The organism is Paenibacillus sp. UNC217MF, from assembly GCF_000686865.1.
GTDB classification, from domain to species: Bacteria; Bacillota; Bacilli; order Paenibacillales; family Paenibacillaceae; genus Paenibacillus_B; species Paenibacillus_B suaedae.
On record NZ_JMLT01000013.1, the window covers coordinates 192340 to 247122 of the forward strand.

Annotated in this window: 55 protein-coding genes, 1 rRNA gene and 1 pseudogene (1 of these 57 only partly in view); 43 read left to right on the plus strand and 14 right to left on the minus strand. The window is 47.7% G+C overall.

What is annotated here, in order from left to right; genetic code table 11:
* Positions 1 to 406: the 3' portion of a GtrA family protein gene (locus BP95_RS0109420; protein WP_028532000.1), read on the plus strand. The gene continues 122 nt to the left of window position 1, outside the view; 406 of the gene's 528 nt are visible here — the last part of the coding sequence; its start codon lies beyond the left edge, outside the window; the stop codon is at positions 404 to 406.
* Between the two features lie 67 nt (positions 407 to 473).
* Complete coding sequence (wsfD, locus tag BP95_RS0109425) at positions 474 to 1892, plus strand: glycan biosynthesis hexose transferase WsfD (RefSeq protein ID WP_028532001.1); 1419 nt, start codon at positions 474 to 476, stop codon at positions 1890 to 1892.
* A gap of 129 nt (positions 1893 to 2021) precedes the next feature.
* Here wsfD and BP95_RS0109430 read toward each other — a convergent pair whose 3' ends face one another.
* From BP95_RS0109430 to BP95_RS0109445, 4 genes are all read right to left on the minus strand, one after another.
* On the minus strand, positions 2022 to 2447 hold the full coding sequence (locus tag BP95_RS0109430; protein ID WP_028532002.1) for a MarR family winged helix-turn-helix transcriptional regulator: 426 nt from the start codon (positions 2445 to 2447) through the stop codon (positions 2022 to 2024).
* A 165-nt stretch (positions 2448 to 2612) separates the two neighbouring features.
* A complete protein-coding gene (locus BP95_RS0109435; protein ID WP_028532003.1) occupies positions 2613 to 3842 on the minus strand; it encodes a macrolide family glycosyltransferase in 1230 nt (409 codons plus the stop codon).
* Between the two features lie 24 nt (positions 3843 to 3866).
* Complete coding sequence (locus tag BP95_RS29980) at positions 3867 to 5363, minus strand: MFS transporter (protein WP_231515078.1); 1497 nt, start codon at positions 5361 to 5363, stop codon at positions 3867 to 3869.
* Between the two features lie 114 nt (positions 5364 to 5477).
* Positions 5478 to 6125: a hypothetical protein gene (locus tag BP95_RS0109445; protein WP_021255311.1), complete on the minus strand. Its 648-nt coding sequence runs from the start codon at positions 6123 to 6125 to the stop codon at positions 5478 to 5480.
* Between the two features lie 248 nt (positions 6126 to 6373).
* Between BP95_RS0109445 and BP95_RS0109450 the strand changes: the two genes are divergently transcribed.
* The 3 genes from BP95_RS0109450 to BP95_RS29990 all read left to right on the plus strand — a co-directional run bounded on the left by BP95_RS0109450 (position 6374) and on the right by BP95_RS29990 (position 8972).
* On the plus strand, positions 6374 to 6946 hold the full coding sequence (locus tag BP95_RS0109450; protein ID WP_021255310.1) for a hypothetical protein: 573 nt from the start codon (positions 6374 to 6376) through the stop codon (positions 6944 to 6946).
* 90 nt (positions 6947 to 7036) lie between these two features.
* On the plus strand, positions 7037 to 7492 hold the full coding sequence (locus tag BP95_RS29985; protein ID WP_051614034.1) for a MarR family winged helix-turn-helix transcriptional regulator: 456 nt from the start codon (positions 7037 to 7039) through the stop codon (positions 7490 to 7492).
* Between the two features lie 136 nt (positions 7493 to 7628).
* Positions 7629 to 8972: an L-cystine transporter gene (locus tag BP95_RS29990; protein WP_419181936.1), complete on the plus strand. Its 1344-nt coding sequence runs from the start codon at positions 7629 to 7631 to the stop codon at positions 8970 to 8972.
* Positions 8973 to 9068: 96 nt separating this feature from the next.
* On the opposite strand, the gene BP95_RS32345 is transcribed toward BP95_RS29990, so the two are convergent.
* Complete coding sequence (locus BP95_RS32345; RefSeq protein ID WP_021255307.1) at positions 9069 to 9230, minus strand: DUF1328 domain-containing protein; 162 nt, start codon at positions 9228 to 9230, stop codon at positions 9069 to 9071.
* 223 nt (positions 9231 to 9453) lie between these two features.
* On the opposite strand from BP95_RS32345, the gene BP95_RS0109470 reads away from it, so the two are divergent.
* The 8 genes and pseudogenes from BP95_RS0109470 to BP95_RS0109505 all read left to right on the plus strand — a co-directional run bounded on the left by BP95_RS0109470 (position 9454) and on the right by BP95_RS0109505 (position 18589).
* Entirely contained in the window at positions 9454 to 10050 is a 597-nt protein-coding gene (locus BP95_RS0109470; protein ID WP_021255306.1) for a DUF948 domain-containing protein, read from the plus strand.
* 175 nt (positions 10051 to 10225) lie between these two features.
* On the plus strand, positions 10226 to 11368 hold the full coding sequence (locus tag BP95_RS0109475; RefSeq protein WP_028532004.1) for a SpoIIE family protein phosphatase: 1143 nt from the start codon (positions 10226 to 10228) through the stop codon (positions 11366 to 11368).
* 20 nt (positions 11369 to 11388) lie between these two features.
* A complete protein-coding gene (locus BP95_RS0109480) occupies positions 11389 to 14775 on the plus strand; it encodes a response regulator (RefSeq protein WP_028532005.1) in 3387 nt (1128 codons plus the stop codon).
* A 48-nt stretch (positions 14776 to 14823) separates the two neighbouring features.
* Entirely contained in the window at positions 14824 to 15690 is an 867-nt protein-coding gene (locus BP95_RS0109485; RefSeq protein WP_021255303.1) for a CheR family methyltransferase, read from the plus strand.
* 11 nt (positions 15691 to 15701) lie between these two features.
* Positions 15702 to 16892, plus strand: a pseudogene (locus BP95_RS0109490) (ATP-binding protein); the annotation flags it as partial.
* A gap of 117 nt (positions 16893 to 17009) precedes the next feature.
* On the plus strand, positions 17010 to 17330 hold the full coding sequence (locus BP95_RS0109495) for an STAS domain-containing protein (protein ID WP_021255301.1): 321 nt from the start codon (positions 17010 to 17012) through the stop codon (positions 17328 to 17330).
* Between the two features lie 33 nt (positions 17331 to 17363).
* Positions 17364 to 17822: an anti-sigma B factor RsbW gene (gene rsbW, locus BP95_RS0109500; RefSeq protein WP_021255300.1), complete on the plus strand. Its 459-nt coding sequence runs from the start codon at positions 17364 to 17366 to the stop codon at positions 17820 to 17822.
* Positions 17819 to 18589 carry a sigma-70 family RNA polymerase sigma factor gene (locus BP95_RS0109505; RefSeq protein WP_028532007.1) on the plus strand — a complete coding sequence of 257 codons (771 nt, stop codon included), beginning with the start codon at positions 17819 to 17821 and terminating at the stop codon, positions 18587 to 18589. The genes rsbW and BP95_RS0109505 overlap by 4 nt, the downstream gene beginning before the upstream one ends.
* 97 nt (positions 18590 to 18686) lie before the next feature.
* Here BP95_RS0109505 and BP95_RS0109510 read toward each other — a convergent pair whose 3' ends face one another.
* Both BP95_RS0109510 and BP95_RS0109515 read right to left on the minus strand, forming a co-directional pair.
* Positions 18687 to 19070, minus strand: a complete 384-nt coding sequence (locus BP95_RS0109510; protein ID WP_021255298.1) for a YtxH domain-containing protein — start codon at positions 19068 to 19070, stop codon at positions 18687 to 18689.
* Positions 19071 to 19160: 90 nt separating this feature from the next.
* Positions 19161 to 19850 (minus strand): phosphatase PAP2 family protein, encoded by a 690-nt coding sequence (locus BP95_RS0109515; RefSeq protein WP_021255297.1) that lies wholly within the window; start codon positions 19848 to 19850, stop codon positions 19161 to 19163.
* 155 nt (positions 19851 to 20005) lie between these two features.
* Between BP95_RS0109515 and BP95_RS0109520 the strand changes: the two genes are divergently transcribed.
* Positions 20006 to 21013: an asparaginase gene (locus BP95_RS0109520; RefSeq protein WP_021255296.1), complete on the plus strand. Its 1008-nt coding sequence runs from the start codon at positions 20006 to 20008 to the stop codon at positions 21011 to 21013.
* A gap of 53 nt (positions 21014 to 21066) precedes the next feature.
* Entirely contained in the window at positions 21067 to 21771 is a 705-nt protein-coding gene (locus tag BP95_RS0109525) for a copper homeostasis protein CutC (protein ID WP_021255295.1), read from the plus strand.
* Between the two features lie 92 nt (positions 21772 to 21863).
* Here the strand turns inward: BP95_RS0109525 and BP95_RS0109530 are convergent, their stop codons facing one another.
* Positions 21864 to 22088, minus strand: coding sequence for a DUF1128 family protein (locus tag BP95_RS0109530; protein WP_021255294.1), 225 nt, complete (start codon positions 22086 to 22088; stop codon positions 21864 to 21866).
* Positions 22089 to 22376: 288 nt separating this feature from the next.
* On the opposite strand from BP95_RS0109530, the gene yyaC reads away from it, so the two are divergent.
* The 10 genes from yyaC (at position 22377) to BP95_RS0109585 (ending at position 32419) form a co-directional block, all read left to right on the plus strand.
* The gene (gene yyaC / locus BP95_RS0109535) at positions 22377 to 22934 is read left to right on the plus strand and encodes a spore protease YyaC (RefSeq protein WP_028532010.1); all 558 of its coding nucleotides are present in this window, start codon (positions 22377 to 22379) and stop codon (positions 22932 to 22934) included.
* Between the two features lie 473 nt (positions 22935 to 23407).
* Positions 23408 to 24202, plus strand: coding sequence for an alpha/beta fold hydrolase (locus BP95_RS0109545; RefSeq protein WP_021255292.1), 795 nt, complete (start codon positions 23408 to 23410; stop codon positions 24200 to 24202).
* A 157-nt stretch (positions 24203 to 24359) separates the two neighbouring features.
* The gene (locus tag BP95_RS0109550; protein ID WP_021255291.1) at positions 24360 to 24641 is read left to right on the plus strand and encodes an autorepressor SdpR family transcription factor; all 282 of its coding nucleotides are present in this window, start codon (positions 24360 to 24362) and stop codon (positions 24639 to 24641) included.
* Positions 24641 to 25312 carry an SdpI family protein gene (locus BP95_RS0109555; protein WP_021255290.1) on the plus strand — a complete coding sequence of 224 codons (672 nt, stop codon included), beginning with the start codon at positions 24641 to 24643 and terminating at the stop codon, positions 25310 to 25312. The genes BP95_RS0109550 and BP95_RS0109555 overlap by 1 nt, the downstream gene beginning before the upstream one ends.
* A 5-nt stretch (positions 25313 to 25317) precedes the next feature.
* On the plus strand, positions 25318 to 26085 hold the full coding sequence (locus BP95_RS0109560) for a DUF6483 family protein (RefSeq protein WP_028532012.1): 768 nt from the start codon (positions 25318 to 25320) through the stop codon (positions 26083 to 26085).
* Positions 26086 to 26098: 13 nt separating this feature from the next.
* The gene (locus BP95_RS0109565; RefSeq protein ID WP_021255288.1) at positions 26099 to 27301 is read left to right on the plus strand and encodes a class I SAM-dependent methyltransferase; all 1203 of its coding nucleotides are present in this window, start codon (positions 26099 to 26101) and stop codon (positions 27299 to 27301) included.
* Between the two features lie 471 nt (positions 27302 to 27772).
* Positions 27773 to 28450, plus strand: coding sequence for a PilZ domain-containing protein (locus BP95_RS0109570; protein WP_021255287.1), 678 nt, complete (start codon positions 27773 to 27775; stop codon positions 28448 to 28450).
* Between the two features lie 75 nt (positions 28451 to 28525).
* Positions 28526 to 29965, plus strand: a complete 1440-nt coding sequence (locus BP95_RS0109575; RefSeq protein ID WP_021255286.1) for a hypothetical protein — start codon at positions 28526 to 28528, stop codon at positions 29963 to 29965.
* A gap of 104 nt (positions 29966 to 30069) precedes the next feature.
* Complete coding sequence (locus BP95_RS0109580) at positions 30070 to 32166, plus strand: O-antigen ligase family protein (protein WP_051614036.1); 2097 nt, start codon at positions 30070 to 30072, stop codon at positions 32164 to 32166.
* A 73-nt stretch (positions 32167 to 32239) separates the two neighbouring features.
* Complete coding sequence (locus BP95_RS0109585; RefSeq protein WP_028532014.1) at positions 32240 to 32419, plus strand: hypothetical protein; 180 nt, start codon at positions 32240 to 32242, stop codon at positions 32417 to 32419.
* Between the two features lie 163 nt (positions 32420 to 32582).
* Here BP95_RS0109585 and BP95_RS29995 read toward each other — a convergent pair whose 3' ends face one another.
* The 5 genes from BP95_RS29995 to BP95_RS0109610 all read right to left on the minus strand — a co-directional run bounded on the left by BP95_RS29995 (position 32583) and on the right by BP95_RS0109610 (position 37070).
* The gene (locus BP95_RS29995) at positions 32583 to 33890 is read right to left on the minus strand and encodes an MFS transporter (protein WP_051614037.1); all 1308 of its coding nucleotides are present in this window, start codon (positions 33888 to 33890) and stop codon (positions 32583 to 32585) included.
* A 66-nt stretch (positions 33891 to 33956) separates the two neighbouring features.
* Positions 33957 to 35126 (minus strand): winged helix-turn-helix domain-containing protein, encoded by a 1170-nt coding sequence (locus BP95_RS0109595; RefSeq protein ID WP_051614038.1) that lies wholly within the window; start codon positions 35124 to 35126, stop codon positions 33957 to 33959.
* Positions 35127 to 35128: 2 nt separating this feature from the next.
* On the minus strand, positions 35129 to 36082 hold the full coding sequence (locus BP95_RS0109600; RefSeq protein ID WP_028532016.1) for a D-2-hydroxyacid dehydrogenase: 954 nt from the start codon (positions 36080 to 36082) through the stop codon (positions 35129 to 35131).
* A gap of 143 nt (positions 36083 to 36225) precedes the next feature.
* Positions 36226 to 36561: a dehydrogenase gene (locus BP95_RS0109605; RefSeq protein ID WP_442952324.1), complete on the minus strand. Its 336-nt coding sequence runs from the start codon at positions 36559 to 36561 to the stop codon at positions 36226 to 36228.
* A 50-nt stretch (positions 36562 to 36611) separates the two neighbouring features.
* Complete coding sequence (locus BP95_RS0109610) at positions 36612 to 37070, minus strand: cupredoxin domain-containing protein (protein ID WP_021255280.1); 459 nt, start codon at positions 37068 to 37070, stop codon at positions 36612 to 36614.
* A gap of 264 nt (positions 37071 to 37334) precedes the next feature.
* On the opposite strand from BP95_RS0109610, the gene BP95_RS0109615 reads away from it, so the two are divergent.
* The 16 genes from BP95_RS0109615 (at position 37335) to BP95_RS0109695 (ending at position 52724) form a co-directional block, all read left to right on the plus strand.
* On the plus strand, positions 37335 to 37952 hold the full coding sequence (locus tag BP95_RS0109615; protein ID WP_021255279.1) for an undecaprenyl phosphate transporter UptA: 618 nt from the start codon (positions 37335 to 37337) through the stop codon (positions 37950 to 37952).
* Positions 37949 to 38515 (plus strand): thioredoxin family protein, encoded by a 567-nt coding sequence (locus tag BP95_RS0109620; protein ID WP_028532018.1) that lies wholly within the window; start codon positions 37949 to 37951, stop codon positions 38513 to 38515. Before BP95_RS0109615 ends, BP95_RS0109620 begins: the two co-directional genes overlap by 4 nt.
* A gap of 23 nt (positions 38516 to 38538) precedes the next feature.
* Positions 38539 to 39162, plus strand: a complete 624-nt coding sequence (locus BP95_RS0109625; RefSeq protein ID WP_021255277.1) for an MBL fold metallo-hydrolase — start codon at positions 38539 to 38541, stop codon at positions 39160 to 39162.
* Positions 39163 to 39414: 252 nt separating this feature from the next.
* Positions 39415 to 40857: an erythromycin esterase family protein gene (locus BP95_RS0109635; RefSeq protein WP_051614039.1), complete on the plus strand. Its 1443-nt coding sequence runs from the start codon at positions 39415 to 39417 to the stop codon at positions 40855 to 40857.
* 236 nt (positions 40858 to 41093) lie between these two features.
* Positions 41094 to 42317 (plus strand): M24 family metallopeptidase, encoded by a 1224-nt coding sequence (locus tag BP95_RS0109640; RefSeq protein ID WP_021255275.1) that lies wholly within the window; start codon positions 41094 to 41096, stop codon positions 42315 to 42317.
* A 159-nt stretch (positions 42318 to 42476) separates the two neighbouring features.
* Positions 42477 to 42857 carry a hypothetical protein gene (locus BP95_RS0109645; RefSeq protein ID WP_021255274.1) on the plus strand — a complete coding sequence of 127 codons (381 nt, stop codon included), beginning with the start codon at positions 42477 to 42479 and terminating at the stop codon, positions 42855 to 42857.
* A 149-nt stretch (positions 42858 to 43006) separates the two neighbouring features.
* On the plus strand, positions 43007 to 43294 hold the full coding sequence (gatC, locus tag BP95_RS0109650; protein ID WP_021255273.1) for an Asp-tRNA(Asn)/Glu-tRNA(Gln) amidotransferase subunit GatC: 288 nt from the start codon (positions 43007 to 43009) through the stop codon (positions 43292 to 43294).
* Between the two features lie 39 nt (positions 43295 to 43333).
* Positions 43334 to 44776: an Asp-tRNA(Asn)/Glu-tRNA(Gln) amidotransferase subunit GatA gene (gene gatA, locus BP95_RS0109655; protein WP_090513492.1), complete on the plus strand. Its 1443-nt coding sequence runs from the start codon at positions 43334 to 43336 to the stop codon at positions 44774 to 44776.
* Between the two features lie 17 nt (positions 44777 to 44793).
* Complete coding sequence (gene gatB / locus BP95_RS0109660) at positions 44794 to 46236, plus strand: Asp-tRNA(Asn)/Glu-tRNA(Gln) amidotransferase subunit GatB (RefSeq protein ID WP_021255271.1); 1443 nt, start codon at positions 44794 to 44796, stop codon at positions 46234 to 46236.
* Positions 46237 to 46411: 175 nt separating this feature from the next.
* A complete protein-coding gene (locus BP95_RS0109665) occupies positions 46412 to 46864 on the plus strand; it encodes a GNAT family N-acetyltransferase (RefSeq protein WP_021255270.1) in 453 nt (150 codons plus the stop codon).
* 6 nt (positions 46865 to 46870) lie between these two features.
* Entirely contained in the window at positions 46871 to 47602 is a 732-nt protein-coding gene (locus BP95_RS0109670) for an MgtC/SapB family protein (protein ID WP_021255269.1), read from the plus strand.
* 158 nt (positions 47603 to 47760) lie between these two features.
* Positions 47761 to 48351, plus strand: coding sequence for an RNA polymerase sigma factor (locus BP95_RS0109675; protein ID WP_028532022.1), 591 nt, complete (start codon positions 47761 to 47763; stop codon positions 48349 to 48351).
* A 12-nt stretch (positions 48352 to 48363) separates the two neighbouring features.
* Positions 48364 to 49044 carry a DUF6677 family protein gene (locus BP95_RS0109680; protein WP_021255267.1) on the plus strand — a complete coding sequence of 227 codons (681 nt, stop codon included), beginning with the start codon at positions 48364 to 48366 and terminating at the stop codon, positions 49042 to 49044.
* 26 nt (positions 49045 to 49070) lie between these two features.
* Positions 49071 to 50267, plus strand: coding sequence for a DUF4097 family beta strand repeat-containing protein (locus BP95_RS0109685; protein ID WP_028532023.1), 1197 nt, complete (start codon positions 49071 to 49073; stop codon positions 50265 to 50267).
* A gap of 146 nt (positions 50268 to 50413) precedes the next feature.
* The gene (perR, locus tag BP95_RS0109690) at positions 50414 to 50854 is read left to right on the plus strand and encodes a peroxide-responsive transcriptional repressor PerR (RefSeq protein ID WP_021255265.1); all 441 of its coding nucleotides are present in this window, start codon (positions 50414 to 50416) and stop codon (positions 50852 to 50854) included.
* Positions 50855 to 50969: 115 nt separating this feature from the next.
* On the plus strand, positions 50970 to 52724 hold the full coding sequence (locus BP95_RS0109695) for a glycosyl hydrolase family 18 protein (RefSeq protein WP_028532024.1): 1755 nt from the start codon (positions 50970 to 50972) through the stop codon (positions 52722 to 52724).
* 195 nt (positions 52725 to 52919) lie between these two features.
* On the opposite strand, the gene BP95_RS0109700 is transcribed toward BP95_RS0109695, so the two are convergent.
* Positions 52920 to 53321, minus strand: a complete 402-nt coding sequence (locus BP95_RS0109700) for a DUF2614 family zinc ribbon-containing protein (protein WP_028532025.1) — start codon at positions 53319 to 53321, stop codon at positions 52920 to 52922.
* 120 nt (positions 53322 to 53441) lie between these two features.
* Between BP95_RS0109700 and BP95_RS0109705 the strand changes: the two genes are divergently transcribed.
* Both BP95_RS0109705 and BP95_RS0109710 read left to right on the plus strand, forming a co-directional pair.
* Entirely contained in the window at positions 53442 to 54332 is an 891-nt protein-coding gene (locus BP95_RS0109705; protein ID WP_021255262.1) for a hypothetical protein, read from the plus strand.
* Positions 54333 to 54708: 376 nt separating this feature from the next.
* A 16S ribosomal RNA gene (locus tag BP95_RS0109710) occupies positions 54709 to 54783 on the plus strand; the annotation flags it as partial.

Genomic DNA, 54783 nt, shown 5'->3' on the forward strand with positions numbered 1-54783 from the left:
ATGGGATCACTTCGCATCGACATTTGTCGGGAACACCATAGGGGTGCTGTGCAGTTATGTGCTCAATCGCCGCTTTACGTTCCAATACGAGGGGGCGCAGCTCAGCAGCTTCATTCGGTTCCTTGTTATTTCCTTGCTCTGTTATGCAGCAGCCTACGTGCTGCTTCATCCTGCATTCTCGGCGCTGGTTACGGGGCTGTTAGGCTCGCTGCCGCAATCATGGCAGCAATCGCTGATTGTGTTATGCGAAGCGGGTGCTTACACCGTAACTTCGTTTGTGCTCCATCGACTGATTACCTTCGCCGCACCATCGTCAGCATCTGAGCCTTCTTCCCGTGTGGTGCGAGCGAGCGACGGACAACACGGAGAGGACTATGACAACTACCGCAGTGCTGAACGCCAATAAATGAAATGAGGCGCTTCCCCATCTCGGGGAAGTGCTATTCTTTTTAGTTAGGAGAGTGATTCTTGGCATGAAACGAAAAGATTGGGTATCTTGGGGTTCCGTTCTAATCGGTGCTATCATTTTAACATGCATTTTGTTTACTTCGCCTTATATCGGAGTAGCAGATAACGGAGACTTTGATCGTATCGTGCGGAGCGGGGGGATATCGCCGCTTAATGATACGTTTACATATGAGGACAAATATTTCGGATTTAGTCATTCCAAATATGATTACGGCCCATTTGCTGTCAATTATGCGTCTTCGCAGGTGTTGTTTGTCTTCATTGCAGGGCTGCTTGGACGGGTGCTCAATCCATCCTATTTCCCGATGCAGGCAATGGGCATTGTATATTCATTGCTGCTATTAAGCACACTGTTTGTTATTGTCCGCTACGCTTGTGCAGGCAAGCGGTGGCTGCAAATCACAGCAGCGCTCTGTGTGCTGTTCATGTTTTTCGATATTGGATATGTCGGTTATTTTCATTCCTTTTTCGGTGAGTCGGTTTCCCTGCTGTTTCTATTGTTGTCCACGGCGATTGCGGTTATTTTGGCAAGGCAGCAGCATCCTTCACTCACTTGGCTAGTCCTATTGTTTGTCTGCGCGTTTATATTGGCAGCCTCCAAGATTCAAAATGCGCCGGTTGGCTTGGTGTTTGCTTTATATGGGCTTCGATTGTACAAAAAGCGGCCGGATCGAGCTTGGAAGCGGGTAATAGCTGGGGGAGCAGCCTTCATGATCGCGACAACTGCGCTCATCTATGTATTCGCGCCTAAAGAGTTAAAACAAATCAATTTATATCAGACGATCTTTTTCGGAATTTTAAAAGATTCTCCTCACGTGTCAGAGGACTTGGATGCACTAGGCATCCCTCAGAAATATGCGGTTCTCGCTGGAACGAACTATTTTCAATCCGATGTCCCGATTAAGCAGGATGCGCCTGAGCTTACGGAGCATGTTTACTCCAGACTTGGACATATGGACATTGTTGGCTACTACTTGCGTCATCCAGGTCGGATCATTGACAAGCTTGAGGCTGCCGCTGCGCAGGCGACATTCATTCGTCCTTATTACCTAGGGAGCTATGAGAAGGAATTGGGTGAGCCACGTGGTGCACTATCGTATACCTACAGTACTTGGAGTGAGGGCAAGAAGAAACTAATTCCTAAGAACTTTACCTTCTTCTTCATCTTCTTTGTACTATACATTGGCATCGTGCTGAAGGAGTACATTCGGAATAAATATAAGCGCCAGATGCTGGATGTCACACTCATCGTAGCCTTGATAGCGATTATCTCCGTCGCAGTGCCACTTGTCGGCGATGGGGAAGCCGATTTGGGCAAGCATCTATTCCTGTTCAATGTGAGCTTCGATATTATGATCGTATTTACGGTCATTTGGCTCGTTTCACAGGTGCGCCGAATATTCGACCGTTCGCCGGAGTTGTAATAGTGGACGAAATACAGTCATTGATATAGCTACGCATAGGGAAAATCCCCTCGGGCCGCAGCTGCACATCGTGAGATATCGATGATTCAGCTACGGAACTCCGAGGGGATTTTTATACTGCCTAATCTGTTATAGATCCTTAACATTGTTATGCATAATGGACAAGATTCTGCGGAACGTTTCCACTTCTTCCTCTGTTAATCCCTCAATTGTTTTCTGGTAAGCTTCAATGGATGGGGCAAGAATGTCTTCTTTGATTTCTCGGCCTTTGACAGTCAAGTATACACGAAGTGATCTGCGATCCGACTCATGCGTTACTCGATAGATAAAGCCTTTTTTCTCGAGCTTGAACAGCATGCGAGCTACATTCGTCTGGTCTTTATGCAGCCGCTCAGCGAGTTCCTTCTGTGTGATTCCTTCCTGCTCCCACAACACCACCAAGATCTCCCATTGGTCGACAGTGATGTCGAAAGGATTTACAACCTTCTGATAATAATTCGTAAGCTTCAAATCTGCCCGATGAACAATGACTCCGATATACTTTTCTAATTCCAAATGCGGACCCCCAGATTCATTCACATCGTTATTATAGCTGTTCAAATACGCATGCTTTGAACAACCCCTATCGTTGTTATGACCATTATAGGTAAGGACAAATAACGTGTCAATGAAGCGGGACAGTTGTCGATTGAGCGACGAATCCGGGTTACTTCCGTGTCCTCAAGGCTGTGCTGCTGCCTTCCCAACAACGCTCATGACGATCTCGGCAGCCCGTTCATATCCTCCTGCTTCGCGAAGAGACTTGCCGATGGCATGGGCTTGCTGCTTATAGGAAGGGGTATGCAGCACTTCGAGTAATGCGCTCCGCAGCACTTCTGGCGTGAGACCTTGATGATCCACGATAACTCCAGCTCCCCGGTTCTTCACTTGCATTGCAACCATAGGCTGATCGGACGTTAATGGAATCATGACGAGCGGCACATCGTAGTATAAGGCTTCACTTGTGCTGTTCATGCCGGCATGTGTAATGAAGACATCCACTTGCTGCAGCACTTCCAATTGCGGCAAGTAGGGTTCAATAATGAAATTGTCTGGAATCAAGTCAGCAAGCGGCTCCATATTTGTCTCTTTGCCACAGGCTAAAATGAATGTAATGGATTCATTGCGAAAAGCCTCAAAGCATAGCTTGTAAAATTCAATGTTGTTGTTCAAAATGCTGCCTAGCGAGATATAGACGGTATGTGCATGAGGAAGCTGACTTCGATCCAATGTAAAGGTTGGGGCATCCATGCGCGGTACGATGGATGAGCCAGTGAACACATAGCTGTCGTCCAGCAATTCTGCATTTGGCTGTAAATCACGGCTGAGATGCACGACCTTCAGCTCTCCATATGCGTTGAAAATATCAGACATGTCAGGGGCGGATAGTTGATAGCGATCCGCTAATTGCCTTGCGATCTCCATCGAGGAATCATAGATTGCCTGAATTTCCTGCTCCTCCTGCTCGGTCATCAGTTGTTCTGCTCCGAGCGGTTTCACGAATACGAACGAAGTGATGGAGCATACAGCAGGGATACCAAGACGCTCTGCTATCATTTGTCCGCCCCAGCCGCCTAATAAGTAATCATAAATCAAATAGTCGTAAGAGCCCTGCTCAGTGAGAGCAAGAACCTCTGGAATGATAGGTTCAATCATGCCGCGCAGGATGAAATGAATAAATTGGTAAGGATGCTTGTAAACTTTCGGCTTCAATATCGGATCATCCGCAAATGATCCCCGGGCGTACGTGTAAGTAATGACCTTTGCACCTGTTGCTTCAATCCGTTTGCGATATTCCTCGGTGCACACATAAGTGACTTCCTCACCACACTTTACGAGCTGCTGAACCAAACCTAACGATGGATTCACATGTCCTTCAGCAGGAGTAATGACAACCAATGCACGTGCCAAATCGTCCACCTCCAATAATGGATACTACATTGATGAATGTGACTGTACAATGCTGTGGGCTTTCATCGTAATGCGGAAAGACGTAACGAAACTGAGAACAACGAAGCAGAGTTGTAGAACCAATGCCATCATGACACCCGTGAAGATTCCCAATTGCAGGCTTTCACTTAGAGCTACAAGGGCCCCACTTATCCCTATGCTTACAGCTATGCTGAATGAATCGATGAATTGGAGTGTGGCGGATACCTCGCCCTCCTTGCCTTCCTCAGCCAGCTGCAGAGCAACTGCCCCAATTGTTGGGGTGGCTAGCCCGACTCCAAATCCGGTAATGACCTGCGAGATCAAGGCGAGAGCAACGCCGCCGCCTGACAGTCCAATGGAAGTGAGCACAAGCGAGACACCCACAATCATGATGCATAAGCCAACCCGAATTCTCCTCTGTCGGCCTTCGCCTAGGTCCCGTCGGTCAAGGCGAGCTTGCACCCATGCGGCGCCAGACCAACTTAATGCCCCAGCTGCTACGATTAGACCCGCGAGATCCTCAGTTATTCCTCTCACCTTCGTTAATCCGAGCACGACATAGCTCTCCGTTGCGAAATAGCAGGCGATGTAGAGTGCTCGGGTTACGATTATGGCAGGGAGACCACGCGTTACCGTGAATGTTCCCTGAGGCAGCAGACGACGGAGCGGATGTACCATAATGGCAATCCCAATTCCGGTGAGCACTACGCCTAACCAATCCGTAATTCGGCCTAACCCGGTCAGCAGCAATCCTGTTCCGATAGCGAGCAGTATTGCGTATAACTCTTTGCGCCCGCCCCTGATCTCGGAACTGTTTGATTTCTGTATGCTCCGGAAAGAAGGCAGTGTCATACAGAGAGCGAGCACGATAAGAGGGAGCACGAGCCAAAACACGAATCGCCACGATAAATAGATCGAGATGAGGCCTGCGACATAAGGTCCGATTAATGCAGGAAGAACATAAGCGGCTGAGAAAGCTGCCAATATAGAGGTGCGCAGCGAATCCGGGTATCGAACCGTTACAATGTAATAGACACAGGTGACGAGGGAGCCAGCACCAAAACCCTGCAATGCTCTTCCTGCAATGAGCATATACATATGGAAGGAGAGAGCAGCTATGATGATGCCAATGACAAAGATAGAGAAAGAGACGAGAACGGATGTAATTACGCCATGCCGATCAATTTGTTTGCCGATAACCATGGAACCGATAAGTTGAAATAATAAGAAGGTACTAAAGATCCAGCCGTACAAATGGATGCCTTGCAGACTGTGTGCGAGTGTGGGAGCTATGGTAGTAATGGCGAGACCCTCGAAGGCGACAGTAGATAAAATGAGTATGATGCCGATTGTCAACGCCCGATACGGAACTTGAAAAATTCCGGTGTCTGCAGAACGAATTCCAACACACCTCCGTTCAAAAGTTATAATTGCCTTGACAATAGTAGTCATAGCAACTAATTGGGTAAAAAGAGACATAACCGTTATGTATGGATACAATACAATGGTTATGTCTCTTCGTCGTCCTAGATAGTTGCTACGACTATTATATTCACAACAATTATTTATGTCAATACCTGTAAATTTGAGTATTCACTTAGCAGGAGCTGCAGATTACCATCTGATCCACAGGTTTCCCTTCCAAGTCGGGATATTCGCCCAGCGCTTTCCTTTTGCATCATATTTCACTGTACGCACGGTTACCGTCTGCGGCTTCAATTCTCCAACCTTCTTGCCATCAATGGCTTGGTAGAGTGGAGTTGTTGCTGTTAACTTGACACGCTGGCTTTGTTCTGGATTTAGTATCCATGCTTTGCCTTGATAACTATTGATCTGATACCAGGTAAATCCGGACTCATCAATTTGCTCATTGATAATAGGAAGTGTCTGCGCTGCAAGATTGCCCGTCTGCTTGCCGTTGGGCATGTTATATATGGTTGTATTGGGGCCGATTGCAACGAGTTTGGAGTAGGCATTCGGGTCTTTCATCCACGCTGTTCCCATCCATGTAAACACCCGATACCAAGTCGTATCGTGCTCATCCTTCGATGCTGCTTCAATTGAAATCACCTGGGGCTCCAAGAGGCCTACTTTTTTACCGCTGATCGAATCATAGAGAGTCGTGTTTTGTTTCAGGTCTATCGACACGATTTCTGTCGTAACAACTCCAGTTGTATCTGCTGCTTGTGCTGCAAATGCTCCTGTTGCAGCTATCGTACTGAACGTTAAAGTCATAGCCATCACTGCCACTAATTTCTTCATTATTGAATTCTCCTCTCTCATGGTTATACAATGGTATGGTTTACTGCTAAGGTGAACATTCCGATTACTGGTTACTGGACTTGTTGTCAGATACCAACTTTATGTGAGGCTTTCTCTAGGATATTAAAGTTTACGATGAGGACATGAAGGTATCATTTATAGGTGACATAAGGAATGTTCCCCCGCCTTGTTTAGTATGTAACCGGTTTACATGGTAGTGAAACAATATTTTGGAAGGAATGATAAGAGTGAAGACATTGTGGAAATGGCTGCGCCGTGGATTGTTGACGGTCATCGTATTGTTTATTCTGCTTGCTGGAGCGGCGTATTTTTACATTCAACCGACTACGGTATTAGGCTGGCCTCCTCAAGTGGATGTGTCCTTGTCAGAACGTTTGGAGCAAATCGTACACAATCGTTCTCTTACGATACAATTTAGCGAAGAAGAGATTAATGGACTGGTATCCAAGCATATGCAGGAGACAGAACCTTATCGCTCGTTGAAGGAAAAGTGGAATATTAGTGGGATGAAGACAGAGCTTGCGAACAATGAATTGGAAGCAACGATTCAATTGGAGCCTATCTCTTATGTTCAAGCAGAGCTCAAGATTACATTCCAATTAGAGTGGGATGATAGCAGTCAATCAGTACGTGTAGTGCCGACTGATGCCCGCGTGAAGGACATTTCAATCCCTCTCTCATGGCTGTCATTGCAGACGAAGGAATTTTCCCTATCGTCAGAGCTGCCGCATTTGGTTAAAGTAAAAGAAGTGAAGTTCTTAGAAGATGGCTGGAAGTTCCGCTTTGGGCTGAAACTTTAGTACGGAGTAAGATAGCCTATTTGTTGCCGATTGCTAGGTTCATGTTAGGATTGGTGTGTTAGATAGGACGATAGAAAAGGACGTGACAGTTTGCCTAATCGTGAACAACTGCTCCAATTGCAGATGAATTTCCGCTCTATGTTGCGTGGGATGCGCACCCAATGGGATCGGCATTTGGAACTGCATAACCTCAATGTGAATATGACTCAATTTGCAGTACTGAATCTTCTATTTCGCAATGGGGCAATGAAAGTAACAGATGTAGCAAAGGAGCTTCGCTTGACACCGGGAGCCGTGACGGGCATAACCGATAAGCTCACCTTGCTGCAATATGTTACACGCAATCGAGATGCACTTGATCGTCGCATTAATTATTTGGAGCTTACAGAAGCCGGGCATGAGAAGGTCAAGGCGGTGGAAATCCAGCGTGAGATTGTGTTCTCACGCTTCTTCGAAGGAATTCCGGATGAAGAGTTGCTTCATTTCATTCACATCTGTCAGCAAGTCAACCTCAATCTGGATGAAATATCACAAGTTGGGGAGTAATAATAGCATCACATGATGCTGGATGGAATTATGGACATGAGAATGTCCGCGCCTCCTGCGACCAAGGAGTGAAATGACCGTGAGCAACGGTTGGTGGTTGATCGTTCATGCTGTTGTTGTGCTTGGACTTCTCTATATGCTGTATGTCATGCAGAAGAGGCATGTGTCCTTTACGAAGCGGGTATTTGCTGGGCTCGGCTTAGGGATTGTATATGGAGCGCTTCTCCAGCAGCTATATGGAGCTGGGCATGATATTGTACGTGTGCTCAACGATTGGGTGTATATCGTGGGTGGTGGCTATGTACGTCTGCTGCATATGGTCGTCATTCCGCTGATTATCGTATCTATCATTTCCGCGATCTTGCATGTGACGACGAGAACGGGTGTTGGCAGGATGAGTGCAGTGATTATAAGCATCCTGATCGCGACGACTGCCGTTGCAGCTGCTGTCGGCATCGCATCTGCGCTGGCCTTCAATTTGTCCGCTGTAAATATGGAGGCGGGACAACAAGAGACAGAACGTGGGCAGCACTTGAGTGAACAGGTCGGAGAAGTGCGTGATATGACGATCCCGCAGCAGGTACTGGAGTTCATACCTACGAATCCATTTCTCGATATGACAGAGGGAAGAAGAACTTCTACCATTGCAGTTGTTATTTTCTCTGCCTTTGTTGGAATTGCAGCATTAGGTGTGGCTAGGAAGAAGCCTGAGCATGGGCGAACGTTCACCTCTATCATTGATTCGCTACACGCGGTTGTTATGCGGATGGTGACATTGGTGCTTCGATTAACGCCGTATGGTGTTCTTGCGTTGATGATTCGCGTTGTGTCTACGACAGCACCAGCGGAGATATGGAAGTTGGGCCGATTCGTAATTGCTTCTTACGTTGCACTGATTGTCATGTTTATCATTCACCTGCTGCTTCTTGGGTTATCGGGGATATCGCCTGCACGATACGTGAAGCTCGCAACTCCTGCCTTGGTATTTGCCTTTACGTCACGTACAAGTGCAGGTTCTATTCCGATCAATGTGGAGACACAGCGGGATAAACTTGGAGTACCGGAGAGTTTTGCGAATTTTAGTGCGTCGTTCGGCGCTTCAATGGGGCAGAATGGATGTGCAGGCATATATCCTGCCATGCTGGCCGTTATGATTGCACCTACTGTGGGAATGAATCCGCTCGATCCATGGTTTATTCTGCAGCTCATAGCAGTTGTTGCGATCAGTTCCTTCGGTGTTGCGGGTGTTGGAGGAGGAGCTACATTTGCCGCACTAATTGTGCTGTCCTCGATGAATTTGCCGGTTGGCTTGGCGGGACTGTTAATTTCTGTAGAGCCCCTAATTGATATGGGGCGCACCGCGCTAAATGTAAATGGATCCATGCTGGCGGGCGTATTATCCTCTCGTTGGCTAAGACAGTGGGACAAGGAAGCATTTCTCCGTGGTGAGAGCCGTTCACCTTCCGGGGAAGAATCGTAGTTGAATATCGATATGAAAAGTTAAGCATTACAAAAGGCTCGTCATATGGACGAGCCTTTTTGTCATTCTAGTATACTGCATAGAGTGATATGGCGATTATGACACTCGTCTTCCCGTCACAAGGGAGATGATGAACAGAACGAGGAAGATAAAGAACAGTACTTTGGCGATGGATGCTGCTGCTGCGACGACCCCAAAAAAACCAAACACACCTGCAATTACAGCGATTACTAAAAATATAGCTGACCATGTAAGCATAAGCAGTTCCTCCTTGTTATAATTTTACGAAGATAGGATTGGGCCGAGTAGATTGTCTATGCTGCTCGATTGTCGTGGCTTGCATGATGATTACCACAGCTGGAGGACAGCTAAACAATTGGGTATTTTTGTTTCACAGTTCTGCTTTCAGGGTATTTATTCATAATTGGTATACGGAAAATTGTGTTATGCTTGGGAATGCGGAGAAAGGCGGTATTCATCTATGTTATTGGAAATTAGTGCATTACTCGCAGCAGCAGCGTTTGCGGTGCTGGTGTTCTATCTGATTCAAACACTGCTGTCAGCCAAACGCTCTCTGGAGCGGGCTGCCGATACCCTTGAGCAAGTACAGCAGACCGTGAATTTATTGAGTGGCGACTTGCAAGGTGTCGCCAAAAATGCAAATGAACTCTCTCTAGAGCTGTCTGAGCAATTAAAGAAAATGGAGCCAGTGATGGACTCTGTTCAACATGCCGGTGAAGCCTTGAACGAGATCTCAATCGCTGCGAAGCAGGTATCAGTAGGACTGGTTAAGGGGGTACGTCGAGCCGCAGGGCGATTTGAACGTAAGCCCGCCCCTGATAGACGAGTGTCTAAGGAGCATCAGACAGCAGCGTCTGCGCCTGTACCAGCACCGCTGCAGGCGGATACTGCTGTGATAACACAGGAGCCACTGGGTGAAGCCGAGCATAAGCAAGAGCGTGAACAATCACCGCAGGGACAAGGCCATTCCCATTCCACAGCTAGCCAACAGCAGGATTGGAAGGAATGGGTCGATATTGGGACGAAGCTGTGGCAATTGTGGAGACAGCGCGCATAGTGCGGGAGAGCCGGTTAACAGTTTGGTTAACCGGCTCTCGTTTTTTTTCACAGGCAAGTAACAAAAAGAGATGATCTTCTTTGGCCTTTTCCGGTATAGTGGTAGTTGGGAATTATGGGGGGCTATGTCGAAAAGGCACGAACTATATCATAATCGATGAGGGGAGGAGAGTATGATGAACGTTCTCGTCGTTGATGACAATCCGACGAATGTCATGCTCATTCGGGAAATCCTTCGTAAAGCTGGCTATGACGGAGTGCAGACTGCTTCATCAGCCCATGAGATGTATCAAGTTCTTGGGATGGATGGGCCTCTTGGGCCTATGTATGTACCGGATATTGATCTTATTTTATTGGATATGATGATGCCGGAGATTGATGGACTGGAAGCTTGCAGCACGATCCAACAATACTCTGAGCTTCGGGACATTCCGATTATTATCGTAACGGCGATTGGGGATTCCAATATGCTCGCAGAGGCATTGGATGCGGGTGCGGTTGATTACGTCACGAAGCCGATTAACAGGGTGGAGCTGCTGGCTCGAATTCGGCTAGCGCTGCGCTTGAAGCGAGAGAAGGATTGGCATAAGGAACGTGATCGCCATATTCGCGATGAATTAAGCTTGGCCGCGAAGGTGCAGAGCTCTGTGTTGACAGAGCCTTATCAAGATGAACATATTACGATCAACGCACTATATCAGCCTTCTGAGGAGCTGGCGGGAGATCTGTATGCTTGGTTCCCGCTGGGCCAAGGCAGATATGGAATTATTATAATCGATGTTATGGGGCACGGCGTATCCTCTGCGCTGCTGTGTATGTTCATTGCTTCCGTTCTTCGGGACGCCGTCATGCAGATCGAACAGCCGGATCTTGTGCTTAAGCGATTGAATACGAAATTCCATCAGCTTCATATGAACGGGAATTTAATGCTCTATTATATGACGGCATTATATGTGGTTGTTGATACGAACAAGGGATGCATCCAGTATGCGAACGCAGGACACCCTCCTGGCGTTGTCATGATGGAGGATGGTGAGCTCATAACCTTGGAATCTACCGGATATCCAGTAGGCATGTTCCCAGAGCTTGAAGTAGAGACCAAAGAAGTGAAATGCGACTCACGTGCTCGAATTGCAATGTATACGGATGGGTTAATGGAAACGGCAGGCAACAGCGTGGAAGAGGCTATGGAGCGCATTGCCAATATTCTTCGACACGAGAAGACGCTGCAGAGCAGTTCATGGGACGAGCTGTTTGCACCTGGTTCTGATGAGGACAGTGAGGATGACAAGTGTCTGATTTGGGTGGATGTTCATTGATTTAGAAGGAGGAGCAGACAGTGAAGTTACGCACGAAATTAATTGCTGGCTTCGTTCTGTTCATGCTTATCATATCCGGACTTGGCTGGGTGTCTTATGATCGCATGAGCAGCTTGCAGCAGGATCTGGATCAGATTTATACGGACAGCTTCCGCAAAGTGGAACTTGCCTTTTTGATTCGGGACGACATGGACAATATCGCCAGCGTGCTGGTGACCGATATGCTAAACCCGAATGTTAACGGCGAAGAACTGTTGCAAAAAGGGAAGGTTTACCGTGATGATATTGTTAAATCGTTCAGGGAGTTGACGGCACAATATTCAACGGCGCAAGAGAAGAAGCTCATCGAGCTGGCGATACGCGATTGGGACAAGTACGACGAATTCGTCAACAAGTCAGTAGAGCTCACCACCAACAATAAATATGAAGAAGCCAACGCATTGCGAAATAAAGAGGGATTGGAATATCAACGCAACTTGAAAAACAGTGTGGCCGATTTGGCCAATCATCATGAGATGTCGATCGACAATCAGGTGCTGGAAGCGAAGAAGCATTATGAGCAGTCGATTACTTTGACGGCCGGTATAATGGTGCTGGGGCTTGTCGTTTCCTGCGCGATTATGTTGTGGGTCATCCCAAGTGTGACACGGAATTTGAATACGATGTCCATCATGATGCGCAGTCTTGCCCGTGGAAGGCTTCGTATTGTACGTAAGCTTGAGCCGCATACGAATGATGAGATTGGAGAAGTCATTCAAGTGTTCAAGCGGATGGCAGAAGACTTGGAAGCACGCAAGAAGAATGAGGAATTGTATCGGAAGGCTCAAGAAGAGCAAGCATGGATCGATGGAAATGCAGCACGTGTTACAGAGCTTCTGAATGGAGCCGCTACATTGAATCAGGTGGGGCAGATGTTCATTAGCGAGTTCGTGCCGACACTTGGAGGACAATATGGCGCCCTGTATATTCGGAATGAGACGGATCAACCAGATGTATTCGAACTGTTCGGTACTTATGCAGCTGCTGACGATTTGAAGGCTGAGCGAACAATGGTTGTTGGGAAAGGCCTGCTCGGTCAATGTGTCGTGGATGAGAAGCCAATCATTATAAGCGACATGAAGGATTGCTCCATTCGAATTGAATCGGGCGTATGTCAATCTCAACCGATTGAGCTTATCTTATTCCCGATAATGTTCGAACGCAGAGTGATTGCGGTGCTAGAGATGGCATCATTGACGAAGATGTCACCTGTACAGCACCGACTGCTCGAAAAGCTCGCACAGAAGCTCGGGGTCATCGTACATACGATCTCCGGACGCTTGCGTGTAGAGGAATTGCTGCGTGAGTCACAGGCGCTTGCCGAAGAACTGCAATGCCAGTCTGAGGAACTGATGACACAACAGGAAGAATTGAAGCGCTCGAACGAGCATCTGGAATCGCACACAGAAGCATTGAAGCGTTCTGAGGAGATGCTCCAGCGTCAACAGGAAGAACTGGAACACTACAATACGGAACTGATCGCGAAGACACGTGCGCTGGAAGAACAGATGCTGGCAACCCAAGAGAAGAACGAAGAGCTCGAAGGAGCGCGAACGATATTGGAACGCCAGACATTGCAGTTGGCCTTGGCTTCGAAGTACAAGTCTGAATTCCTCGCTAATATGTCTCATGAACTGCGTACTCCGCTTAACAGCTTACTGGTGCTGTCCCAATTGCTGGCGGAGAATAAGGAAGGGAACTTGGGACAGAAGCAGGTCGAGTATGCGCGTACGATTAACATGTCCGGTTCGGATCTGCTTAAAATGATTGATGAAATCTTGGATTTGTCCAAGATCGACGCAGGTAAGATGAAGTTGAATTTTGAAACTGTCTATTTGAGCGAATTGGCCTCCTTTATGAGCGACAGCTTTGAGACAATTGCAGAGCAGAAAGGGCTTGAGTTCAAGGTAGAGATAGATCCAGATCTGCCCAGCTCTCTAGTAACTGATGGGCATCGAGTGAAGCAGGTTGTACGCAATTTGATTGGCAATGCATTTAAATTCACAACGAAGGGCTCAGTAACCCTTCACATTGCGAAGGCGAAGCCGGAGCAATTGCCTTCCCCGCTTCAGGAAGCGGTTGAGCCTTATTTGGCGATACATGTTGTAGATACCGGGATCGGCATTCCGAAAGATAAACAAGATTTGATCTTCGAAGCGTTCCAGCAGTTGGATGGTACAACTAGCCGAAATTACGGCGGCGCAGGGCTCGGTCTGTCCATCAGCCGAGAGTTGGCAAGACTGCTTGGCGGCAAGCTGCAGCTGGTTAGTCGAGAGAAGGAAGGCAGTACGTTTACCTTCTTCCTTCCGATGAAGGCGGTAGAGCCTTCATCGATTCCAGTTAACTCCACCGTTGCTTTGTATGAAAAGGCGATCGCAGAAGCCCAAGCGGCACTAACCGTAGAGGGCGAAGAGGGGCATGCATCAGAGGAACGCAGTAAGCTCGTCAAGCCTCATATGCCGCAGATATCTGCGAACCATGAGGCTATGCCTCTTACTGCTTGGGAAGAAGCGTTGCTCAAGGAAGTCGCTGTTTCCGAAGAAGTGGACGGACATAAGTGGCCATTCGGAGAGAAGAAGCTGCTGATCGTTGAAGATGATGGTCCGCAGCGACAGTCTCTAATTGCCTTAATTGAAGGAGCGGACGTAGCCGTTACCGCGGTCTCTACCGGAACGGAAGCACTCAAGGTACTCGGGGAAGAGAATTTCGACGGTATGGTGCTGGATTTGCTGCTTCCTGATATGACAGGATTTGAATTAATGGATGAAATTAGTCACCACTCCCGAATCCGTCGTATCCCGATCATTGTATACACTGGCAAACTGCTGGATGCGAAGGAAGAGACGGAACTGAAAAAGCGCGCACAGAGCATCATTATTAAGGATGTGAAGTCTCCTGAACGTCTGCTGCAAGAAACGATGATTCTCTTGAAGCGTTCGGAGGAAGTTCAGCTAAGCGATGAAAAAGAAAACCAGGGACCAAGTGATATGCTGCTGTCAGGCAAGCGGGTACTGCTCGTCGATGATGATGTGCGCAATGTATTTGCGCTATCAAGCGTGCTAGAGCAGTACGATATGAATATCGTGTATGCTGAAAATGGACGCGAAGCACTTGAAGCATTGGATGGGGAAGAGAATTTCGACCTCGTTCTCATGGATATGATGATGCCGGAGATGGATGGCTATGAAGCGATGCGCCGTATTCGCGAACAGCCTCGATTCGAGAAGCTGCCGATCATAGCACTGACGGCGAAGGCGATGAAAGAAGATCGCAATAAGTGCATTGAGGCAGGAGCGTCAGACTATGTCAGCAAGCCATTTCAGACGGAACAGCTGCTTTCATTGATGCGAGTATGGTTATATAAATAACAGGTAAGCAATATGTTGACATGATGAATGAAGGAGCAAGGATAAGATATGAACGGAAACGGGCTCGGTTTACATGATGAGAGAAGAAGACCCCAGGATTCGGACCGAGAACGCATTGAGATTGAATTGCTGTTAGAAGGGGTTTATCGAGTTTATGGTTATGATTTCCGGGACTATGCGTATCCTTCGCTCAAACGGCGCATTTGGCATCAAGTGCATGAGGAAAAGGTAGACACGATTTCGGAGCTGCAGGGCCGAGTACTCTATAATCGGGAATGCTTGCAGCGTTTTGTCCGCAGCCTATCGATCCCCGTTACCGAAATGTTCCGGGATCCCTCCATGTTCTTGGCATTTCGTCAACAGGTCGTCCCTATGCTGCGTACGTATCCGTATATTCGGATATGGCATGCGGGTTGCTCGACAGGAGAGGAAGTATACTCCATGGCGATACTGCTTCATGAGGAAGGGCTGTATGAGAAGACCAGGCTGTATGCAACCGATATGAATCCGCTATCGCTGCAGAAAGCCAAAGAAGGCGTATGCCCGATGGACAAAATGCGCACATACACCAAAAATTATTTGGAGGCGGGCGGGACAAGCTCTTTCTCTGAATATTATACGGCTTCTGGAGAGGGCGTTGTCATTCATCCTTACTTGCGTAAAAATGTAATTTTTGCAGAGCATAACCTGGCAACAGATCGATCCTTTAATGAATTTAACGTCATCCTATGCCGCAATGTAATGATTTATTTTAATGAGCCGCTGCGCAACCGGGTTCATGATCTTTTCTATGAGAGCTTGGCGCCACTAGGTGTGCTTATTGTCGGAGGCAAGGAATCCTTGCATTTTACAGGGAGAGAATCTCAATACGAGGAGATCGATCGTAACGAGAAGATTTATCGTAAAATACGGTAGGAGGCACAATTGTGAACACCTTGGAACCAATCAATATTTTGCTCGTTGACGATAGGCGCGAGAATTTACTTGCACTTGAGGCCGTGTTGTCCGAGGAAAGCTATCGCTTGGTCAAGGCTACTTCAGGCGAGGAAGCTTTGCGCCACTTGATGAAAGAGGAATTCGCCGTTATTGTGCTGGATGTTCAAATGCCAGGCATGGATGGGATCGAGACGGCCAAATGGATTAAGGCTCGCGAGAAGACGAAGAATATTCCGATAATATTCGTATCCGCGAACTATAAGGAAACCGAGCATTTATTTGCTGGATACTCAGCGGGTGGGGTTGACTATATGGTCAAGCCATTCGTCCCTCATATTTTGAAGTCGAAGATTCATAGCTTCGTTGGTATATTCCTGGCACAGAAGCGGCTGCAGGCGCAGAAGATGCTTCTCCATCAGAAGACGAAGGAACTTGAGCGGATGAACAGTGAGCTGGCAGCTGCTAAGGAAGCAGCGGAGCGTGCGGCACTTGCTAGAACACAGTTTTTAGCAATGATGAGCCATGAGATTCGAACGCCGATGAACGGGGTGCTCGGAATGGTTGATCTGCTGCTCGACACTGAGCTGACAAGTGAGCAATCGAACTATGCGGAGTTGATCCGCAAGAGCGCCGATACACTGATCAGGACGATTAATAACATTCTTGATTTCACCAAGATGGAATCAGGCAAGCTGGAATTAGAAGAATTTCCGTTCGATACGAACTCGCTCATTACAGAGGTTTATGAGCTGTTCATGGTCGAGGCGAATAAGCGGGATCTGACCTTGTCGTATTCAATGGATGAGGATGTGCCATCGTTATTGTATGGAGATATGCTGCGCGTCAGGCAGATCCTTATTAATCTCGTAGGAAATGCAGTCAAATTTACGAATCGTGGGAATGTCAGCATTTATGTGTCCATCATCGAAACGAAGCGCACGGGGGAAGGCAATAAGTTCCATGTCCAGTTCGATGTACGGGATACAGGAATCGGTATTCCAGTCGATAAGATGGAAGGGCTGTTCCAGCCATTCGCACAGCTTGACTCTTCTATGAACCGCAAGTATGGCGGAAGTGGATTGGGGCTTGCCATTTGCAAGTCGCTTGTCCAATTGATGGACGGGGATATTCGTGCCATACCGGTACCAGAAGGGGCCCTATTTACATTTGACGTATGGTTGAAGGAATGTGGCGAGTAGCCGTCGCATTCTTTTCCCATTGTTTCGATTTAGATGAAGAAGGTTATTTACCAATAAAGTACATTTAACAAGTTTACCTATGTATAGGAGAGGAACATGATGAACGGAAAAAAGTTTGCAGTTAAGACGGTACAGCAAGAGGGACAAGTAATTGTCCAGACTTGTGGAGATTTGGATTTGGCAGCAGCGAAAGAGTTTCGTTCCACGATGGAACCGATTGTGAACGATGCGAACACAGAGCTTACCTTAGATCTGAAAGAGCTGACGTATATTGATAGCACAGGGATTGGAATCTTGATCTCGATATTGAAGATGCGTCATGAGCAGAAGTCAGCTTTCCGTATTGTAAATGTACCGACACATGTCCAAAAACTATTTGATATGACAGGTATTTCGAAATTTCTGACCCCACAAGCCTAACAAATGAACGATGAAAGGGACTGAATCAGAATTATGGAACACGCAAGAGAATGGAAGCTCGTTAAGTTATCATTGCCAGCACAAGCCGAATATGTGGAGTTGGCACGGTTGACTTTGTATGGCATCGCAAGCCGTATCGGATTCTCCTATGAGGATATAGAAGATATGAAGGTAGCGATTTCGGAAGCTTGCAATAATGCAGTGCTATATGCGTATGATTCGCAGGGTGGAGTCGTTGAAGTACTGTTTGAGGTTGCTGAGGATGAGATTGGGATCATCGTACAGGATGAGGGAGCGAGCTTTGATGCAGCAAGCAAGACCAGTGGGATGGAAGGCTTGCATGACAAGCAGCTTGAAGATATTCAGGCCGGTGGTCTTGGATTTTATTTAATGCAGGCGTTGATGGATGAGGTTGAAGTGATGAGCGTCGATGGTCACGGCACCGTTGTGAAGATGAAGAAGCGCCTGCAGCGAAGCGGGGAACTTCTATGAGTGCTGTCCCTCAACAACATTCATCCGAGGAAGCAACACGGCTCATACATGAATATCAAGCTACAAATGATAATGAGATTGCAACGATCCTCATTCAGAGATACGATCCCATGGTCAAGATGGCCGCAGGCAAGATTTCACGCAACCGTCCGGACTTGTATGAAGATTTGATGCAGGTCGGCAATATGGCATTGATTCGCTTATTGAAGCAATTCGATAGTTCGTTAGGTGTTCCGTTCGAAGCTTATGCGATGAAAAGTATGATTGGGCATATGAAGAACTTCTTGCGGGACAAGTCATGGTATATACAAGTTCCACGCCGGATTAAGGAAAAAGGTGCGCTCGTACAGCAGACCATTGATGAGCTGACAATGAAGCTTGAGCGGTCGCCTAATGTAAATGAGATTGCGGAGAAGTTGGAATTGTCCGTCGAAGAAACTGTCGAAGTTCTAGCCGGTCGAGAGTGCTATCATTACGTCTCCTTAGATACCCCATTATCGCAGGATGAGAGTGCTGCGACATTGGGAGAGCTGATTCGCTCTGAAGCCGACGATTATGAATCGGTGGAACGCAAGATGGATCTGATGGAGGCTATGAAGGAACTCAAGCCAGAAGAACAAAATGTATTGGCACTTATATTTAATGAAGGATTATCACAGCGTTCGGCTGCGGATCGTCTCGGCATTTCCCAAATGAGCGTATCGCGCATCCAGCGGCGTGCAACGGAGAAACTTAAGAATATATTGACATCGAATAATTCTTCGTAGAAAAAATGAAGATGCTTGTCTATATAGACAGCATCTCCATTTTGTGCCTGCTATGATGGTCTAGATGCAATTCTCATGAAAGATTAGATACCATTTACTATTCCTTCTTCAACTCGTCCGCAATTTCCTCTGCTACGTCTGCAGATGCTTCCTTCAACTGATTTGCAGTGTTGGCTGTTGCTTCCTTTACGGTTGCAGCGAACTCCTTGGACGCTTCCTTCACGCTGCTAACGACTGCACCCGCTTTTGATCCAACCGTTTTTACGGTTTCAGCTGTGCGGGATCCAAGATCTGTCGCCATTTCTTTTGTTTTGCCGCCTACTTGCTGTGCCTTATCGCTTATATCTGAGCGCAGCTCGCGTCCGGATTTCGGCGCAAGCAGCAGAGCTGCCGCCGCTCCTATCGCGCCCCCGATGAGAAGTCCCTTTACAAATGTGTTGCAATCCATTTTTGCGTTATTGCATTCTGTGTTTTGACTCATACTAACCTCTCCTTTTGTGGTAGTCGAATGTCTTACTAGAGGATTACACAATTTTAGGAGGTTTGAAACAGAGGCACCCATTATCTGTACCTATCGAGCGCTTCTCTTGCGGTCTCTTAGCCACTGCATCGCCATAATGGTAAACAGAAGCCAGATTGCACCTGCTGTGTATCCGCCCAGCACATCGGTTACGTAATGAACACCCAAATAAATGCGGCTAAGCCCGATGCATACAATAAGTAATACCGTAAGCACAAGCACATATCCGGCAGGCTTGCCCTGTTCTTTTAAGTGAACCCATATTAAATATCCAATCATGCCGAAGAAGGCAGTACTAACCATGGAGTGACCGCTTGGAAAGCTGTAGCCATGTTCAACGACCCAGTGTTCCCAGTCTGGTCTTGCCCGCTGGAAGCAGATCTTCAGGCCTTCATTGACCAAGGCGCCTCCCAGCGAGACAGTCAGAAGGCTTATGGCGTCCCATCTGCGCTTGTACACGAAGGCAAGGAGTACAATAAGTATGCCAGCCAACGGTACAACGACACGGCTAGATCCGATATGGGTGATCCATGTGACGACAGTTGTTAAGGTAGGGGAGGCTGCTTGGCGTACCGTATCCGTTACGTAGCGATCGAAGTCAGTCGTTTGATTCAGAAGAACACTTCTAGTGATAAAAAAGAAAACGATAGCCAAGATAAGTGTCGCGGCAGCTCCCCCCAGAAGATTTAGTGCGAACTTGCGTTTTGCTTCTGGCGAAACGCCCCGATATTGTTGTTTCACAGTTGTCAACACTTCTCCTTTAGGTGTATGTTTACATTACAAGATGTCCGCTGATGATTCTTAAATCACGATTTATGGACAAAAGGTAAATATGTAATATCAATAACATATTTCCATGCTTTGTTGCAACTGGAAGAAATGAAAGGAAGACGAACATGAATGAACGTCTAGTAGAGGAAACACGTAACGGCTGGCTGGAGTGCGAGCATCGCGGTGCAATCTGTGGTGTCGATCGCCATCTGCAGCCTCAATATGCGCTTGGAGATATATATACACCGATGTTCCTGCGTTCGGCAGGCAAGCCATTGCAGGCGATCCCTGTTGTTCGCAGTGGGACACTTGAGCATTATGGGCTGCAAACTCGAGATTTAGCGTTGATGACAGCGTCTCACCGAGGAGAATCCATTCATATTGATACGATGGAACACATTATGCAGTGTGCGGGCCTCGAAGAGAATCATTTGATTTGCTCGCCCTCTTTTCCATTGAACGAAGAAGTGAAAGAGCAGTATTTGCGAGATGGAGGAGAACGCCGGAGAGCGTATCATAATTGTGCTGGCAAGCATTTCGGCGTCCTTGCATGGAGCCATATGATGGGCTGGGATCTGGCGACTTATACGGAACCTGAACATCCCGCGCAGCAAGAGATTACACGTACAATCGGCGAGATGGCAGGTGTTGATCCAGAACAGATGCATGCAGGTACGGATGGCTGCGGTTTCCCGGTGTATGCACTTCCGCTTCAAGGACTCGCAACGGCGTATGTGAAGATCGCCTGCCCAGAGCTTATTAAGGATGAACCGACTCGCCAGGCTGCAGAGCGCATCCGCAATGCAATGCAGGAGCATCCATTATTAGTTGGCGGTACGAATCGGATTGACTCGCTGTTGATGGAGGATAAGAACATCATAGCCAAGGGCGGCTTCAAAGGAATATTTGCCTTCGGACTTCGTCGTGAAGGTCTGGGCTTCGCCTTCAAGGTAGCGGATGGTTCAGATGAGGAATGGGCGCATATTGTTGCATCGATTCTCGAACAGATTGGTTATGAGGAGAAGTCGACAATTGAGCGTATTCGTCGCGTGTTCCCAGGCACAATTCGGAACGACAACGGTCGTGTGGTCGGTGAACAGAAGACGGTATTTCAGCTTCAAGCATTGAAGTGAGCGGTATGATGCGCAATTTCGTTGTAGTATGACATCATAGAAGAGGTGAGCTAATGAATCCCATACTCTTAGAGGTTATCGGTACGACAGTGCAAGAGGTGAAGGAAGCGGCGCTGCATGGAGCAGATCGCATTGAACTGATTACTGCATTTTCAGAAGGGGGACTAACCCCTAGTCTCGGGCTCGTTGAAGAGGCTATAGCTTCCGTAAGTATTCCGGTTAATGTGATGGTACGGCCGCATAGCCGTTCATTCGTGTATGATGCGGACGATCGAGCAACAATTGTTCGGGATATTCGCTTGTTACGTGAAACTGGAGCGAATGCTATTGTTTTTGGCGCGCTTACACCGGAAGGGAAGGTAGACGTCGATTTGCTTGAGAGAGTGTTGGAGGCAGCCGGCGATTTGCCGCTGACCTTCCATCGCGCGATCGATAAGTCTGCCGACCTGCTTCAAGCCTTGGATGTTCTGCTTGTTTACCCACAGGTGACTACTGTACTGACATCGGGCGGTCAGCCAAGCGCTCTGCAAGGCCTTGCGTGTATCCAGTCCATGGTGCGGCAGGCTGCTGGCTCGAATCTGGGGATTTTGGCTGGCAGTGGCCTGACCGCGGAGACGGTGGTTGATTTCACAAGGGAAGCAGGAGTGAAGCAGGTTCATTTTGGATCGAATGTACGCATAGGCGGTCATGCCCTAGCACCAATTGACCCTGAACGTCTGCGGGCTTTGCGGTCGTCGCTCAATACAATTACGGAATAATAAAAATAGCTCCCGAGCCGCTTTGCTTATGCACTGTGCGCTAGGAGCTATTTTTCGTTTGGTTGCAACTGGTGATGCGATACGACAAAGTATTAGGAACGGCGTAATTTGCCGAGCTCAGAGACAATCGCCTCTACTTCACTGATGCTGAAAGCAGGCTTGCTCATAATGATATCGTAAATATCCTTAATGTCGTCATATTGCTCTACGGAGAACGCTGAGGACTGCATCGCTGCTGCCGTAGCCATCTTCAATTTATCCTTGATCACATCAATCATCATTTCTACATTGGCTTGCGTTCTTTCATTGGAAACCATGGTTCTCCTCCTTAGACGCTATTGCGATAACGTCCTATTCAACATGTCCGTATTGTATCACGAAAGCAGTGGAAACAAAACGATATCCTCGCGTAATTCAATGTTCGTCCCCGAGGCATTTCTTATGCTTCCTTCCTTATTGTGCCTTGCTTGGCATCGGTGGAATTGTACAGTAGAATGTGAATCATGTAGCAGAATGAATCATGTAGCAGATTGAATCATGCATCAGATTGAATTATGAAGTAGGATTGATCAAGAAGTACAAAGAACAGAAGGAGCCCTCCGCCCATGCAAGTCAACGGCAATATGAATAAGGTATACGAACAGAGCGGCCAGAGAACGCGCTGTACGATAGATCGTCTCCAAGATTGGCTGCGGCAAGTCGCAGACAAGCATCAAGGTCAGAACGTTATGTTCGTCTGCATCGGTACCGACCGATCCACAGGAGATGCGCTTGGACCCTTGGTTGGCACCCGACTTGCGCAGCGTGGATTGCAGGTGGTAGGGACCATGGAAGAGCCATGTGATGCCACGAATTTGCAATCCCGGTTATCTGCGCTGCGGGATCATGTTGTGACGGTTGCAATCGATGCTTGCCTCGGACATCCAAGCTCCGTAGGACAATATCTGGTCAGCCACTCCTCCTTGCAGCCAGCAGAATCGGTTGGCTTAGCTATGCCAGCGGTGGGTCAGTACAGCATTGCTTGTGTCGTGAATGTGAATGGCCCGAAGCCGTATTGGACATTGCAGACGACTTCCTTGCATCACGTCATGAAGATGGCGGACGAAATAGCGGATGCTATCATCGAATCATTTCTTCCCGAGCCAAGCATAAATACCGAATAACCTCCATACAAATGATGTCGTGGGCCAAAAAAAGATGGAGCCGGATCGCCCTCCGCCTCCATCATTCGGGTTCATACAGATGTGCGTGTTAAGCTGTACCGATCCGTTCTGGGGGAACGGATCATTTTTTACTTTCCCGGTCCGTCAGCTTGATAATGAGCTGAACTAACCCGAGAATAAATGCACTCGTGGCAAAGAAAAGTTCGAACCCTTGCATATTGTTCACCCCCCCTCTATTCGAGATCGCAGATTACTGGTGCGGGCAATGCTTGGAGTTGGCTGCTGATTCAGGCATTTATGGGTAGTGTAATATACTATATATGTATGGATGTTTTTGGAATGAAAGAATGCTTTGGACAAGCTTTTTTGAAAATTTTGTGTAATGGTAATTAAAGGTGCATATTTCGGCAGGTTCTGCATAAAATGAAGGCTTGCGAATTTGAGAACGTACCAAAAGGAGAGAGGGATAAGCGATGACAAGAATACAGGTGGATGCTAACTTTACGATGAATGTAGAACAGCAAGGACAAGGCCCTGCTGTCATATTGCTTCATGGCTATTGTGGAAGTTCGAAATATTGGGAAGCGATAATGCCGATGCTGGCGCAGAACTATCGCGTCATTGCTCCAGATTTGCGAGGTCATGCCAAGTCAGATTCACCTGTAGGCGCATATACCATTGAACAAATGGCTGACGATGTGCTTGCGCTTGCCGATAAGCTCGAGCTATCGCAATTTGTGCTGCTTGGTCACTCTCTTGGTGGATATATTACGCTGTCGTTCGCTCAGCGCTATAGCAGCCGCTTGCATGGGTTCGGGCTGATCCATTCCACGAGCTTGCCGGATACCGAAGAGGGCAAGCAGAATCGCTTGGCCGTTGTCGAGAAGCTGCAATCGCAAGGTATCGTTCCTGTTGTGGACGGATTAATCCCGAAGCTGTTCGCGCCACAGCATCTTGAAGAGCATGCCTTGCAGGTGAGCAGGGCGAAGGAGATTGGATATTGCACACCGCCGCAAGGAGCTGCTGGAGCAGCGCTTGCGATGAGAGAGCGAACTGATCGGACTTCGGTATTGCAAGCATCTGAGTTACCCGTGCTGTTAGTAGCGGGAGAGCACGATCAGATTGTGACAGCAGATAAAGCCTTTACGGCGAGCGGGGACAATATTTCGCAGGTTACGATAGAGAAGGCGGGTCATATGAGTATGATGGAGACGCCAGCGACACTTGCGGATGCGCTACACACCTATTTAGCTAATGTATTTCAGTAAGAGGCAGCAGAAGTGTTCTGATGTATTAGGGGAACGATGATATGGATGACCACGTTTAGGGGAGCTTCACTTGAGGAAGCTCCCCTTTTTCGCTATACTTGACTTACTTTTTGGATGTCTGAATCCGAATATTATGTACATGAAGCGAGGCTTTGACATGAATGAGGCGTTTAAAGCACTTGCAGATCCGACCAGGCGACAGATTATAACCTTGTTGAAGGATAAGGATATGACGGCAGGAGACATCGCCGATCACTTTAATATGACGAAGCCAAGCATCTCTCATCATCTGAATGGGTTGAAGCAAGCGAAGCTCATTCTTGATGAGCGGCGAGGCCAGCATATATGGTACTCACTCAATACAACCGTATTGCAGGAGGCTCTCGGCTGGTTTCTTGATATCATTTCATACCAGGGGAAGCGAGGGAGGGATGATTAATGAAACTACTGGATCACAATCTGGAGAGAAGGGCATTTCTGGTATTGTTTGTGTACAATGTGATTGTAGCTGGACTGATGTGGCTGGCATATCCGAAGCTTCCAGAGAGGATTGTATCCCATTTCAACTACTATGGCGCTCCTGACGGGACAATGGAGAAGACGATAGTTTTTATCATATTCTCTGCTATCTTAATACTGATCCCCGTACTTTTGCCGTTCATTCGACGTGCAGATCCGCAGCAGCACAATTACAAGAAATTCGAATCCACATACATATGGTTCGGCTGGGCATTGTCTGTGTTCCTGCAAGCTATATTCGGCGTCGTGATCGGCTATCATCTAATTAACGGGTTTCCGGTGCAATCTCTGATTTTAACTGCGCTCGGATTGTTGTGGATGTTCCTTGGCAACATGTTTGGACGTGTGCGGTTCAACTATTTTTTCGGTATCCGTACGCCGTGGACGCTTGCAGACGAACAGGTATGGCGCAAAACGCATCGTCTGGCAGGCAAGGTGTGGCTTATATCGGGTTTACTATCATGTGCTGGAGCATGGCTGCTGCCCCTTCACTGGGGTGGATACATCGGTTTACTTGTAATAGCGGTATCAGTCTTTGTCCCCATGATTTATTCCTACCTTGTCTTTCAATCTAAAATACGGCCGAGGTGATGGTGATGCACCAACGTGATTATTTACTCCGGTTAATTGAAGAGATGACTCGTATGTTTGGTCAAGCGCTTGGACTAAAGGAAAAGAAGAAGCGTGAGCAACTGATTGTCGAGTGGGATGAATTGTTGCAGCGCCGTTTTCGGATTAGCGGGGAACTGGCTGACAAGCTTCCGGCAGAGGACATCATACGACTGTTCCGGACGGGAGAGCGGCTGCATGCAGATGAGATCCAAGCATTGGCGATTGTACTGTATGAGCGGGCTAAGTTGGAATGGGAACGAAGCAGGCATGATAATGAGTCGTCGCCGTTTGGTGCTGCCGAAGTGCTGCGAAATGGTGAGAGCATGATGGGAACTGACAATGACGAGACAATATATATTCTGCGATTGATGAAGTCGTACGAGCTTTTGCTGGAAGCGACCTCGCAAGGTAGTGATCGGAGGCTGCTTCCGGTTCAAGACTCGATGGAAGCGATATATCAGGTAATCAAAGGCTATCATATTGATAATCGCTTAAGGGAGAAGATGTGGCGCTGGTTTGAGAAGGAGGGTCGTCTGGCTGAAGCGGAGGACTCTTTGTTTGAGTGGTTGAACAGTGGAGAGCGGCATCATCTTGAGCAGGCAGCAAGTCGATATACGCAAGCGTTGAAGTTCTATGAACGACTTGATGCAATGTCGGATGAGACGCTTCTAGAAGGGGGTCTAAGCCGAGAAGAGGTCATCTCGGGCAGGGAAGACGTAAGTAAGAATACAGCATGGCAAATGGAACGGTAGGAGTTATAAGCAGATGGAACAATTAACAGAGTTAGTTGAACGAGTGATTACAGAACAAATCTTAAGCAGTGCAGTGCTTAGCCAACTGCGGCGCAAGCCTGAGGAGGGCTACACCAAGGTGCTGCTCAAGCCGGTGCAGTTGCGCGGGCAGATTCAGATCCAGTTCGAGTATCATTATGATAATAAGGTGACGCATGATAATGTCCCGTTAACAGAAGCGGCCGCGAAGGTAATGTCTTTATTCGAAAGTACATTCAAGCAGGGATTGTTGCGGACAACAGAGGGCGATTATCAAGTGTTAATCAGCAAGAAATTCAAGGTAACGATTCGCAAGCAAGCGGCAGTCGTGCGCAAGGTTGAAGTGTCACATAACCGCAAGAAGCAATATGTGTTGAACGAGGGAATTCCGGTTCCATTCTTGGTCGAACTAGGCATCATGGGCAAGGAAGGCAATGTGATTGCAGCGAAATATGATAAGTTCCGCCAAATCAATCGCTTCCTCGAAATGGTGGCGGATGTGCTGCCGCATCTGCCGAGCAATCGTACGGTCCGCATTATCGATTTTGGCTGCGGCAAATCGTATCTAACGTTCGCGCTGTATCATTTTCTGCATGTAGAATCCAAGCTCCCGGTTCACATTGTAGGGTTGGACTTGAAGCGGGACGTCATCGAACGGTGCGAGGCGCTTGCTAGGCGCCTTGACTATGACGGACTCTCCTTCCAAATGGGGGATATCGCCCAATATGAAGGTGCCGATGAGGTCGATATGGTGGTGACGCTGCACGCTTGTGATACCGCGACAGATGCAGCGCTAAACAAGGCTGTACGGTGGGGAGCTCAAGTTATCTTGTCGGTTCCATGCTGCCAGCATGAATTGAACCGTCAGGTGGAGCAGAGCGTGCTGGAGCCCTTGTTGAGACACGGCATATTGAAGGAACGTTTCAGTGCCTTGGCGACGGATGGACTGCGGGCGAAGTTGCTTGATTGCGTAGGATATCGTACACAATTGCTCGAATTTATTGATATAGAGCACACACCCAAGAATATTTTGATTCGTGCGGTTCGCGGTGAAGAACCTGCTGGGCAGGTAGAGAAGACTGACCCGCAAATGTGGAACGAGTATGAGACGTTCAGACAGTTTTTGAACGCAGATCCGTACTTGGAGCATGCCCTGCAGGAGCTGTTGGAAGCTCGTGGCTGCAAGCGCACAGTATAAGTATCTAAGGCTAGAGCCCTCTCCGTTGTGTAGAGGGTTCTTTTTGATGTGGGGGAAGATAGGCAGGCTCATTAACTGGCTTGGTTCTTAGTTATGATCCAACGAATATGGGCGGCTCTCGTTACATCGCATATTGTAGGGCCTACTCCTTCTCTAGTGAGCTACATACATGAACTTCTTGGTCGAGCGACTCTATCCAGCAGTATGCTTCTCTTCAAATTCCCTCCGTTTTGGACGATATATAAAGGAAGGTAGTATGGAACAGGAACAGTAACAAATCAATGCCCATTAAAAGAATCTATAGCTGCATGGTTATAGAACAGGGCAAAGTGAGTTGTTGCAATAGAACAAGCAGGACGCCTATGTCTGGCTCGATCTTCATACAGCAAGAGCAAGATTAACGTGAATAGTGAAACGAAGCGAAGCAAGGGGATAAACTGCGAACGAAGAACCTAGGAGGTTGAACGGTCAATGACGGGAGCTTATGTAACGGATGCTCCAGAGCATTTGTTAATGTCGCTTTTGCACAGTCGTACAGTGCTTGAGGGCGACAACTGCATTGCAACGGGAGTATTGTCTTATTTAGAAGGAGATGTCATGGAGGTAGAACTGCCAGAATTCGAGCGGTTTGAACTTGGAGAGGCGCTGAAGGTGACCATATATTCGCCGGTAGGCATATTTAATTTCCATACTCAGGCTGTGGCACGGCATGAAGGGTCGTTGATGCTTATTCATCCGCCGCATCAACAGCGCAAATTTACAGATCAACGCTTATTTCCGCGAATAGAGGTACGCAAGCATGGATACGTACTGCCTCCACGACCGGCGGAAGGAATGGCAATTACGCCGACGCCAATACCGATTCATATCGAAGATATTAGTTTGAATGGGATCGGTTTCAACATTAAGGGGAACTCTTCATTCGTGGAAGGAAGCGAATTAGAGGCTGAACTGCAGCTTGGATTTGCTGTTCCTTGCCGCTTAACGATTGCTCGTATGGCGAGTCGGGAAGACGATATCTTCTATGGAGCCAAGCTTCAGGTAACCAGTGATCCTGCACAACGGTCCCTGCGTGCATTTATTATGCGGGAACAGATTAAATCACATATTGATCGCAAATCAAAAAATTCAATAACAGCTCGCCCATAACATGCTAAAATAGCAATGTACTTCACCATTACATAGAATAGAAATGGTAGGAGAGAAAGGGAGGGAGGGAGCAGCTTGAAGCGCGCTTCTCGTCATGTAAGGAACTTATTAATCGGATGTCTTGGCATCGTGCTCCTATTAAGCGCCTTACCAACATCGACGTCAGCAGCTGGGCTAAATAATCGATACCCGACTAAGGTGTTTGAGGTATTCACAGACGTTGCAATGAATCAAGAAGGGCGTCAGAAGATTAAGGACGAGTTAATTCAGCCATCTGTTACGAATGTTACGTATCAAGAAGTGGTGAACATTGATCCTGCAATTGCCGAAGTAAAGGTAGATTTACCAAATGAAGAATACGTGGTGACACCGCATAGTCCAGGATCGACTACGGTCGAGTTCAAATGGATCCGAGGGGATGGAACGGTACTTCATCATAAGTTTGTCGTTGCGGTAGTCGACCCCTCACAGGGTAATATTATTCCTCGGATTAGAGAACCTGAACAGGAAAGTTATGTGCAGCTAGGATCTTCTGAAATCAATGATTTCCAAGATATATTTGAGAATGTAGATTGGAGATCCAACCAGCCGGTACCTTATAACGAGCTTCGATCCGGAAATGGCTTCAAGAACATAACACCTGTTAATCAGAAACGATATCTTTTCAGCGCTGAGGCTCAGTACGCAGTGGATACAAGATGGGTATTCAAAGTAACAACGAGAGATAATAACGGAGCAATTATGTCCGCTACATACTTTAAGGACTACAAAATCAATCAGTCACCCAGCCTGAAAAATAATTTTGATCGTACTGTGCATTTGATGCCTGGCGGGGAAGCTAGTATCGTGCTGTCACGGTATTTTGAGGATTTAGACAATGATGAATTATTCTTTACTGCAGTCTCGGCAAACGGCCAGGTCTCATGCGAGATTAATGGGGATAACCTGCTGTTGCGTGCGAGAGCCGATTCCGCAGAGGGCATCGAGAAAATCACGATTACTGCGGATGATCAACGACAAGGTATTCCTACGCATGGAACATTAAGCATGTACATCAGCAAACCGCGCGAAGTTGGCATTGCCGGTACCTATCCAGAAGTAGATAACGGCTTTGAAGTGATTCCAGCAGGCTCCGGTGAGTATTACATGGCTCCATTTGAACAGTATCTGCCTTCCTATGCAGAGCTCGAACAGAAGGTTGCATCAGGTAATGCTCGTAAGGGAGAACTTACAAGTGGGGGCAGCCTTACATTCATCATTGATCAACAAAAGGGCCAATCTAAAGGATTTGATGAAGGACAGTATGGTCTCTATCTGTTCGATGGAACGACGGTCACGCTGGAGAGAGCGATTGAATTGTCCGGCAAAGAGAAAGTCATTCGTGAATTGAAGGAGCTGGCTGCCGCAAGAGGCGAATCATCCTATCAGATTGTGGACGCCCAGCAATGGCTGTTCACGAAGGGTGACAATAATTTTGTTCGCGCTAAGATCGTGATGGCGATTCTCGCAGAATAACAAGCAGTATCGTCAGAAGGTCAACCTAAGGGTTGGCCTTCTTTTTGATTGTCCATCATAATAGATATAGAATTGGTAGAATCGGGAAAGAAGGGGGAGTGCAGATGAAGGTGGATTTACAACAAGATGGCCATGGCAATTTTGTTGTTTTGTATGTTGGAATCGGGACAATCTTCGCTGTGCTTCTTGTTGGGTTATGGAAGCAGGGGCTGTTCTATGATCGCGATGTGGGAATGCTATCCCTCCTGCTCTGCGCAGCTTCTGTATGTATGCTTGCCGCATGGAGGTGGGATGCAGTCCTTCCATTGCCACTCATATATCCGCTTCCCCTGCTCATCGGATATCTCATTAGCTGGGTGTTAGGGCCTGCAACCGTATATGGCACAGAGATGCAAATCCTAAGAACCGCGATGCTGCAAGCTTGGATTATACTGCTCGCCATTATGCTGCACAGAGGGGGGGATCAGACTAAGCGGCTCATTACAGGTTCAATCCTGTTAGTCGGATTCTTAATCAGTGGCAGCGCTCTTGGCATGCTCTATGGATGGATACCGAATGAATCAGGTGTGATGGTGAGTCAGAATTCAGAATTGTCGGCGTTTGGATTTCGATTAGGTGGGGTTGTCCAATACCCGAATACGCTTGGTGTACTTGCCGGGGCGTTCGCGTTACTGCACTTGAACGGCGCAGCCTGTTCGGCGGCTAAAGCTCGAAGCCAACGGAGTGGAAGTGTTCGTGTACGGGTTGTCTCTACCAAATGGCTGCTTGCGGCTGTGCCGATTGTTCCCCATTTGGTCGTCCTTGGTCTTACCGAATCAAGGGGATCCTGGATCGTGTTCGGTATCGTATTGCTGGTTGGAATCTGGAGCGCTCGCGGCTATCGTGCGGAGTACGTGACGACGTTTTTGTGGTTCGGAGCATGGTCTTTCCTAGCGGCCGCATGGAGTGCCTCGATGTGGCAGAGTGGGGATGGGTGGCTGCCGATGCCTGTTTGGTTCGCTTGGATCGGTTCAATTGTACTGTTCGGCGGCTTAATGCTGAGTCTGTCTCAGAACCGTCGGCTACGAAATGGGTTGATTCTCATCATACTTCCAATGCTTATGATAGCAGGCATTCACTTGCTGCCTACAGGGGCAAGCAGTCGGATTACGGATCATTATGCTACTGCAGGAGCGCGAACATTGTTCTATAAGGATGCAATTACGCTGTGGAAGGAACATCCTTGGTTCGGCGCAGGCGGAGATTCATGGCGGCAGCAGTTTGCACGCATACAGAGCGAGCCGTATGTTGGCAAGGAAGTGCACAGCAGCGTGCTGGATATGCTGCTTGATGTAGGGCTGGTATTTACAATGCCTGCAATAGGGTTAGTATTAGCAGCATTGCTGCTAGCATGGCGTCGGCATGCCGGATTCGGATTGGCCGCAGCGATGCTGCTTGCACACAGTCTGATTGATTTCGACATGTCGTATGGGCTAGTGACGCTGCTGTTCGCATTGCTGCTAACGCTGGGCTTGTACGATGAGAGCCTCAATCATGGCTCTCCAAGGATGCGCTTCGCGCTGTGGCAGGTGGGCACGAAGCGCAGGAAGCGTCTCGCGGCACTGCTGCTTGCCGCTCCGCTGGCAGCCGCAATCGTGCTCGCGTCGTGCCACCTCGTGGCACAACAGCTCGCCGCGGCTGCCAGCGCTGCTGCCGACAAGGCCACAGGCCCTATTGGCATGGCCCGCGCGCATGCGCAGCAAGTGGCTGCGCTGCGCTGGGCGCCCGCGAACACGGCGCTTCGCATCGCCGTGAGCCGTACCCTGCCTCCGCAGGAGGCGCTTGCCCTTCTGCAGGAAGGGCTGCGCTACGAACGCGATGGCAAGGGGCTCTACCGTGCGCTCGCCTTGGCAAGTGCACGCCTTGGCCGCGCCGATGACGCCGCCGCTTGGTGGGAGGCGGCGGTTAGCAGCGACCGCTTCGATCGCGTGCTGCAGACCGAAGCCATTGAGAAGCTGTCGCTTGCGGCGCACTACAGTGCAGATCGCCTTCAAGCGACCGCATATGCGAACGCAGCAGGCAAGATGTTCCGGCGATATGAAGCGGAGGCACATCATGTCCTTCTCATGCGCAATCCTGCGAACGGCAAGCGTTTCGCAATGACGGAGGAAGCGAAGCGGGCTTACAGCTCGATCGTTTCGATGATCACGAGGGGACAGTAGTTCATGGACGTTAACCAGAATTCGGAGCGCTGGTCGCCTTCATTTGACGACACCAGGATACCGGGCTTTTCTCATGAAGTTGAAGGTGAACTTTGAACATGCTGTGCCTGCCGGCACGCCGATAGGGGCGGAATCTCGAACAACTCAAGAAAAAACCGGCCTCGTCGCAGATAATGCGAACCGAGGCCGATTTGAACTTTCCGCTGAATTAATATTCGCCACTCCAAGGCGGTACGATCAGATTAATAAATAGCATCGTCCCGCAGCATCCGGTTGAAATCAGCGGTACGTACCTTCGCTGGAGCGAGTACGTCAATGTTGCCAGCACGATAAACAATATGAAAATGACATCCATAAGACGGAAAGTTGGCTTATTTTCAGGCTCCTTACTGGAGTCTTTTGATCTGCATAAACCGCTACCCGGAAACCTCCTGCATTTCTTGCGGCTGCGTTGATTGGAACCTGGTCGGCCATAATACGTGCTGAAAACTCAGGCATAAGACGCCAATGATGAAGACAACTGTTCCCAGCAAAAAAAACACCTTGCTCACACCCATTCCACGAATCAGTAAGCCTCCGATTAAAGGCGCACCTACCATCATCGTGCTGGCGGACATATTTTGAATGCCAAAGATCCGGCCTGTCATACCCTCAGGAGTTTCTTTCTGTAGGACATAGTTATAAGTCACGATAGACAGCCCGTTTCCAATACCGATCACAAGTCCCAAGACGATGCTCCATATTTCATGTGAATCCGCCCTTAAGAGTCCCATGCTTCCAAAAGCAGCTCCAATCAACGCGGCTCCTCCCCCGATCCCAAGTCCATACCTCACTTTGCCAAGACGGTTCAGCAACAGGATGGTGATAAACGCTCCGACTCCTGTGGCAGCCACCATCCAGCCAAGCAAAGACTCGTTATGAGGGGCAATTTCCCGATACAACGTCGGAAACTGGAAATCGATCATCAAAATAATCAGCATAATGATCATATTCACGATAAAACTACTAAAAAGAATCCGGCGCTGCAGCAGCAATGCCCACCCTTGCTTCCATAATTGGGCGAAGCTCATCTTAGTCTCCGCGCCGTTTTCCGAGTCATCAGAATTCTCCTGATTCTCTGCTTTTGCATTTTCATCGATATGCCGCATTGTATATAGCAAGATGCAGGAGAAAAAGCGCGTGATGGCATTCACCAAAATACATAATTGTGGGGAGATTACCGTTAATGCCACTGCGCCAAGCAGGGGCCCCGCGATTTTGGAAAATTGATTGACGAGCCCGTTATACGAGGTTGCTTTGAGCAGTTGATTCTCCTGAACCACCTGGCGCGTTAACGCTTGATGCGCTGGAACGCGGAATACTCCCATTGTGGCGCGAAACGCAAGCAAAGGCAGCATCCAGTACATGCCGGGAACAAACAGCAGCAATATGGTGAGCAGCGTCTCGGCTGCATCGGCCAACAGCATGAGATTGACCTTCTTCCAGCGGTCGGCGATTACACCGGCGAAAGATCCGAACAGAATGCCGGGGAGAGCGATCATCACCGGAATCAAGGCGATCATAAACGGATCCGCATGCCAGCGGTATGCCACCAGAATCTCAATCGCAAAGACGTCGAACCATTCGCCGAAAGATGAGACGGCATAAGCCGAGTACATTTTAGTAAAAACTGGGTTTTTCCAAATAGATGTCTGGTGCCTGTTTGATACAGATGTGGTAGACATGAATATTTCCTCCGCAAAATCAGAATAGAATTTCTCTCACTTTAACGAAGAAATATCAGGGGATTATCAGACAGAACCTATAATCCGCTCAATCATCTGTTCTATGGGCAGTTTATATGCCTCCAGCTTATACCCCTGTTCAAACTCATCATACCGAGTCTGGAAGGTCTGCAGCAGTTTGGAATCGTGATATGATGTTTTCAAAAAATGGAGCGTACCAATGATCAACCGAGCGAGCAGCGGTACATTATGCGCCGTTTTGCCGGCCTCAAGGCCATATTCGAATGCGGCAGCTGCTTCCCGGGGGCGGCCTTGAAGCAGCAGCAATTTCCCTCTTAAACCATGGTAGGCGCTGATTTCCCGCAAATAAGGAGCTTCAGCCAGCATGTCTTCGATCTGCCTGGAGCACCGCTCTGCCTCCTGGATACTGCCTGCGACCAAATGAATATGCATTTCCGACATGGAAATATGAACCTTGAAGGTATCCAGCTTACCTTGCTCCTTTTCGATGATCTGATAAGCTTCTTGCACACGCTGCAGATCCTCTTCAACACGACCGTTATCTGCATAAAGACCAAGAATATTTAACACTTTCAGCTCGCGATGCATCTCAAACGGTAAAATCCCCGATTCAATCGTCCGTTCAAAGTAATTCAGACTTTTTGCCGGTTCCATGTAAAAAGAGTAGTAAAATATCAGCAGCCAATATAATTTATCTGGGTTCTCCGCATCGCTTTCCAGAAACCAGTCCAGATCTGCCCGCACAAACCTCAGAAACATTTGATGGGAGGGACTGATATTCACGCCAAGAAGCTCTTGCTGATTGACAAGGGCTAACATCGATTGGCTTTGCCCTAACATGAGATAGGTGTCCAACAACTGCCCGATTTGCTTCTGCAATCCACTGTCCGTCAGCGACGGAACCGCAAGTCCCAGCGTTTCTTTTATTGTGAGGCTGTAGCCAAGCCCCCGCACGGTGATCAGTTGAACTTTTCCGCTCCATGGTTTCATTCTTTTTCGGAGCCGATACACATGATCATCTACCGTTCGTTCGCCCGGATATTCCATTGGCCATACCTGATCCAGCAGCTGCTCCCGGCTAAAGACCTTGCCGCGATTTCGGTAAAGAAATTCGAGCAGCGCGTATTCTTTCGCAAGCAAGTTGATTGTCTCAGCCTGAAAGCTGACAGAATAATCACGAGGTTCAAACGCAAGCCCGGCCACCATAATCAGCATTCTCAGTATTCCTTGTCGTAATCGACAATGCTGTGAGCAGGACGTCCCTGTGCGATAAAGGCCTTGAGATTCTCGATAAACAGCTTCGTAGCTCGTTCCTTCAATTGATCGGTATTGCCTCCAATATGAGGAGTCATGATGACATTGTCCATGGACCATAACGGATGATCCTCAGGCAATGGCTCAATGTCGAACACATCGAGGCCAGCGCCTGCGAGGTGACCGCTGTTCAAGGCGCCGATAAGAGCATCCGTCTTCACCGATGCACCGCGTCCAACGTTGATAAACAGTGCCCCTTGCTTCATGGTAGCGAACCTATTTTCATCATATAAGTTTATCGTCTGAGATGTCTTTGGCAGTATGTTGACGACTACGTCGCATTCAGATAGAACTTCATTCAGCTGCTCGAACGTGTACAAGCCGTCGACATAATCAGTCGGTTGAACGGAGCGGCGTACGCCTAGAACACGCATCCCGAACGCCTTGGCAATTCGTGCAACCTCAGCCCCGATTTGCCCGATGCCGATAATCCCCATGGTCTTGCCCAGCAGTTCCGTATAATTCCCTTTACTGTCCCATACGTGTCGATCTTGGTTGCGAATCGCTTGTGGCAGATTGCGAGTGAAGCCGAGCAGCATCGCGAATACCGTCTCCATCATCGGGACGGGATGCACACCCCCCGCCGTAGTCAACATTACATCGTGCTTGCGGAGTGTATCCATCGGAATATAATCGGCACCAGCCGTCCACAGCTGTATCCAGCGAAGCGGGGATTCATCATGGAGGCATTCCTCGATGATAGCAGGCGACCAACCGAAAATAACTTCAGCTTGTCGGAATACGTCTCGATCGAGCTCCTTAGCTCGTCCAGCAATGACATTGTATTCGGGAGCAGCGAGGCGAATGACCTCTAGAAATTCTGGCGGCAAAGCTAGTGCACATACGATATTTTTCAAGATGATGTCCTCCTTAGCGTCCATTTTCTAACATCATAACTCGAATCCGATTGGTGCGTCTATGAGTGCTCCGTAGGTTGCTGGACATTAGAAATAGGCTGAACGGATGGTAACCCGACAGCCTGCATGAGCGATTATAGCAGTTAGCCTCCGAATGCTTGCCGGAAGCTGGAGGATAATTTCGCTTGATCTATATTCCACAGTGCGGCAAGCTCTTCGCAGACGGTCTCGTCCCACCAATCGGACAGCTTCTTGCGGTTGGCACCGTTCTCGTGAATCCAGATCAAGTTCTCAATCACTTTGCGATAGTATAGTTCTTCTCCTTGTTTGACGAGATCTTCGGGAATCCAGACGTTCATCCGCTTAATGGTTCGATACAACTCATTGTTGCAAGCACGGCGAATTCTTCTGGCTGTGGGGAGAGGCCTTGTATGAGGCTCCTTCGGGGCTTTCAATGGATGACGACTCCTTTCCTGCATATATGTTCATCATATGCAGGCATCCTACCCAGGTTCCTTGTGGCCACGCGCTATTTCGAATCGATTACGATATACCCTACCATAGGGCCTTCATGCTGCATATCCGGATGGGTTAAGCAGACGATGCGATGAATGCCTTCTTTGGCAGTAAAGGTGATGACGGTTTCTTTGTCTTTCTCGATGCTGCCTTTTACATTCATGCTCTCGATTTCGAAATCATGCTTTTTTCCGTTGATTCCGCGAATACGAAGCTCAACACGCTCACCGGCCTTGGCGTGAACGGTACCCGGAATAAATTGATACACTTCGATTTCTTTCCCATTGTCCAACTTGGACTTAATCTCTCCTGTAACCATGTGGAGAATTCGAGTCGATTGAGGTGCTGCCTCAACTGCCCGTTCCGACCGCACGGTTTCATAGCGCCAGAACGCTGCAGCTACTAATATGGCGGAGAAGACGATTGCACCAATTCGCAATTGTTTGCGAGAGACAATCCAAAAACGTGTCAAATTGTGAAACCTCCTTTGCCCAATTGAGTATCACTTATTAGTGCTTGTTCATAACATTTCATTTGCAGGCAGCCATTACTAGAGAAGATATAAGGTACAAGCTTGTGCTTAGTCCAAGTGTATGCATGGCCAGGGTAGCGCATGACTTGTGTTATCCCAAGGGGCAAGGAGGCATCAAGATCGAACAAGCCAAAGTCATGATTGGAGTCATGGCGATCCATATGTTAGAATAAGCTGGGAATTAAAAAGGGAGAGAGACAAGCTATGGCATGGATACATGATATGATCAATATGCTGCTTCATTGGGTGCAGCAGCTTGGGGAATGGGGAATAATGCTGGGGCTCATGATTGAAGTCATTCCGAGTGAAATCGTGTTAGCCTACGGCGGATATTTAGTATCGATTGGCAAAGTCAGTTTTATCGCTGCGATTATTTTCGGCACAATTGGTGGTGTCTTTGCGCAACTCATCGTATATGCAATCGGCAGATATGGCGGGCGGCCCTTCTTGGAGAAGTTCGGGAAGTACATCCTGATACGCAAGCACCATATTGAGAAGTCGGAAGAGTGGTTCCAGAAGTATGGAACAGGCGTAATCTTTTCTGCACGATTCGTTCCGGTTGTCCGTCACGCGATTTCCATACCAGCAGGAATATCCAAGATGCCGGTAGGGAAATTTACGCTTCTGACAACGCTGGCTGTAATCCCATGGACCATCCTATTTGTTTATTTGGGGTACGCGCTTGGAGATCAGTGGGAACATATTAATGAGAAGGCGGCACCTTATGTTCAGCCATTTATTTTGGTTGCACTTGCTGGCCTTACCCTATATTTTGTTATCAAATATATGAAATCCAAGCGAAGAGAGGGGAACCCGAAATGAGCAAACATGTAGCGAATGTGATAGGCCGAGGAATTTCACCACAAGCATTTATCGACTCCATGCAGAAGAACAAGGAAGCCTTCATTTCCTGGTATGATCAATTTGCTTGGTTCAGCGAAGAAGAGAAGGAGTTTTTCGAATCGCTTCAATATCGGGACGATATCCGCTGCTTAATCTTGGCGGCAGATTGGTGTGGAGATGCGGTACGTAATGTGCCTGTTGTGTTCCGCGCTATGGAAGCAGCAAGCATTGACACAGAAGTCTTAATTATGGAACAGTTCCCTGAGGTTATGGATCAATTCCTGACGATGGGCGGACGCTCCGTTCCTATCGTCATCTTCGCTGATACGGGCGGCTATGTTCTCGGTCAATGGGGACCTCGTCCGAGTGACGTGCAGGCACATATGGTCCGATTCAAGGAAGAGAACCCGGATCGTGAAGCTCCGGAATACCAAAATAATTTGAAAGTAGTCAGACAGCGTATTCTCGAACAATACGGCGAGGGAACGGGCTATCATGCTCGAATTACGTCTGAATTGAGAGACCTGCTGTCGGGCTTTTAATATAGCAAGGAGCTGACAAGACATTGTTTACGATTCAAAGTTTCAATTTAGGTCCTGTCCAAACAAACGCCTATCTATTGACAAATGAAGATACGAAAGAAGCGGTTGTCATTGATCCAGGCATGAATCCAGATCGGTTGCTGCAAGCGCTCGATGGACTAAACGTTAAGGCAATATTGTTGACACATGCGCATTTCGATCACATTGGCGGTGTGGATCTTGTGCGTAAGGCACATCCGTGCCCGGTGTACATTCATGAGCTTGAGGCAGAGTGGCTGACAACACCGGAACTTAATGGCTCGACCATGTGGCCGCAAATGTCTCCGGCAATGTCCATGAAGCCAGCGGAACATTTGCTGCAAGATGGGGATACACTAGAGCTGATCGGTCATTCCTTCTACGTCATGCATACACCTGGTCATTCGCCGGGCAGTGTGAGCTTCCTGTATGATAAGCACTTGTTCGCAGGTGACGTTCTTTTCCGGGAAAGTGTGGGGAGAACAGACTTGAGAGACGGCAGCATGAAGACACTGGTGAACTCTATTCATAAGAAGCTGTTCACACTAAGCGACGAAGTGACGGTATACCCTGGACATGGTCCGACTACAACAATTGGATATGAGAAGAAGCACAACCCATTTGTCTAATACGATTTTGCAGTACATAAGCGCTGGGCACTCCTGATTCCCAATCAAGGAGGCCCGGCGCTTTTTTTATTAGCTGGCAGGTTTCGACTACCGCAACCGCTATGTACAGAGGTGATGTAATTACTTTTTATCAGAAGGTAAAGGAATTGTGAAGGAACATGACGCTACAAAAAACGTCAAAAATACAACGTCATTCAGAGCAGGCAAAAGAAGTGGATATGGAGTGTACAAGAAAAAGGAGCTGGATATTTGATGAAAAAAGTTTGTCAGATTAGGCCAACTTCATCGCGCAAAAAAGTCATGCTTACGCTACTGACGATGACGCTTGCGCTGGGGACTTTGGCTTCTTCCTTCATTCAGTCGGGGACTGCTTATGGAGCCGAAGGAACTGTATCGATAAGGGGAGAAGTCCAATCTAATACGGATCAGATTGCAGTATGGAAAGCCTGGATCAAGCAACATGCTCAAGAGATTACGTCCATACAGCCCGAGAAGCTTGTGAACGGCAGCATTCCAAAGCAGAATTTTGATGATCTGGATAAACTCAAGACTTTATTGCGGGATAAGCGGATCGTGTATCTTGGAGAAAGTACTCACTCAACTGCAGAGTTCAGCCTAGCAAAAACAAGACTTATTCAGTATCTTCATCAAGAACTGGGATATAGTAGGGTTGCTTTTGAAAGTGCTCTTAGTGATGCAGCTATGGCCCAAGGGCGAATGAATAGCCGGACACCGCAGGATACACTAAGCCAAGCGCTTAATGGTGTCTATATAACGGAGGAAGTCCTACAATTATTTGAATACATAAAGAGCACCCAGGGAAGCAGTACGCCGCTCCGTCTTACCGGATTTGATATGAAAATGGATGTTATATTGGAGCCTAATGCAACTTGGATACAAGGTCAAGCGTTGAGGGAGAAATTGATCAAGGCTGAACAAGATATTAAAGAATGGATGATCGGTAAGCGAGATTTAGCATCTTTTCAAAAAGCAAAGCCTGAACTTATCGCTTTATACCAGCGTTTGAATGAGGAACTGCCTAAATATAAAGACTTCATGCAAAAAGATTATCCAAACGAACCTCAAATCTATCAGCTAATCAAACGAGCCATTGAGGTTCGTTTGAAGGCTTTGAATGAATACTATGAGCAGTATATTGATTACTTACAGAAGGTATTAAGCGGCTCCATTGGAATAGATACAGCATTCCTTCAATGGCGGGATAAACAAATGGCAGACAATCTTGTATGGCTTGCCACAGAGGTTTATCCGAATGAGAAATTGATAGTATGGGCTCATAATACTCATATCGGGAAAGCCACACATGAATTATATGAGGGTGAAGTGGGTCAGTTGAAATATGTAGGGGAACTGATGCCCAAGGAACTACAAGCACAAAGCTATGTAATTGGCTTATACATGGCGAGCGGCGAAATATTTGATTGGTTCAATAATGGGATTCATAAAGTTCTACCATTGTTGCCGGGTTCGATTGAAGATATTTTGTCTTCTTCGGGTAAACCATACACGTTTATGGACATTCGGTATTCGCCTCCTGTAGTCGGAAACGAATGGATGTCGCGGCCGACCAAATCGTACGAAGAAGGACGTGCAGAACATCTCCTTGTTCCGAAGAACAATTATGATGGACTCATCCTCATTGATAAAGTACAGATACCGCACTTTTTAAAATAGAGATGAGCGCATTTGTATGAATGAAAACTGTTGCCTCTTAACATTCTCCTAGCCATGAACAGACAAACCCATAGATCCATTTTGCTAGCCAATCCTCGCTCGTGATATGATCAGGGAAGCATACAGCAACGATGGGACTGCCTACTACTATGTATCGCAGTCCTTTTTTTACATAACAGATACAAGTGCAAATAAAACGGCAGATACAAATTCCTAATACGAGGAGGAGTCAATTGATGCATTCCGAACAGCGAATAGATGCAGCAATTATCGAAGAGCATCGCAATCGAATCGCTCGCCTGCAGCAGAAGATGGAGCTTGCTGGTATCGATTTGTACTTAGTTACACACAACGTGGATATATATTACTTAACCGGCTCCATGCAGACCGGCTATGTGCTCGTACCGAGATGCGGCGAACCTGTTTATTTGGTGAAACGCAGCTATCTGCGTGCGCAGCAGGAGTCGATCATTCGCGTTGCTCCGCTCGGTTCGTTCCGTCAGCTTGGTGAGACGATCCGCTCATACTATGCGGAGCTGTTCCAAGTTAAGGAAGCTGTCGTCATTGCTACAGAGTTCGATGTTCTACCTGTTCAGCAGTATGAGAGATTGAAGACGGTCATTCCAGATGCGAATTGGACAGACGGATCGATCCTATTCCGTGAACTGAGAATGATTAAGTCCTCTGATGAACTGGATCGCATTCGGGTTGCCGCAGCTGCTGCACATAAGGTGCTTGCTGATGCTGCAGATTACATCCAGCCGGGAATGACAGAACTAGAACTCATTGCGTACATTGAACGAGAATTCCGACTGCAGGGTCATGTTGGAATGATCCGAATGCGCGGCTTCAATCAAGAACTAATAACTGGCATGGTTGCATCAGGAAGTGCAGGCGCAGAACCGACTTATTTCGACGGTCCCGCTGGAGGGCTTGGACTGACACCTGCAAGTCCACAAGGATCTAGCCGTAAGGCGATTGAAGTGAATGAACCTATTCTGATCGATTTCGGCTGCTGCATCGATGGATATGTAATTGATCAGACCCGAACCCTTGTCATTGGGGAACTGGACGATGAACTCCAGCGTGCTTATGATGCTTCGGAAGCGATATTGCGTGCAACTGAGGAACACTTGAAGCCGGGAACGGTATGCGAGACATTGTACGAAGACGCGGTTGATATGGCGAAATCGTATGGATTGCAAGAGCATTTTATGGGGTATGGTGAGGATCAAGTCAAGTTTCTTGGACATGGAATTGGTATGGAAATTGATGAATGGCCTGTATTGGCCCGCGGGTTCAAGCAGCCGCTTCAGGAGGGGATGGTAATTGCTATCGAACCTAAATTCACTTTCCCGGGACGCGGTGTCGTAGGTATAGAGAATACATACCTGATTACTGCTGATGGATATGAGAAGCTAACGACTGCGGAGGAAGGATTGCGAATCATTTCTTTGTGAACATAGACAATAGCTAGAGTCGGATGTACAGCTTTTATCGTATGCAGGATAGAGAGGCTGCTTTTTGTGACCAATTGCGATACTCGCACGTATACATTTACAGGAACCATAAATTCTAGTACCATATAGAATACATCTAACGGATGGGAGGCATGGACAATGCTGCCTTTGGGAGAGAAAGTAGTCATTGTTGCCGACCGTTTCGAACAACATTTGCCTATCGGGGAATACGGCTATATTATTGCCTATGACCGCAATGCAGACAACGCATTCGACTATGTCATCCGAGTTCCGAGAGCAAACCGCAACTTTTTTGTGCCAGCATCCGATGTCGATCAAGAGGAACGGTTGCTGCAGCAGGAAGCGGACCGCATCGAACGGGAAGCACTTATCGATTATGCACTGGCGACCCATAATGAATCATTATTCCGTCGAATTATGAACGCAGACGCAGAGCCTGATAGCGAAGAGAGCGAACAGGACGGAGCAATGTCACAAGAAGAGTTCATTCGCCAAGTGAATTTAAGAGCTTGGATTTAAAGAAGACGCCGATCACCGGTCATTCCGGTGCTTCGGTGTTTTTTTGCATCCATTACTTTATCAGAATGACGCGTTGAGTTGATTCCGCTTCTAAGCTATAATAAGGGGATGAATTTGGCCTTGATGGCGCAAGGAGGAACAGGCTGCCGATGAGCATTCACGTACAAGACGTCGAGCACGTTGCTAAGTTGGCAAGACTCGACTTGAGCAATGAAGAGAAAGAGCGTTACACGGAACAGCTGAACGCGATTCTAAAATATGCAGAAAAATTAAATGAATTGAATACCGATGACGTCACGCCAACGACTCATGTTCTACCTATACGGAACGTGATGCGTGAGGATGAAGCGCGTCCTTCACTGCCGATAGAGAAGGTAATGGCTAACGCACCGGAAGAAGAAGATGGTCAGTTCAAAGTACCGGCCGTTCTGGAATAAAGCGAATAAGGGAGGATGCCCGCATTGACACCACTTGAGATGTCATTAACGGAAGCAAGACAAGCAATACAAGAGCGCAAGCTCTCCGTCTCTGAATTGGTGGACGCGTCATTCCGACGCATTGCCAGCACGGATGAGCAAGTGCAAGCATTTCTTACTATGAATGAAGAGGGTGCCCGTAACGAGGCAGCCGCAATCGACAAGCGCATCTCGGCAGGAGAACAGATCGGCTTATTGGCTGGTATCCCTGCAGGGGTTAAGGACAACATCGTAACGGAAGGAATGCGCACAACATGTGCAAGTAAATTCCTTGATAATTTCGTACCTGTATATGACGGTACGGTATCCCGCAAGTTGAAGGAAGCGGGTGCCATTACAATTGGTAAGCTGAACATGGACGAATTCGCAATGGGCGGATCCAATGAGAACTCTGCTTATCGCACGACTCGCAACCCGTGGGATTTGGAACGTGTTCCGGGCGGATCTAGCGGTGGTTCCGCGGCTTCCGTAGCAGCTGGACAAGTTGCATTCGCGCTAGGCTCTGATACAGGCGGATCAATCCGTCAGCCAGCTTCCTATTGTGGAGTCGTTGGCTTGAAGCCGACATACGGTCTCGTTTCTCGCTTCGGCTTGGTTGCATTCGCATCTTCATTGGATCAAATCGGTCCAATTACGAGAAATGTGGAAGATGCAGCCCTCGTGCTCCAAGCGATTGCAGGCCACGATAAGATGGATTCCACTTCGGCGAAGGTAGAAATTCCGGATTATGCAGCACAGCTGACAGGCGATGTGGCTGGTCTGCGCATTGGCGTGCCTTCTGAATATATTGGACAAGGTGTCGATCCGAAGGTGAAGGAAGCTGTGCTCGCTGCCTTGAAAGTATTCGAGGATATGGGTGCGACATGGGAAGAAGTATCGATGCCGCATACCGAATATGCAGTAGCGACCTACTACCTGCTTGCTTCCTCGGAAGCTTCCTCCAACTTAGCGCGCTTCGATGGAGTTCGCTACGGAGTGCGTGCGGACAACCCTGACAATCTGCTGGATCTGTATCATCGTTCTCGCAGTGAAGGCTTTGGACAAGAAGTGAAGCGCCGCATTATGCTGGGTACGTATGCACTAAGCTCAGGCTACTATGATGCCTATTACTTGAAGGCGCAGAAAGTCCGCACCTTGATTAAGCGTGACTTTGACGAAGCATTTAACAAGTTCGATATTTTGCTCGGGCCGACAGCACCGACAACGGCGTTCCGTATCGGCGAGCAAATTAATGATCCATTAGCGATGTACTTGAATGATATATTGACGATTCCGGTTAGCTTGGCTGGCGTTCCAGCAATTAGCGTACCATGCGGGTTGGCGGATGGATTGCCGGTTGGCTTGCAATTGATTGGCAAGGCGTTCGACGAAGCGACTGTGCTTCGTGCAGCCCATGCGTTCGAACAACGCACGGAGTTCCATAAGCTGCGTCCGCAGTTGTAATTGAGGAGGCTTACGACATGCCAAGTACGAAATATGAAACGGTCATTGGCTTGGAAGTGCACGTTGAGCTGCACACCAACTCGAAAATCTTTTGCGGTTGCTCTACCGAATTCGGAGCACCGCCTAATACGCATACTTGCCCGATTTGCTTAGGGCATCCCGGCGTACTGCCGGTATTAAACCACCAAGCGGTAGAATATGCAATGAAGGCTGCTATGGCGTTGAACTGTGAAATTGCTCCGGTAAGCAAGTTTGACCGGAAAAACTATTTCTACCCAGACTCTCCGAAAGCATATCAAATCTCTCAGAACGATCAGCCAATCGGGCAGAACGGCTGGATTGATATTGAAGTGAACGGAGAAACGAAGCGGATCGGCATTAACCGACTACACTTGGAAGAAGATGCAGGCAAGCTGACCCACGTAGATGGCGGTTATGCTTCTCTCGTCGATTTCAACCGTGTCGGCACACCGCTCGTAGAGATTGTATCTGAACCCGAGCTTCATTCACCAGAAGAAGCGAAGGCTTATTTGGAAAAGCTGAAGGCAATTATGCAATATTGCGACGTATCCGATGTGAAGATGGAGGAAGGCTCCCTTCGCTGTGATGCGAACATCAGCATACGCCCGATTGGCCAGAAAGAACTGGGTACGAGGGCAGAATTGAAAAATATGAACTCCTTCCGCGGCGTTCAACGTGGTCTTGAATATGAAGAGGAGCGCCAAGCTGACATCCTGGATGAAGGCGGTAAGGTTGTTCAGGAAACTCGCCGCTGGGATGAAGCGCAAGGGCGTACGCTCACGATGCGCAGCAAGGAAGAGGCGCATGACTATCGCTACTTCCCGGATCCAGATCTCGTTACACTCGTTATTGATGACGAGTGGAGAGAGAGTGTGCGGGCATCGATTCCGGAATTGCCGGATGCACGTAAAGCTCGCTACACGAGCGAATATGGCTTGACGAGCTACGATGCAGAAGTCATTACGGCATCGAAGAAGCTGGCTGACCTGTTCGAGGAGAGTCTTCAATATACGAAGGATGCCAAGGCAGTGGCCAACTGGATTATGGGTGACTTACTCGGATACTTGAACGCGAATGGCCTTGAAGCGGATGCTTCAAAAGTTACTGGCCAAGGCTTGGGCGAAATGATCGGCTTGATTGAGAAAGGCACGATCAGTTCCAAAATCGCCAAGACGGTCTTCAAAGAGATGCTGGAGACGGGCAAAGCTCCTCAGGCTATTGTTGAAGAGAAGGGACTTGTCCAAATTAGTGATGAAGGCGCCATTAAATCTGTCGTCGAGCAAGTAATCGCAAACAACCCACAATCGGTTGAAGATTACCGTGCCGGCAAACAGAAGGCGATTGGATTCCTCGTGGGACAAGTAATGAAGGAGACGAAGGGTAAGGCCAACCCGGGTCTTGTGAACGAATTGCTTGTTCAGTGCTTGAGCGAGCTGTAAATGTAAGCTATAGATAAAAAATGAAGAATCGATTAGGGCTCCGTAGGACGGATGGGTAACATATCTGAACGTTGGAGCCAGGCATGGAAGCGGAGTGAATCTCCGCTTTTCGTGTAGATTCAAGTTATTTTCATGTAGTCGTATACTCTGTTATTCCGAAAGGGTAGTGAAAGACATGATACGTCAGTTGGATATGAATGATGTTGCAACATTGGATCAACTCTGGAACCTGCAACAGGCCGCATACCGGATTGAGGCGGACATGATTGGCTTTGACAAGATCCCCCCTCTGATGGAAACGGTAGAAGACCTGCATAATACCACGGAAACATTCTATGGCTGGTGGGATGAGAATCAGTTGGCTGGAGCGGTATCCATCGAAATGACAGGGCCTGTAATTATGGAGATTTGCAGATTGATGGTTCGGCCGGATTATTTTCGGAGAGGGATCGGTGCAAGTTTGTTAGGTCATGTACTGCATATGCCAGATGTTCATACGCACCGTATTGCAACGGGAGCTCGCAATCTTCCTGCGCTGACACTGTATGAACGCGAAGGCTTCCGATATGTGCGCGACGAGGAGATTGCGCCGGGCATATCGCTACGTCACCTGGAAAGAAGGAGGTAGTCGGATATGGAATTGCTCGCGGAGATACCTGCAAATAGTCCGTGGGTAATTGATGATTTTTCATTAACGCTTAGATTGCTGCTTGCGATGCTGCTTGGCGGCTTGATTGGATTGGAGCGAGAACAAGCGAATCATCCAGCGGGGCTGCGAACACATATATTAGTTTGCGTTGGTTCGGCACTTATCATGCTGTTGTCCATTTATGGCTTCTCCAGCTTCGTATACGAAGGGAATGTTCGTGTGGATCCTGCTCGTCTCGCTACAGCAGTAATTACAGGCATTGGTTTTCTTGGCGCAGGTACAATTATTTTTACGGGCAAATCAATCGCAGGACTTACGACAGCGGCCTCTTTATGGGTAGTTGCGGCGATTGGACTGGCAGTAGGTGCTGGATTCCAATATGCAGCTGTGGTGACGACAATCCTAGTTATCGTGATTTTGTTCGGATTCAACAAGGTAGAACAGCGTTACTTCGGTGGCAAGCGCACTCGCGTTTTAACATTAGATGCGGATTCTACTTCTGAATTTCTTCATGAGCTCCATGTCTTCATGGAAACCCATGATGTTACCGTCAAGAAGATGATGTTCCAACGCTTATTGAATCAACCTGGCGATCCGATGGTGGAGAAGCGAGCAGAATTGCAGCTCGTTCTTGGCGTCCCCAAACAGTTCGACATGTTCGTATTTGTAGAGCAACTCGAGCGAGTGCAAGGGGTTCGCACTGTTACCTTAGAGTAAGAGTCCAAAGCGATCCTAGACTAAAGTCGGTGAAACCTTCCTAGACTCAGGAAGGTTTCTTTCATTTCTGTATCCAACGTACAATGAATATAAGCTTAATACGTACGGTAGAGCGAATTCGCACAATGAATTTTGCTGGGTAGAGAAGGGAAGAGACTATGGTGTATCGTAAGACAACTCAATTTTCGGATGAACTTATCGTCAGTCAAGTGCAGCAAGGTAACGAGGAAGCAATGCGTATTTTAGTGGAAAGACACCGTCCATTTGTGATAACGTGTATTTGTCAGACGGTACAAGATCGTTATTTGGCGGAAGACATCGCCCAAGAGGTATTCGTGAAGGCGTATCGCCATATTCATTCATTTCGGGGCGACTCGAAATTTACGACATGGCTGTATCGGCTAACGAAGAACCAGATGATTGATATATTGCGCAAAAAACGGAAGGAAGGCCGGGTAGAATGGCTTGATCCGCACCATATTGCATCCTTTCAGCTTCATGATGTTGCTGATATGCCGGAAGAACGCGTGATGAAGAAGGAAAAATGTGAAGAGGTTCACCAAGCACTTCGGGCATTGCCAGAGAAATATCGTATGGTCATGGAGTTGTACCACATGCGCCAGCGAACATACGCAGAAATTGCGCAGATGCTCAAAATGCCAGTTAGAACGGTTGAAACTAGATTATATCGCGCTAAGATGCTGTTTAAGCGAGCGTGGCAGGAACATGCCGGATTAGGAGCTATGTAAGGAGGGAAGGACTTGGCTGAAAGAAAAGACGATCAATTACATGAACCTCACAATCAAGGATTCCGTGAGCAGTCTGCTAATAAGGAGCAGGATGAGCAGTTTTTGCGCAAGCGTCTGGAACAATTAGCGCGGAGAGAACGCATGTCTCATGCTCATGAGGATCATCAAGGATATGGCCCAGGCCCAGGAGCACCTATACCACCGCCTCCGATGTATGGAGCAATGCCGCAGAAGAAGAGCAAGTTTCTTTCTTTGTTTTTGTCCTTCATTTTCCCTGGAGCAGGTCATTTCTACTTAGGGTTAATGCAGCGCGGGCTGCTTATTATGATGATGCTGGCCTTGGATATCGTAGCTATCGTGTATTTTACAGCAATAGATGCGAAAGTGAATGTACCGCTTGTCGTATTGTTAGGATTAATGCTGCCGGTGATTTACTTTTTTAACTTGTTTGATGCCTTGCAATGTACGGAACGTGTCAATCATCAAGCGATGTTTGGTGGCATAGAGCCGACCAGACAAGGGCCGCTCTTAGGGCTTTTTCTTCTGTTCGGGGGAATAGTTATGCTGCTATTAACCGTAGATCCAGCGTGGCTTCGTTGGTTCTTTACGTATGCGGGATCCTACGCGGGAGCGGCTCTTCTTATTGGTGGCGGTATCTTTCTGCTTGTGAAGGAATCGAATAAGAGACGCTGACGGACAACCGAAGGAGATGGTCTTCAGTGGTTAAGGTAGGGAGAATTACTGCTTCGCTGCTGCTTGTCGCTGTTGGAATCATGCTGCTCAGCGATCAGTTGTTTGGATATCATACATTGCGATTGTTATTAACATGGTGGCCCTTGTTATTTATTATATGGGGGATCGAATATATTTGGACTGGCGTGTACCACAGCAAGCGGGGGGATAATCGTCGTCTGTGCTTGGATTTTTTAGGCATGTTCGTTTCTGTTTTTATTGCAGTCTCCGTCTTCATGATTTCTCAGCCTTCCCTGTTCCGGGATTGGGTGCGAGGCATTCAGTTCGACTTCTCCATGATGAAGGAGATGGCAGGTGATAATGGGATAAATGTCCGGTTGCCGAAGCTGGAACATTCGATATCAGGGGATATATCGAAGCTCGTTGTTCGCAATAACAATGGGGAGATTCGGATTCAGACTGGGAATGTAGAGAATATGGATGTTGAGCTAAGTGCAATTGTAAGCGGAGTGGATAGAGAGCAGGCGCAATCGCTGGCTAACCAATCAGGAGCATCCATCGATAATAAGCCTTCCGAACATACATTGACGATTACCGCGAACGGCTCGAAATTTGCAGTAGGGAATCGGCCAATCCGCATTGATATGATCATCACCATTCCGGCTCATGTTATGTGGAAGACGGATGTGATGACGAATAATGGGGATATCGCGATCCATGATATGAAAGCCGAAGCAGTGGCGAAGAGCAACAATGGTGATATTAAGCTGCTTAATATTGAAGCCCCAGTACAGGGGGAGACACTGAATGGTAATCTTTTTGTGCAAAATATTCGTGGTGATGCCAAAGTATCTACCATGCGTGGGGATATTACGATGTACGACATCAGTGGGAAGTCGATGGCGGATACGAAATCAGGAGATATCGACATTCATGAATCGGCTGGTGCAGTCCAAGCAGAGACCTTGAGTGGAGACATGCTTGTTGAGTCAGAGAACATCGGCGGCAACTGGAAATTGCAGAATATGGCGGGCGATACCGCCATTGGCATACCCGAGGGGGCTGATGTTACATTGCAAGCGATGAATCGTTTTGGAGACATCGATATAGATTCGGATTTTCCCTTTCATGTCGTAAAGAATAAAGTAGAGGGTACAATAGGAAATGCTACGTATCAAGTCAATTTGGACACGAATGGTGACATTAGCATACGAAAACGGTAACAGCGCGACGTATTAAGGATTGACAAAACAAAAAACTTCCACGTACAATGGACATATAGAGATTATTTTCTGAGAATCGTTACAATCTACGATTTGTTGGGATAACCCGTATAGAACTAATGTGAGCGTAGAAGGCGGTGGACAAGATGAAAACGCGGGTTCAACATGCATTGGGACATCTGAAAATGTCCGGAGTACGCATCACGCCACAGAGACATGCGATATTGGCTTACTTGATGGATGCGATGAATCATCCGACAGCAGATGAAATATATCGAGCACTCGAGCCGGATTTTCCGAGCATGAGCGTTGCTACCGTATATAACAACTTGAAGTTGTTTATTGAAGCGGGGCTCGTTCATGAGTTGACATATGGGGACAGTTCAAGTCGATTTGATGCCAATGTAACAGATCACTATCATGCCATTTGCGAGCGATGCGGCAAAATTGTTGATTTCGCTATTCCTGAATTAATGGAATCGGTGGAGAAATCGGCTGCAGAGGCTACTGGTTTTATCGTACGCGGACATCGGATGGAAGTGTATGGTGTATGTCAATCCTGTGTGGAATCGACTAAGGAGCAATAGGTGATGGTCGATCAATACAATGCAGAAATGTAAATGCGCGCGGCAGTTCATGCTTGCGCGCTTTTTTATTTTATCGAATCCAATGATGCAGTCTGAAGAAGTAGGAGTTGACTATATGAGAAGCAATGGAGTGGGGAGAGGTGCTCCGCATTATCGAACCGGCGGAAAGAACCGTAAAAAAGGGAAGGGAGGAGGATGTCTCTTTATTCTGATTGGACTCGCCATCCTGGCAGCGAGCGTGTGGAAAGGATGGGATGGTATCAGGGATTGGTTACCTGGTCAGAATAAGGCTGACTCCCAGATCTCTCAGGTAGAACAGCCCTTGATCTGGGATGGTTCCTGGACGGGATATGGGACGAAAGGCAAAGGTGAGAATTTGCTCATACCTGTTCAGGCATTGTCTGATAAGTTTTCTATTGTGTATGAGAATAGTTCCGAAACCGTCATTATGACAAGTTCTAAGGATGTTGCTTCAGTTGCGCTTGGACACTCAACGGGAAGCTTGAATGGTCGAGCTAAACAGTGGTCAGCTGCTGCTGAACAAATTGGCGGCGACATTTATGTTCCAATGACTGCGTTGAAGGAAGTATACGGCTTGCGTGCGAAGCAGTACACTTCGAATGGTGCGGTTCAACTAAGCACACCGGGGCAGACTCTTCAACAGGGGATCGTCATTCAGCAAAAGGATGATGCCCAAATAGCCTTGCGTGAAAATGCTAGTAATCAAGCTCCCTCCTTAGAGAAGCTTGCAAGTGGAACGCAAGTCACGGTCTGGGGTGAAGAGGGAGACTGGCTCCGGATTGAGGCGGAAGGCGGCAATGTCGGTTATATTGCTAAAGACGAGATTCAGCGTAAGGGAAGTGTAGCAGTTCCTTCAATCTCGCCAGCGCCTGTTCCTGCGTTTGTAAAGGAGAAGCGACCAGTAAGCTTGGCTTGGGAAGCTGTGTACTCCCGTAATCCGGATCCGACCAAGCTGCCCGCGATGCCAGGGACGAATGTTATTAGCCCAACGTGGTTCAGCTTGGCTGACAACGAGGGAAATGTAGATGAGAAGGCAGATCCGCGTCTTGTACAATGGGCGCATCAGAATGGGAAGCAGGTATGGGCGCTGTACAGCAACAGCTTTGATCCAGACCGAACTACAGCCTCGCTTGCAACCTTCGACAAACGTAACCGAACGATAGCACAATTGGTTAAGCTCGCAGAGAAATACAACGTTGACGGCATTAATATTGACTATGAGAACGTAAATGTTGAAGATCGTGATAATTTAACGCAGTTTGTACGAGAGCTTGCTCCTCGTCTACATGCGAAGGGTCTTGTTGCATCGATTGATGTGACGGCGAAGTCTGGGAGCGGTAGATGGTCGCAATTTTTGGATCGGGAACAGCTGGCGCGTTCCGTCGACTTTATGATGGTTATGGCTTACGATGAACATTGGGCGACGAGTCCAACTGCTGGTTCTGTTGCATCCTTGCCATGGACAGAGAATGCTATGAAGCGAATTATGGAAGAGGATAATGTGCCTCCGCATAAGCTCGTGCTTGGAATGCCGCTATACACACGGATATGGACAGAGACAACTGAAGGCGGAGAAGTGAAAGTATCCTCTAAAGCTGTTGGTATGCAGAAAGTTCAAGATTTGATTCAGGATCGTAAGTTGAAGCCTGTTTATTCGGAGAGTGCAGGTCAGCACTATGTCGAATATGAGGAGGAAGGCGCAACTCAGAAAATATGGATCGAGGATAAACAATCGATTCAATCTCGCATTCAAATGGCAGAACGTCTAAAGCTCGGCGGAGTCGCTGTATGGGCCCGAAGCTTCGCCAATGAAGGCATATGGAACGTTCTTCGATATCGAAACTCTTAATCACGCAATGATACTTTTTATAAGTTAGAAATAAGAAAACCGTCTATCTAATCAGATAGGCGGTTTCTTCGTTAAGTCTGTTATATTCGGTTCACTCTTGCGAGTGAGGCTCGTGAAAACATAGATGTCAGGTCATGGTGTTGTGGGAATCAACGAGTCAATGCGTGAGAAATCTCTTTGTAAGTCATTCTTCCCTCACTTTGATACGGTAACTTCCTTCTTACTGTCTTGATCTAAGTTGCTTTCTGGGGCGATGTTTTCTGCGGTTGCCTTGTCCGGATCAAGGGTAAGAATCGTTCTACAGAACATGCAGCGATCCGTTCTGCCGAGTATTTTGGTCTGGCGACCACACTCTGGACATTCAAGAATTACAGCACTAGTGGACAACATGCCAGCCCAGAAGTAAATCGCGACACTTCCCAAGAGGAGTATCATTCCCAGTACCATGAATACTCCAGCGAAGGGGCGTCCTTGTATGCCCCACATGAGAATGCCGGATGTGCCGAGCACCATCATTCCCATTCCGGCTAATGTAAGTACAAGTCCCCACAATCGAAACTCATTGATTTTACTTGTTCTAAAAAGACGTTGTTTCATCGCAGCCTCTCCATTTCAAGATTGAAAATGTTTTCGAAGGAAGAAGGAAAGAGAGTTTCTATGTAGAATTATAAACTATCATTTGATGTAAAAGAAAGCCAAAAAAGCGTGGGGTCGAGAATGAAACATGTATTGGATAACTCCATAGATCAATTAATTGGTGCGACTACAGTCAGCGGTCTTTATATATTGGAACGCAGTCAATTGGATGCTGATATGCACCAATATATTGATTGGGATCGCTATGTGCTGGTTGTTGATGAAGCTTGTCCATCCCATCCTTTTGAGTCGATGGAAGTATCGGCCGATGACAGCTCTGTTGCACGCTGGATTTGCATCCACCCAGATAGGTGGGAGGAATGGATCGTTTCGGATGAGGCGAGGTCACTGCTTCCGTTTTACGGGCGTGGCAATATTCGCGTAGATCGCGATGGATTGCTTGCAAGTTGGCAGGAAAGATTGATTCAAGAAGAGAAGACTCCGAACCAGATGCAATACATGAAGACATATGCGCTGTTTTTGGAGGCATATAATCAAGCGAAGCATTTACGGAAGCTGGAATACATGCTAGACGCTTATCGATGTGTGGATTTCGCATTCTATTATTGGGCGTCGCTTGCCATAATGGAGCAAGGAGAGATGCCTAGACAAGCGTTATGGCAGCAAGTGAAGAAGTTAAATCTGGGTGTCTATAAGATGTACGAAGAATTCACTGCAAGCTCTGAGACGATGCCGCAGCGAATTGAACTTGCGTTGCTTGCTTGCGAGTTCTCTCTCTCATCGAAGAGTGTAGAATGCTGCGCACCATTGCTGAATTGGCTGAAGCAAGCGAAGGGGCCAGTTCCGATATCGGACATTATGCAGCACCAAGAATTCAAGTGGATGGCCGGTTATATGCCAGCTCTACTAAATAAGCTTACACATCGCGGTTGTGTAAAGGAACGTTTGATTGAGCATGCTAGTCCATATGGCAAGCTAGGGTATACTCGGGCCTATGAATGGGCTGGTTGACGGCTGCACAATCACAGAAAGTTGAGTCGCTGCATGACAGCTCATGCAGCGTTTTAACTTTTTTTAAATAAAGTGTTGACTTGGGTTTGAAATATATGATACATTAATACTCGCCTCTTCGAGAGAAGCACATCGAACGAAAGCTGAATAAGCAATCATTCGAAAGCTCGAAAAAAGAATTTAAAAAAAGTGCTTGACTCTAAAGAGTGAACATGGTATATTATAAAAGTCGCCGCTGACAAAGCGGTGAGAAAAAGAAAGTAACTGAGAGAATGGTTACTGACTGAAATTGTTCTTTGAAAACTGAACAACGAGCAACGTTTGTGAATGAGGTAGCAATACCTCGTCAAAAGATATGAGCAGTTCAAACTTAACTTTAACGGAGAGTTTGATCCTGGCTCAGGACGAACGCTGGCGGCGTGCCTAATACATGCAAGTCGAGCGGACTTGA

Bases quoted from the DNA above. Each gene is read 5' to 3' on its own strand.
- wsfD (WP_028532001.1), top strand. From the start codon at position 474: ATGAAACGAAAAGATTGGGTATCTTGGGGTTCCGTTCTAATCGGTGCT.
- BP95_RS0109445 (WP_021255311.1), bottom strand. From the start codon at position 6,125: ATGAAGAAATTAGTGGCAGTGATGGCTATGACTTTAACGTTCAGTACG.
- BP95_RS29990 (WP_419181936.1), top strand. From the start codon at position 7,629: ATGCTGTATGTCATGCAGAAGAGGCATGTGTCCTTTACGAAGCGGGTA.
- BP95_RS32345 (WP_021255307.1), bottom strand. From the start codon at position 9,230: ATGCTTACATGGTCAGCTATATTTTTAGTAATCGCTGTAATTGCAGGT.
- BP95_RS0109470 (WP_021255306.1), top strand. From the start codon at position 9,454: ATGTTATTGGAAATTAGTGCATTACTCGCAGCAGCAGCGTTTGCGGTG.
- BP95_RS0109475 (WP_028532004.1), top strand. From the start codon at position 10,226: ATGAACGTTCTCGTCGTTGATGACAATCCGACGAATGTCATGCTCATT.
- BP95_RS0109485 (WP_021255303.1), top strand. From the start codon at position 14,824: ATGAACGGAAACGGGCTCGGTTTACATGATGAGAGAAGAAGACCCCAG.
- BP95_RS0109495 (WP_021255301.1), top strand. From the start codon at position 17,010: ATGAACGGAAAAAAGTTTGCAGTTAAGACGGTACAGCAAGAGGGACAA.
- rsbW (WP_021255300.1), top strand. From the start codon at position 17,364: ATGGAACACGCAAGAGAATGGAAGCTCGTTAAGTTATCATTGCCAGCA.
- BP95_RS0109505 (WP_028532007.1), top strand. From the start codon at position 17,819: ATGAGTGCTGTCCCTCAACAACATTCATCCGAGGAAGCAACACGGCTC.
- BP95_RS0109510 (WP_021255298.1), bottom strand. From the start codon at position 19,070: ATGAGTCAAAACACAGAATGCAATAACGCAAAAATGGATTGCAACACA.
- BP95_RS0109520 (WP_021255296.1), top strand. From the start codon at position 20,006: ATGAATGAACGTCTAGTAGAGGAAACACGTAACGGCTGGCTGGAGTGC.
- BP95_RS0109525 (WP_021255295.1), top strand. From the start codon at position 21,067: ATGAATCCCATACTCTTAGAGGTTATCGGTACGACAGTGCAAGAGGTG.
- BP95_RS0109530 (WP_021255294.1), bottom strand. From the start codon at position 22,088: ATGGTTTCCAATGAAAGAACGCAAGCCAATGTAGAAATGATGATTGAT.
- yyaC (WP_028532010.1), top strand. From the start codon at position 22,377: ATGCAAGTCAACGGCAATATGAATAAGGTATACGAACAGAGCGGCCAG.
- BP95_RS0109545 (WP_021255292.1), top strand. From the start codon at position 23,408: ATGACAAGAATACAGGTGGATGCTAACTTTACGATGAATGTAGAACAG.
- BP95_RS0109550 (WP_021255291.1), top strand. From the start codon at position 24,360: ATGAATGAGGCGTTTAAAGCACTTGCAGATCCGACCAGGCGACAGATT.
- BP95_RS0109555 (WP_021255290.1), top strand. From the start codon at position 24,641: ATGAAACTACTGGATCACAATCTGGAGAGAAGGGCATTTCTGGTATTG.
- BP95_RS0109560 (WP_028532012.1), top strand. From the start codon at position 25,318: ATGCACCAACGTGATTATTTACTCCGGTTAATTGAAGAGATGACTCGT.
- BP95_RS0109565 (WP_021255288.1), top strand. From the start codon at position 26,099: ATGGAACAATTAACAGAGTTAGTTGAACGAGTGATTACAGAACAAATC.
- BP95_RS0109570 (WP_021255287.1), top strand. From the start codon at position 27,773: ATGACGGGAGCTTATGTAACGGATGCTCCAGAGCATTTGTTAATGTCG.
- BP95_RS0109580 (WP_051614036.1), top strand. From the start codon at position 30,070: ATGAAGGTGGATTTACAACAAGATGGCCATGGCAATTTTGTTGTTTTG.
- BP95_RS0109585 (WP_028532014.1), top strand. From the start codon at position 32,240: ATGAAGTTGAAGGTGAACTTTGAACATGCTGTGCCTGCCGGCACGCCG.
- BP95_RS29995 (WP_051614037.1), bottom strand. From the start codon at position 33,890: ATGTCTACCACATCTGTATCAAACAGGCACCAGACATCTATTTGGAAA.
- BP95_RS0109595 (WP_051614038.1), bottom strand. From the start codon at position 35,126: ATGCTGATTATGGTGGCCGGGCTTGCGTTTGAACCTCGTGATTATTCT.
- BP95_RS0109605 (WP_442952324.1), bottom strand. From the start codon at position 36,561: ATGCAGGAAAGGAGTCGTCATCCATTGAAAGCCCCGAAGGAGCCTCAT.
- BP95_RS0109615 (WP_021255279.1), top strand. From the start codon at position 37,335: ATGGCATGGATACATGATATGATCAATATGCTGCTTCATTGGGTGCAG.
- BP95_RS0109620 (WP_028532018.1), top strand. From the start codon at position 37,949: ATGAGCAAACATGTAGCGAATGTGATAGGCCGAGGAATTTCACCACAA.
- BP95_RS0109635 (WP_051614039.1), top strand. From the start codon at position 39,415: ATGAAAAAAGTTTGTCAGATTAGGCCAACTTCATCGCGCAAAAAAGTC.
- BP95_RS0109640 (WP_021255275.1), top strand. From the start codon at position 41,094: ATGCATTCCGAACAGCGAATAGATGCAGCAATTATCGAAGAGCATCGC.
- BP95_RS0109645 (WP_021255274.1), top strand. From the start codon at position 42,477: ATGCTGCCTTTGGGAGAGAAAGTAGTCATTGTTGCCGACCGTTTCGAA.
- gatC (WP_021255273.1), top strand. From the start codon at position 43,007: ATGAGCATTCACGTACAAGACGTCGAGCACGTTGCTAAGTTGGCAAGA.
- gatA (WP_090513492.1), top strand. From the start codon at position 43,334: ATGTCATTAACGGAAGCAAGACAAGCAATACAAGAGCGCAAGCTCTCC.
- gatB (WP_021255271.1), top strand. From the start codon at position 44,794: ATGCCAAGTACGAAATATGAAACGGTCATTGGCTTGGAAGTGCACGTT.
- BP95_RS0109665 (WP_021255270.1), top strand. From the start codon at position 46,412: ATGATACGTCAGTTGGATATGAATGATGTTGCAACATTGGATCAACTC.
- BP95_RS0109670 (WP_021255269.1), top strand. From the start codon at position 46,871: ATGGAATTGCTCGCGGAGATACCTGCAAATAGTCCGTGGGTAATTGAT.
- BP95_RS0109675 (WP_028532022.1), top strand. From the start codon at position 47,761: ATGGTGTATCGTAAGACAACTCAATTTTCGGATGAACTTATCGTCAGT.
- perR (WP_021255265.1), top strand. From the start codon at position 50,414: ATGAAAACGCGGGTTCAACATGCATTGGGACATCTGAAAATGTCCGGA.
- BP95_RS0109695 (WP_028532024.1), top strand. From the start codon at position 50,970: ATGAGAAGCAATGGAGTGGGGAGAGGTGCTCCGCATTATCGAACCGGC.
- BP95_RS0109700 (WP_028532025.1), bottom strand. From the start codon at position 53,321: ATGAAACAACGTCTTTTTAGAACAAGTAAAATCAATGAGTTTCGATTG.
- BP95_RS0109705 (WP_021255262.1), top strand. From the start codon at position 53,442: ATGAAACATGTATTGGATAACTCCATAGATCAATTAATTGGTGCGACT.